Origin of the sequence: Leucothrix pacifica (genome assembly GCF_003172875.1) — a bacterium.
Classification (GTDB): domain Bacteria; phylum Pseudomonadota; class Gammaproteobacteria; order Thiotrichales; family Thiotrichaceae; genus Leucothrix; species Leucothrix pacifica.
In genome coordinates, this window is the sequence record NZ_QGKM01000010.1 from 1 (window position 1) to 57,671 (window position 57,671).

Annotated in this window: 52 protein-coding genes, 1 tRNA gene and 1 rRNA gene (1 of these 54 running past the window's edge); 23 read left to right on the forward strand and 31 right to left on the reverse strand. The window is 46.1% G+C overall.

Annotation, left to right across the window (positions count from 1 at the left end; translation table 11 throughout):
- A 16S ribosomal RNA gene (locus DKW60_RS05340) occupies nucleotides 1-217 on the reverse strand; the annotation flags it as partial.
- Between the two features lie 510 nt (nucleotides 218-727).
- Nucleotides 728-1,219: a ComEA family DNA-binding protein gene (locus DKW60_RS24465; RefSeq protein WP_281271818.1), complete on the reverse strand. Its 492-nt coding sequence runs from the start codon at nucleotides 1,217-1,219 to the stop codon at nucleotides 728-730.
- Between the two features lie 396 nt (nucleotides 1,220-1,615).
- On the opposite strand from DKW60_RS24465, the gene DKW60_RS05350 reads away from it, so the two are divergent.
- Both DKW60_RS05350 and DKW60_RS05355 read left to right on the forward strand, forming a co-directional pair.
- Nucleotides 1,616-2,089 (forward strand): peroxiredoxin, encoded by a 474-nt coding sequence (locus DKW60_RS05350; protein ID WP_109836640.1) that lies wholly within the window; start codon nucleotides 1,616-1,618, stop codon nucleotides 2,087-2,089.
- A gap of 242 nt (nucleotides 2,090-2,331) precedes the next feature.
- On the forward strand, nucleotides 2,332-3,777 hold the full coding sequence (locus tag DKW60_RS05355) for a glyceraldehyde-3-phosphate dehydrogenase (RefSeq protein WP_109836641.1): 1,446 nt from the start codon (nucleotides 2,332-2,334) through the stop codon (nucleotides 3,775-3,777).
- A gap of 92 nt (nucleotides 3,778-3,869) precedes the next feature.
- On the opposite strand, the gene DKW60_RS05360 is transcribed toward DKW60_RS05355, so the two are convergent.
- From DKW60_RS05360 to udk, 4 genes are all read right to left on the reverse strand, one after another.
- Entirely contained in the window at nucleotides 3,870-5,978 is a 2,109-nt protein-coding gene (locus DKW60_RS05360) for an AAA family ATPase (RefSeq protein ID WP_109836642.1), read from the reverse strand.
- Nucleotides 5,979-6,042: 64 nt separating this feature from the next.
- Nucleotides 6,043-6,735 carry a VC0807 family protein gene (locus DKW60_RS05365; protein ID WP_109836643.1) on the reverse strand — a complete coding sequence of 231 codons (693 nt, stop codon included), beginning with the start codon at nucleotides 6,733-6,735 and terminating at the stop codon, nucleotides 6,043-6,045.
- Nucleotides 6,736-6,937: 202 nt separating this feature from the next.
- A complete protein-coding gene (gap, locus tag DKW60_RS05370; protein WP_109836644.1) occupies nucleotides 6,938-7,933 on the reverse strand; it encodes a type I glyceraldehyde-3-phosphate dehydrogenase in 996 nt (331 codons plus the stop codon).
- 191 nt (nucleotides 7,934-8,124) lie between these two features.
- Nucleotides 8,125-8,766 (reverse strand): uridine kinase, encoded by a 642-nt coding sequence (gene udk, locus DKW60_RS05375; RefSeq protein ID WP_109836719.1) that lies wholly within the window; start codon nucleotides 8,764-8,766, stop codon nucleotides 8,125-8,127.
- A gap of 168 nt (nucleotides 8,767-8,934) precedes the next feature.
- On the opposite strand from udk, the gene hspQ reads away from it, so the two are divergent.
- Nucleotides 8,935-9,252, forward strand: coding sequence for a heat shock protein HspQ (gene hspQ, locus DKW60_RS05380; protein ID WP_109836645.1), 318 nt, complete (start codon nucleotides 8,935-8,937; stop codon nucleotides 9,250-9,252).
- Between the two features lie 25 nt (nucleotides 9,253-9,277).
- Here the strand turns inward: hspQ and rsmD are convergent, their stop codons facing one another.
- The 3 genes from rsmD to DKW60_RS05395 are packed head-to-tail and all read right to left on the reverse strand — an operon-like array spanning nucleotide 9,278 to nucleotide 12,667.
- Nucleotides 9,278-9,862, reverse strand: a complete 585-nt coding sequence (gene rsmD, locus DKW60_RS05385; protein WP_245929596.1) for a 16S rRNA (guanine(966)-N(2))-methyltransferase RsmD — start codon at nucleotides 9,860-9,862, stop codon at nucleotides 9,278-9,280.
- Complete coding sequence (locus DKW60_RS05390) at nucleotides 9,855-11,246, reverse strand: M16 family metallopeptidase (RefSeq protein ID WP_109836647.1); 1,392 nt, start codon at nucleotides 11,244-11,246, stop codon at nucleotides 9,855-9,857. The genes rsmD and DKW60_RS05390 overlap by 8 nt, the downstream gene beginning before the upstream one ends.
- Nucleotides 11,246-12,667, reverse strand: a complete 1,422-nt coding sequence (locus tag DKW60_RS05395) for a M16 family metallopeptidase (protein ID WP_245929597.1) — start codon at nucleotides 12,665-12,667, stop codon at nucleotides 11,246-11,248. The genes DKW60_RS05390 and DKW60_RS05395 overlap by 1 nt, the downstream gene beginning before the upstream one ends.
- A gap of 41 nt (nucleotides 12,668-12,708) precedes the next feature.
- Here DKW60_RS05395 and ftsY point away from each other — a divergent pair, with 41 nt between their 5' ends.
- Nucleotides 12,709-13,914, forward strand: coding sequence for a signal recognition particle-docking protein FtsY (gene ftsY / locus DKW60_RS05400; protein ID WP_109836648.1), 1,206 nt, complete (start codon nucleotides 12,709-12,711; stop codon nucleotides 13,912-13,914).
- A 63-nt stretch (nucleotides 13,915-13,977) separates the two neighbouring features.
- Here the strand turns inward: ftsY and DKW60_RS05405 are convergent, their stop codons facing one another.
- Complete coding sequence (locus DKW60_RS05405; RefSeq protein WP_219988646.1) at nucleotides 13,978-14,898, reverse strand: fructosamine kinase family protein; 921 nt, start codon at nucleotides 14,896-14,898, stop codon at nucleotides 13,978-13,980.
- A 96-nt stretch (nucleotides 14,899-14,994) separates the two neighbouring features.
- Between DKW60_RS05405 and DKW60_RS05410 the strand changes: the two genes are divergently transcribed.
- Nucleotides 14,995-16,305 (forward strand): DASH family cryptochrome, encoded by a 1,311-nt coding sequence (locus DKW60_RS05410; protein ID WP_109836649.1) that lies wholly within the window; start codon nucleotides 14,995-14,997, stop codon nucleotides 16,303-16,305.
- Complete coding sequence (locus DKW60_RS05415; RefSeq protein ID WP_109836650.1) at nucleotides 16,298-17,764, forward strand: cryptochrome/deoxyribodipyrimidine photo-lyase family protein; 1,467 nt, start codon at nucleotides 16,298-16,300, stop codon at nucleotides 17,762-17,764. The genes DKW60_RS05410 and DKW60_RS05415 overlap by 8 nt, the downstream gene beginning before the upstream one ends.
- A gap of 82 nt (nucleotides 17,765-17,846) precedes the next feature.
- Here DKW60_RS05415 and DKW60_RS05420 read toward each other — a convergent pair whose 3' ends face one another.
- From DKW60_RS05420 to purE, 4 genes are all read right to left on the reverse strand, one after another.
- Nucleotides 17,847-18,359, reverse strand: a complete 513-nt coding sequence (locus DKW60_RS05420) for a cache domain-containing protein (RefSeq protein WP_109836651.1) — start codon at nucleotides 18,357-18,359, stop codon at nucleotides 17,847-17,849.
- Between the two features lie 126 nt (nucleotides 18,360-18,485).
- Nucleotides 18,486-19,079, reverse strand: a complete 594-nt coding sequence (locus DKW60_RS05425; protein WP_109836652.1) for a class I SAM-dependent methyltransferase — start codon at nucleotides 19,077-19,079, stop codon at nucleotides 18,486-18,488.
- Nucleotides 19,076-20,218 (reverse strand): 5-(carboxyamino)imidazole ribonucleotide synthase, encoded by a 1,143-nt coding sequence (locus DKW60_RS05430; RefSeq protein WP_245929598.1) that lies wholly within the window; start codon nucleotides 20,216-20,218, stop codon nucleotides 19,076-19,078. Before DKW60_RS05430 ends, DKW60_RS05425 begins: the two co-directional genes overlap by 4 nt.
- On the reverse strand, nucleotides 20,215-20,709 hold the full coding sequence (gene purE / locus DKW60_RS05435; RefSeq protein WP_109836653.1) for a 5-(carboxyamino)imidazole ribonucleotide mutase: 495 nt from the start codon (nucleotides 20,707-20,709) through the stop codon (nucleotides 20,215-20,217). Before purE ends, DKW60_RS05430 begins: the two co-directional genes overlap by 4 nt.
- Nucleotides 20,710-20,784: 75 nt before the next feature.
- Here purE and DKW60_RS05440 point away from each other — a divergent pair, with 75 nt between their 5' ends.
- The 6 genes from DKW60_RS05440 (at nucleotide 20,785) to lepB (ending at nucleotide 28,263) form a co-directional block, all read left to right on the forward strand.
- A complete protein-coding gene (locus tag DKW60_RS05440; protein ID WP_109836654.1) occupies nucleotides 20,785-21,675 on the forward strand; it encodes a phosphoribosylaminoimidazolesuccinocarboxamide synthase in 891 nt (296 codons plus the stop codon).
- Nucleotides 21,668-22,645, forward strand: coding sequence for a type II secretion system protein GspC (gene gspC / locus DKW60_RS05445; RefSeq protein ID WP_109836655.1), 978 nt, complete (start codon nucleotides 21,668-21,670; stop codon nucleotides 22,643-22,645). Before DKW60_RS05440 ends, gspC begins: the two co-directional genes overlap by 8 nt.
- Before the next feature lie 13 nt (nucleotides 22,646-22,658).
- Nucleotides 22,659-23,660, forward strand: a complete 1,002-nt coding sequence (locus tag DKW60_RS05450; protein WP_181389591.1) for an FAD:protein FMN transferase — start codon at nucleotides 22,659-22,661, stop codon at nucleotides 23,658-23,660.
- Nucleotides 23,661-24,026: 366 nt separating this feature from the next.
- The gene (ilvD, locus tag DKW60_RS05455; protein ID WP_109836657.1) at nucleotides 24,027-25,874 is read left to right on the forward strand and encodes a dihydroxy-acid dehydratase; all 1,848 of its coding nucleotides are present in this window, start codon (nucleotides 24,027-24,029) and stop codon (nucleotides 25,872-25,874) included.
- Between the two features lie 81 nt (nucleotides 25,875-25,955).
- Nucleotides 25,956-27,539, forward strand: a complete 1,584-nt coding sequence (gene gshA / locus DKW60_RS05460; RefSeq protein WP_109836658.1) for a glutamate--cysteine ligase — start codon at nucleotides 25,956-25,958, stop codon at nucleotides 27,537-27,539.
- A 34-nt stretch (nucleotides 27,540-27,573) separates the two neighbouring features.
- Nucleotides 27,574-28,263 (forward strand): signal peptidase I, encoded by a 690-nt coding sequence (lepB, locus tag DKW60_RS05465; RefSeq protein ID WP_109836659.1) that lies wholly within the window; start codon nucleotides 27,574-27,576, stop codon nucleotides 28,261-28,263.
- 72 nt (nucleotides 28,264-28,335) lie between these two features.
- Here the strand turns inward: lepB and queA are convergent, their stop codons facing one another.
- Nucleotides 28,336-29,370 carry a tRNA preQ1(34) S-adenosylmethionine ribosyltransferase-isomerase QueA gene (gene queA, locus DKW60_RS05470; protein WP_109836723.1) on the reverse strand — a complete coding sequence of 345 codons (1,035 nt, stop codon included), beginning with the start codon at nucleotides 29,368-29,370 and terminating at the stop codon, nucleotides 28,336-28,338.
- Between the two features lie 37 nt (nucleotides 29,371-29,407).
- Nucleotides 29,408-29,848 (reverse strand): acyl-CoA thioesterase, encoded by a 441-nt coding sequence (locus DKW60_RS05475; RefSeq protein ID WP_109836660.1) that lies wholly within the window; start codon nucleotides 29,846-29,848, stop codon nucleotides 29,408-29,410.
- 119 nt (nucleotides 29,849-29,967) lie between these two features.
- On the opposite strand from DKW60_RS05475, the gene bioA reads away from it, so the two are divergent.
- The 7 genes from bioA to DKW60_RS05510 all read left to right on the forward strand — a co-directional run bounded on the left by bioA (nucleotide 29,968) and on the right by DKW60_RS05510 (nucleotide 35,739).
- Nucleotides 29,968-31,260 (forward strand): adenosylmethionine--8-amino-7-oxononanoate transaminase, encoded by a 1,293-nt coding sequence (gene bioA / locus DKW60_RS05480; protein WP_109836661.1) that lies wholly within the window; start codon nucleotides 29,968-29,970, stop codon nucleotides 31,258-31,260.
- Between the two features lie 106 nt (nucleotides 31,261-31,366).
- Nucleotides 31,367-31,453 (forward strand) — tRNA-Leu (locus tag DKW60_RS05485).
- Between the two features lie 327 nt (nucleotides 31,454-31,780).
- Nucleotides 31,781-33,169, forward strand: coding sequence for a MotA/TolQ/ExbB proton channel family protein (locus DKW60_RS05490; RefSeq protein ID WP_109836662.1), 1,389 nt, complete (start codon nucleotides 31,781-31,783; stop codon nucleotides 33,167-33,169).
- A gap of 3 nt (nucleotides 33,170-33,172) precedes the next feature.
- Nucleotides 33,173-33,922 (forward strand): OmpA family protein, encoded by a 750-nt coding sequence (locus DKW60_RS05495; RefSeq protein ID WP_109836663.1) that lies wholly within the window; start codon nucleotides 33,173-33,175, stop codon nucleotides 33,920-33,922.
- 4 nt (nucleotides 33,923-33,926) lie between these two features.
- Complete coding sequence (locus DKW60_RS05500) at nucleotides 33,927-34,778, forward strand: HNH endonuclease signature motif containing protein (protein WP_109836664.1); 852 nt, start codon at nucleotides 33,927-33,929, stop codon at nucleotides 34,776-34,778.
- Nucleotides 34,779-34,927: 149 nt separating this feature from the next.
- A complete protein-coding gene (locus DKW60_RS05505; RefSeq protein ID WP_109836665.1) occupies nucleotides 34,928-35,260 on the forward strand; it encodes a UPF0175 family protein in 333 nt (110 codons plus the stop codon).
- Nucleotides 35,260-35,739: a PIN domain-containing protein gene (locus DKW60_RS05510; RefSeq protein WP_109836666.1), complete on the forward strand. Its 480-nt coding sequence runs from the start codon at nucleotides 35,260-35,262 to the stop codon at nucleotides 35,737-35,739. The genes DKW60_RS05505 and DKW60_RS05510 overlap by 1 nt, the downstream gene beginning before the upstream one ends.
- Before the next feature lie 97 nt (nucleotides 35,740-35,836).
- Here DKW60_RS05510 and DKW60_RS05515 read toward each other — a convergent pair whose 3' ends face one another.
- The 5 genes from DKW60_RS05515 to DKW60_RS05535 form a co-directional block, all read right to left on the reverse strand.
- Entirely contained in the window at nucleotides 35,837-36,718 is an 882-nt protein-coding gene (locus DKW60_RS05515; RefSeq protein ID WP_109836667.1) for an ATP-binding protein, read from the reverse strand.
- A 36-nt stretch (nucleotides 36,719-36,754) separates the two neighbouring features.
- A complete protein-coding gene (locus DKW60_RS05520) occupies nucleotides 36,755-37,480 on the reverse strand; it encodes a hypothetical protein (protein ID WP_109836668.1) in 726 nt (241 codons plus the stop codon).
- Nucleotides 37,481-37,740: 260 nt separating this feature from the next.
- Complete coding sequence (locus tag DKW60_RS05525) at nucleotides 37,741-38,637, reverse strand: DapH/DapD/GlmU-related protein (protein WP_109836669.1); 897 nt, start codon at nucleotides 38,635-38,637, stop codon at nucleotides 37,741-37,743.
- A 189-nt stretch (nucleotides 38,638-38,826) separates the two neighbouring features.
- Nucleotides 38,827-39,036 carry a hypothetical protein gene (locus DKW60_RS05530; RefSeq protein WP_109836670.1) on the reverse strand — a complete coding sequence of 70 codons (210 nt, stop codon included), beginning with the start codon at nucleotides 39,034-39,036 and terminating at the stop codon, nucleotides 38,827-38,829.
- A 204-nt stretch (nucleotides 39,037-39,240) separates the two neighbouring features.
- Nucleotides 39,241-40,470 (reverse strand): RtcB family protein, encoded by a 1,230-nt coding sequence (locus DKW60_RS05535; protein WP_109836724.1) that lies wholly within the window; start codon nucleotides 40,468-40,470, stop codon nucleotides 39,241-39,243.
- A gap of 330 nt (nucleotides 40,471-40,800) precedes the next feature.
- On the opposite strand from DKW60_RS05535, the gene DKW60_RS05540 reads away from it, so the two are divergent.
- The gene (locus DKW60_RS05540; protein WP_109836671.1) at nucleotides 40,801-41,382 is read left to right on the forward strand and encodes a gamma-glutamylcyclotransferase; all 582 of its coding nucleotides are present in this window, start codon (nucleotides 40,801-40,803) and stop codon (nucleotides 41,380-41,382) included.
- A 328-nt stretch (nucleotides 41,383-41,710) separates the two neighbouring features.
- Here the strand turns inward: DKW60_RS05540 and DKW60_RS05550 are convergent, their stop codons facing one another.
- The 10 genes from DKW60_RS05550 to glgC all read right to left on the reverse strand — a co-directional run bounded on the left by DKW60_RS05550 (nucleotide 41,711) and on the right by glgC (nucleotide 53,562).
- The gene (locus DKW60_RS05550) at nucleotides 41,711-42,946 is read right to left on the reverse strand and encodes a phenylacetate--CoA ligase family protein (protein ID WP_109836673.1); all 1,236 of its coding nucleotides are present in this window, start codon (nucleotides 42,944-42,946) and stop codon (nucleotides 41,711-41,713) included.
- A 14-nt stretch (nucleotides 42,947-42,960) separates the two neighbouring features.
- Complete coding sequence (locus DKW60_RS05555) at nucleotides 42,961-43,773, reverse strand: ABC transporter ATP-binding protein (RefSeq protein ID WP_109836674.1); 813 nt, start codon at nucleotides 43,771-43,773, stop codon at nucleotides 42,961-42,963.
- A gap of 228 nt (nucleotides 43,774-44,001) precedes the next feature.
- Nucleotides 44,002-45,306, reverse strand: coding sequence for an ABC transporter substrate-binding protein (locus tag DKW60_RS05560; RefSeq protein ID WP_109836675.1), 1,305 nt, complete (start codon nucleotides 45,304-45,306; stop codon nucleotides 44,002-44,004).
- 176 nt (nucleotides 45,307-45,482) lie between these two features.
- Nucleotides 45,483-46,475 (reverse strand): branched-chain amino acid ABC transporter permease, encoded by a 993-nt coding sequence (locus DKW60_RS05565; RefSeq protein ID WP_425451298.1) that lies wholly within the window; start codon nucleotides 46,473-46,475, stop codon nucleotides 45,483-45,485.
- Between the two features lie 87 nt (nucleotides 46,476-46,562).
- Nucleotides 46,563-47,564, reverse strand: coding sequence for a branched-chain amino acid ABC transporter permease (locus tag DKW60_RS05570; RefSeq protein ID WP_109836677.1), 1,002 nt, complete (start codon nucleotides 47,562-47,564; stop codon nucleotides 46,563-46,565).
- A gap of 90 nt (nucleotides 47,565-47,654) precedes the next feature.
- A complete protein-coding gene (locus tag DKW60_RS05575; RefSeq protein ID WP_109836678.1) occupies nucleotides 47,655-48,446 on the reverse strand; it encodes an ABC transporter ATP-binding protein in 792 nt (263 codons plus the stop codon).
- Nucleotides 48,446-50,392, reverse strand: a complete 1,947-nt coding sequence (locus DKW60_RS05580) for an AMP-binding protein (RefSeq protein ID WP_109836679.1) — start codon at nucleotides 50,390-50,392, stop codon at nucleotides 48,446-48,448. Before DKW60_RS05580 ends, DKW60_RS05575 begins: the two co-directional genes overlap by 1 nt.
- A gap of 210 nt (nucleotides 50,393-50,602) precedes the next feature.
- Nucleotides 50,603-51,868 carry a DEAD/DEAH box helicase gene (locus tag DKW60_RS05585; RefSeq protein WP_109836680.1) on the reverse strand — a complete coding sequence of 422 codons (1,266 nt, stop codon included), beginning with the start codon at nucleotides 51,866-51,868 and terminating at the stop codon, nucleotides 50,603-50,605.
- A gap of 11 nt (nucleotides 51,869-51,879) precedes the next feature.
- Nucleotides 51,880-52,128 (reverse strand): DUF3297 family protein, encoded by a 249-nt coding sequence (locus DKW60_RS05590; protein WP_109836681.1) that lies wholly within the window; start codon nucleotides 52,126-52,128, stop codon nucleotides 51,880-51,882.
- 156 nt (nucleotides 52,129-52,284) lie between these two features.
- On the reverse strand, nucleotides 52,285-53,562 hold the full coding sequence (gene glgC, locus DKW60_RS05595) for a glucose-1-phosphate adenylyltransferase (protein ID WP_109836682.1): 1,278 nt from the start codon (nucleotides 53,560-53,562) through the stop codon (nucleotides 52,285-52,287).
- Nucleotides 53,563-53,814: 252 nt separating this feature from the next.
- Between glgC and DKW60_RS05600 the strand changes: the two genes are divergently transcribed.
- The 3 genes in view from DKW60_RS05600 to DKW60_RS05610 are tightly spaced (at most 9 nt apart) and all read left to right on the forward strand, a layout consistent with a single transcriptional unit that may run on beyond the window.
- A complete protein-coding gene (locus DKW60_RS05600) occupies nucleotides 53,815-55,797 on the forward strand; it encodes a PAS-domain containing protein (protein ID WP_181389592.1) in 1,983 nt (660 codons plus the stop codon).
- Entirely contained in the window at nucleotides 55,781-56,521 is a 741-nt protein-coding gene (locus tag DKW60_RS05605) for a response regulator transcription factor (RefSeq protein ID WP_109836684.1), read from the forward strand. The genes DKW60_RS05600 and DKW60_RS05605 overlap by 17 nt, the downstream gene beginning before the upstream one ends.
- A 9-nt stretch (nucleotides 56,522-56,530) precedes the next feature.
- Nucleotides 56,531-57,671: the 5' portion of an isovaleryl-CoA dehydrogenase gene (locus DKW60_RS05610; RefSeq protein WP_109836685.1), read on the forward strand. Its footprint extends 23 nt past the window's final position; 1,141 of the gene's 1,164 nt are visible here — the first part of the coding sequence; its start codon is at nucleotides 56,531-56,533; the stop codon falls past the right edge of the window.

A 57,671-nucleotide genomic window follows, 5' to 3' on the forward strand; every position in this document is an offset into this window, starting at 1 on the left:
ACAAGGTCCGAAGATCCCCTGCTTTCCCCCGTAGGGCGTATGCGGTATTAATCCGGATTTCTCCGGGCTATCCCCCACAACTGGGTAGATTCCTACGCGTTACTCACCCGTCCGCCACTCGACGCCTGGTAGCAAGCTACCATCGTTTCCGTTCGACTTGCATGTGTTAAGCATGCCGCCAGCGTTCAATCTGAGCCAGGATCAAACTCTTCAGTTAAATAGTGTCACGACATAAATGCCGTTAAATCTTTTAAGCTGAAGCTCTAAATCCTAACTTAATACGTATAATCAAAAATTAACGTTCGTTAGGTTCATTGCTTCTTGCAGTCTATTGCAAGCTACAAATCCCCACACAAGTTATTTGGTCTAGTTTGTTAATTAGCTGCCAAGATCTCTATCTCAGCGAGGAGGCGTATTCTATACAACCCTCAAATTCTGTCAATCATTTTTTGTGATTTATTTTCGAAGCAAACACTTTAAAAACAACTCACTCAAACAATCCTAAATTAACGAATAAAGCCTGTTAATTCAAATACTTAACAACTGCAGAGCAACATGCTTTGCGTCGTAAGGAGCGGCGCATTATAGACAGATTCCGGAGGCTGTCAACGACTGTTTCGAATTAATTTGAAATTAGTTTGAAATGATTTCCAAACTACACGGAAAAACCCGATAGCGATACTACCGGGCTACTTAACTAAATCGAAGTTGAACCCTTTAAAGCCAGTTACTTTTCAGACTTATCTGTAACTTTAGATACCTCCTTCTTCTTCGTCATTGAGATAAGCTTTTTGTCATCAGCTTTAGCAACAACCTTCTTTTCTGATGACTTAATCGTTTTGGCTTCCTTTGAGGGCTTAGTGTCACTGATCATGACTGCCTTCTTTGCTTTCGCAGGCATCTTCTCTAATTTCTCTGGTAGTTCTGCATTTTTAGCCAGCGCGACAGCACCACTTGTCAGTGATATATCTTTAATATTCTTGTTTAAGATACCTTCACCGATGCCTTTAACATTCACCAAATCTTCTGCATCGGTGAAAGCTCCATGCTCACTTCGATACTTGACGATAGCTTCAGCCTTCTTTTGTCCCACACCCGTCAGATGATGTGCCAGAGCCTCGCTATTGGCCTTATTAATATTTACTAATCCGGCGAATACTGAACTACTGACACCCAAGCTGATTGCCAGTACGACCATTTTCAATTTAAACGCTTTCAATGGATTTCTCCTTTATTATTGTTTTATTAGTAAATGACCCGAAAACACTGCTGAGTTAGCAGCCTTGCCTTCAAATCAGGCAGAAAATTAGCATCCATTCAAACGAAATCTAACCATTTTAAGACCATTGGTTAAGCCAAATATCCGACAACAATGATCAACAAACTCTAAGTAATTGAAATATTAGTGCAAAATAATAACTTGCCATTTGTCGTATCTCACTTATCACCATGTACCGATGCCAGCAGAGTTATCAGTATCACTAAGCCTCCCTCGACCTGCTCAAAATCACCTAACATCCGAATGCAAACCGTAAATCTGCAACAACCTGTTTGCTGCCACAATGTCACTATGGCAGTATCGACATTCATTAAATTCACCCATTAGGACCCGAGAATGATTAGCGTAGGAAATACGATACCAGCAACTCCCATTGTAGCTATTAATAAAAATGGCGAAGACAACACAACGACAACAGAGTTATTCGCAGGTAAGAAGGTTGTTCTTTTTGCATTGCCAGGCGCATTCACCCCTACTTGCTCAAAATCACACCTACCCGGCTATGTCACTCTAAACGATGAATTTATGGAAAAAGGCGCTGATATGGTTGCTTGCCTATCGGTGAACGACTCCTTTGTGATGTCAGCTTGGGCAAAAGACCAAAATGCTGAAAACATCACGATGCTTGCTGATGGCGGTGCTGCTTTTACAAAAGCATTAGGATTGGATATGGATACCGGTGATTTTGGTGGGGTTCGCTCAAAGCGATATGCCATGATTATTGAAGACAACAATGTTAAGCACTTAAACGTTGAGGCACCTAAAGAATTTGAAGTAAGTAAAGCCGAAACAATGCTCGCGATTCTATAATCCGCTGGCAAAAAGATACGTCGGAAAAATACTTCCCTCGTATCTTTTTCTTACCGAGAATTATTTTTTAGAGTAAAAATTACTCATCTACCCACTATAAAAAGTAAATCTTAGTATCCAAATAAGTCAAAACACCCCTTTCTAAGGGTCTGCTCGTCCTCTTTGTACTTCCCTCAGTATTAATTCTTCCAGTAAGATAATTTGTAGTTATCTGTGTATTCAATATTACTGAGGAGTAAATTGTGAATAATCCAACTAGCGATGCATATCTGGCAACGTACCTGAATGAGCAAACATTAGCCGAAAAAATGATTCCTGAAGTCGGTCTGATGTACCGCGAAATGGGCGTCATCCTAACCGTCTTTGGACGCAAACTGATGAACTCATCCACGATTGATATCATCAAGGCGCACCGTCTTGGTAAACACATGGTTGGAGAACACATCAAGCTGGAAGCAACCAGCAAAGTTCTGGAAGTTCTGAAGACAATGAACTTAGGGGTTTCTCGTGTTGATATCGGCAAACTAGCGTACAACTACTCCAAGCTGGATGACGGTCAATCGCTGGAAGACTACCTAAATGGCGCAGTAGATGCTGCAAACCACGGAAACATCAGCATCCTGGACAAACCACAAGATGTTGTACTGTATGGATTTGGACGAATCGGCCGTATTCTGGCTCGCTTACTGATCGAGAGAACCACTGCCGGTAACAAACTTCGCCTGCGTGCAATTGTTGTACGCAGCAAAGGTGATGGTGATTTAGAAAAACGCGCTAGTTTACTTCGCCGCGACTCAATTCACGGACCATTTAATGGTTCAATTACGGTTGATCACGAAAACAGTGCCATTATTGCTAACGGTAATTACATCAAAGTGATTTACGCGGGCAAGCCTGAAGAAATTGATTACACTGAACATGGCATTGAGAATGCATTGATCGTTGACAACACAGGCGTCTTTAAAGATGAAGCTGCTTTGGGTCGCCACTTAGTGCCTAACGGTGCATCAAAAGTATTACTAACGGCACCGGCAAAAGGTGAGATCAAAAATATCGTTTATGGTGTAAACCACAATGATGTAGAGCTTAGTGACACTATTGTGTGCGCAGCATCTTGTACTACTAATGCTATTACACCTGTGCTTAAAGCGATGAATGATAAGTACGGTATCGTGAATGGTCACGTGGAAACTGTTCACTCCTACACGAATGACCAAAATCTGATCGATAACTATCACAGTGCTGAGCGTCGCGGACGAAGTGCGCCGCTTAATATGGTACTGACATCAACTGGTGCCGCTAAAGCGGTTGCCAAAGCATTGCCGGAGTTATCCGGTAAATTAACGGGTAACGCAATACGAGTCCCTACCCCCAACGTGTCAATGGCAGTCATTAAGTTGAATCTTGAAAAGGCACCAACAAGTGAAGAGATTAATGATTATATCCGCGACATTTCATTAAACTCTGACCTAAATGAGCAAATCGCATACTCATCATCGACCGAGGTTGTCTCGACTGATTTCGTTGGTACACCAGAGCCAGGGATTTTTGATTCGGTAGCTACCATCGCTCAGGATAATAGCTGCGTATTGTACGTTTGGTATGACAATGAATTTGGATACAGCACACAGGTGCTGCGCGTAATGCGCCAAATGGTAGGCATGCACATTCCTTACGTGCCTGCATAACCCATACTTGATTCAGTTGTTTACTGACGTCTAATACGAAACTGGCGGACCAGATAGTCCGCCAGTTTTGTTTTTACTTCTTACTATGCGCATCAATTATTATTGATAAAGCCCATATTCTTGTAAGCACCATAAGCTTTAAACTTCAGCTCACGCTTCAAGCCTTCAAGCAGACTATCAGCATCGAGTGGCTTACCAGAAAAACGACTTTGTCGTGCGACCGTGGCAAAGTCACCCGGTGTTAAATTTTCAAGCGACATGACTTGCTTCATCCATGTCTTCTCATCCGGTGCGTCGGCCTTGTAGTCTTCCAGCACCTGGCGGAATAGCCCCCACAACTGATCAGGTTTGATAAAGTCGAACTTAATCTTCAGATCAAAACGCCTCAATGACGCTTGATCCAGCTGTTCCATCAGATTGGTTGAGCAGAAAAACAACCCATCGAACTGCTCCATCTGAGTTAGCAGTTCATTGACCTGTGTCACCTGCCAGCTTTCTCTTGCTCTCGTTCGATCCTGCAAAAAACTATCCGCTTCATCCAGCAGCAAAATGGACTCTTCCTCATTTGCCTGCTCGAACATTTCACGTAAATGACGCTCAGTCATACCGACATAAGGATCCAACAAGTCAGATGCCCGCTTGATGATCAAGGGAACATCCAGCGTCTCTGCAATATGACGCGCAAATTCACTTTTACCTGTGCCCGGCTGACCATACAGACAGATGCGTCCTTTAGGGTGTTGTTTTAATGCTTCCTGAAGCGTCACTAAATCGTAATCAGGATTCAATGCATCCAGACGATAGGTAATCGGAGACTGAACACCCTTGGTAAGATCTTTGTCGTACCCCATTGCGCCCAGTGTATTACTGATAACCTGCTCAAGGTTTGACTCAACGTCTGACTGTGTCTTGAGATTTAACTCTGACACCACTTTTACCGCACGCGAGATCAGACCCGGCGCAAGGTATTCATTCGTCGCAATCTTCTGTAACCACTTTTCACTCACATCCATGCTTTTGGCATATTCGCGGAAAATTTTGATACGCGTCTGACGTGGCGGTGTTTTCAGCTCCATCACATAATCAAAACGACGGATAATCGCCTCATCAATATGATAGATGACATTGGACACCCAAATTGCCGGTAGCGTATTCTCTTCCAATAGCTGATTAAACCAACCTTTCTTAGTATCAGAGCTGGTACGAATACCAAAACGCTCCATACTTCCGTCGCGCAAGAATACATCTTCAATCTCATCGAAAAGAATCAAGGTATCCGGAGTACGCTTAAGCACTTGCTGGCATAACTGATAAGAATCCACACGCGCCTTATCATATTCGTCAACCACACCTTCCCCGGTATTGTTAACTTCATATAATGGGCAACCCAGATCCTTCGCCAAGGTACGCACCATCTCCGTTTTACCGGTACCCGGTGGCCCGTAGATGAGAATATTCACACCCTTTAGGCGCTTATCACTCGCTGCTTTCAGATAGTCATGCACCAAACCATAGTCTTTTTGCACATGTGAAAAGTCATCAGGTGCCAGCGATGCATTACGGGCTACTTTAAAGAAACGACGAAGCGACTGCATGATATCCAGCTCTTCATCATCCAGCAGCACATCCGTAATCTCATCCAGCAACTCTAGCTGATCATCCAGCTCATCAGGATAATTACAATCCAGACGCATCAGGCCTGTGCGATTAAGCAAACCCTCTTTTGAAAGTGCCTGACGAATACTGGCCGGATCAATATCAAGAATGATGCTTAAGCTATTCACAACTCCGCGCGCAGTGAGGTCTCCCAGTACACCACAGACTTCCGTTAAATCCTTAATTGCATGAATCAGTGTTCCAAACGCTAATAGTTTTTTTTCTGTCTCACTTAACTCAACCAGTTTTCCCAATTCAGTCAGGTTACGAAAGAGCATGCCCTCGTAGGCGATCGTCTTTTTCTCGTACAGATCACTTTGTGCTTTCAGGATCTTCCGAAACTTCTTTTTCGAAATCGGGTTCTCGTCATCATGCTTATCGATCAGATGCTCAAGTCCAACCACGCTCAAGGCACGGTCATGTCCATACAATCCGTACTCAGTATCCATGCGCATATAACCTTTGAGGTTGTACAAAACACGCAAGGACCAGAGGATGACAATATCTTCATATTGTTCAAGTAATTCAGGTAGTTTTTTGTTCATTTTTTGAGTATAGCAAAGATCTGAAACCACACTCGGTTTCAGAGAATTATTCGGTCCTGTAAATTTATTCTTTTACGGCAAACACTTCTTCCAGCTCTAAACCGGAAAGACGGTTAATGGTTCGCCACAGGTAATAAAACACCCCTAGCATCATTAACATTGAGGGAATGGCTATCACGGGATAACTCATTAATGTCATCTGACCCAGCTCTTCATTAAACGCTTCGGTTCCAGATGGACTAACGACAATCCACTTCGCCAATATGTAATTCATGACCGCTGAGAAAAAGAATGTACCTGCGAGTAAATAATTCGCATTCATCAGCTGCTTATCAAACTGTGCCTTGTTGTTTTTCTCTTCCAGTTTTTCGTTGATTTTATCTACGTGTAGCACCGTTGGGTTGAACAGTAATGTTTTTACCAAAGGATATTTTGTGAATGTAGAGATCAACACACCTATACCGATCAAGGAAGGAATCGCCGCTTCTTTTACTGCCAACCATTGGTTATCAAGCTTAAACAGACCAATCCCTCCTGTTAGCAGCACACTGATAATCCCCAGCAAGGCAACAAAGTTACGCTTCTTGTTGACGATGAGTTCGTATAAACCCCAACCAAGCGGAAATGCCAGCGCGACGATTAATCCACCAACGGGCCCAAGGTGATCAGCACCACTAAATTTCATCAGGATCACTGAAGGAATGACGATGCTTACAATCAAGTCTGTAAATGGATTTTGTTTTTTCTGAGTAGTCATTGGCTATCTTTACTTCACTTTATTCAACTTACTGGCGCTTCGTATACTGCAGCGCGACGTTGCAGTCTAAACGCTCAACTAGCGAGATTCTATTAATTTATTTTAATTTCATCACGATGGACAATTCGCAGGCAAAAAAATGCCGGCAACCCTATGCGGTATGCCGGCTAAGAAATGCTGGTAGCCAATAGTGCGGGGTGTATTACGACACCACGCGTACCATATCCAGCATCTTATTCGAGTAGCCCCACTCATTGTCATACCATGAGATCAGCTTAACGAAATTGTCATCCAATGCGATACCGGCGCTCGCATCGAAGTTAGAGGTGCATGACTCACCGACGAAGTCAGTTGAAACAACAGCCTGATCCGTGTAACCCATCACGCCTTTGAGTTCGCCTTCTGACGCTTCTTTCATTGCGATACAAATATCTTTGTAAGCAACGTCTTTATCTAGCTCAACCGTCAAATCAACCACTGACACGTTAGACGTTGGTACGCGGAAAGCCATACCTGTTAGCAAACCGTCCAACTCAGGAATTACTTTGCCAACTGCCTTAGCAGCACCTGTTGTCGATGGAATGATGTTCTCAAGAATACCGCGACCTGCGCGCCAGTCTTTGCGAGATGGACCATCAACCGGGTTCTGACTTGCCGTCGCAGCGTGAACCGTAGTCATCAAACCACGCTTGATGCCGAAGTTGTCATGAACAACTTTAGCCATCGGTGCCAGACAGTTAGTGGTACAAGACGCATTAGAAACGATTGCCTGACCAGCGTAAGTTTCGTGGTTAACACCATAAACGAACATTGGCGTACTGTCTTTTGAAGGAGCAGACAGCACAACACGCTTAGCACCTGCTTTCAGGTGAGCGCTTGCTGTTTCTTCAGTCAGGAAGATACCCGTAGACTCAACAACAACATCAACACCTGCCTCATCCCATTTCAAATCTTCAGGGTTGCGCTCTGCGGTCAGACGCACGTGACGTCCGTTTACGACAAGGTGTCCGTTCTCTACAGCAACTTCACCTTTGAAAAGACGATGTACTGAGTCATGACGTAGCAAGTAAGCCAGATAGTCAGGCTCTAGTAAGTCGTTGATTGCAACTACTTCAATATCGTCGAAGTTCTGAATTGCTGCACGGAAAACCATCCGGCCGATACGACCAAATCCATTTATTCCGACCTTGATTGTCATGATGTCACCTTGCTCTATATTCTATAAGGAATAGATGTAGTTTAACTTCATGAACATCGCACTTCAAGATAAAAAGAACACTCAACCCATAATTTTGTACCTAAACTACAAGTATATTAGATAATAATTTGATATGTTAGATTATAAAAGAAAATTGAGCAAAGAGATTTAAGCCGTTATAGATCAGCTAGTTAACTATCAATTAACTGAGTAATTTTACTATCCAGAACACCTAGCGCCACTTCATTGTAACCACCCATGGGCACAATTAAATCAGCGTAATATTTCGATGGCTCAATAAATTCACGATACATAGGGCGTACTGTTTTATGGTACTGAGACAGTACAGAGTCAACAGTTCTACCCCTTTCGATCACATCACGCTCCACCCGACGCGCCAGACAAATATCCAGGGGAGTATCCACAAACAGCTTCAGCGCAAACAGGTCACGAAGTGCCTGCTCGTGGTAGAGCAATATCCCTTCGATAATAATGACTGGCGTCGCTGACACCGGTATGGTTGCATCTGCCCGGTTATGTGTAACGTAGTCATAAGTAGGACTGGCAATTGACTGACCAGTGCGTAGCTGGTGGATGTGTTGACTTAACAGATCATGATCAAATGCATTCGGATGGTCATAGTTGATGTTGACGCGCTCTTCCGGTGTCAGGTGATCTTGGCGCTTATAATAAGCGTCTTCAGCTATCACACTAACCTGATGGTCGCTGAACCGTTTAGCTATATTATTTGCCAATGCGGTTTTACCGGAGCAAGATGCTCCAACAATAGAAATGAATACGGGCCGTTGCGAAAAGCTGTCTGTGTTTATCATGGTGATGGTTCGTGAATTTAAGTGACATAAGTCTATCAGTTTTATTTCAACACACTCCAGCGTAAGCATGGCGATTATGCGTTAGAATGACTTTATAAAAGACACTTCTTGAAATTAAGTGATCTTTCCCCATCATGTAGTTAATTAAGACCAACTTTCAGGTGAACAATGGATATTCGTCGAGCTGAATACAATATTGGACAAGTGATCTACCACAAGCACTATAACTTTAGAGGCGTGATTGTTGACGTCGATGCAGAGTTTGAAGGTGATGACGAGTGGTATGATGAGCACGCCAAGAACAATCCACCTAAAGATGCGCCGTGGTATCACGTGCTGGTGGATGAAGATACTGTAATGGCTTATGTTTCAGAGCAAAACATTTGCTCGGATGTGTCTGATCTTGAGGTGGACAATCCAATGTTGCTGAACATGTTGGCAGCGGATGACAAGGGGCAATACCACACCCTCAGAACGCTAAACTAATTTTAAAAGATCCGGGAATGTACTGTCAGGTCGTTCCCGGTTCCAATAAAAACCCTGACACCTGTCCTGCTTTACTCTGCTTTTTAATCTCCAGATTCCAATCCAGCCAGTCAAACGACTCCTCGGATTCATGCTCAAGATAAATTAACCCGCGATCAGTCAGTAAGCCTTGATCAGTGATTTGATCCAGCACTAACGGTAAAAACCCTTTACGGTATGGCGGATCAAGAAAGATTAAATCAAACGGTTCTGGCGATTGTTGCAGGTACTTCATGGCATCCAAATTGACGACTTTTGCTCTGGACTCACCCTGCCCCTCAAGCAACTGTAAATTATCACGTAACTGCTGAGCCGCTCTGGCATGCTTTTCAACGAGCACCACCTCAGCAGCACGACGCGACAATGCCTCAAAGGCAATTGCGCCACTACCGGCAAATAAATCCAAACAGCGTGCATTGACAATATCGCCCTGCAACCAGTTGAATAACGTTTCCCGCACACGATCTGGCGTCGGTCTTAATCCCGGCACCTCAACGAAGGGGAGCTGACGACTACGCCACTCCCCTCCGATGATTCTCAGGCGACTACCGCCCTTTCTTCCTTTAGCCACTGACAGCTTCCGTCTTTTTAGAGCCCGCAGCGGTCTCATCCTTTGACGCTTCAGCACTATCATCTGTTTTGGCTTCACCACCAACCACCACAGTCAGCATCGCATCAGGCTTAATACGGCGTTGCATCGCCTCTTTCGCCTCATCAAGGGTCACTGCATTGATTCGATCAGTAAAGGTATCCAGATAATTCAATGGCATACCATAAAAACCAATCATTTCAGCATAGTTACCAATATTACTGTTACCCGCAACACCCATCGGGAACCCTCCGGTGATATTGAGTTTTGATTCTTCAATCTCAGCTTCAGTCGCACCATCTTTCAGATAAGTATTCAACAATTCCGCCAGAGCTTCTTTACCTTCATCAATCTGATCCAGTTTAGTCTGCATGCCCATTACAAATGGGCCTAGCTCACGTGATGGCGAGAAATAACTGTAAACGCTGTAACTCAGACCGCGCTTCACACGAATCTCCTTCATAAGGCGAGAAGTAAAACCGCTGCCACCAAACGGGTGGTTCGCCAAATACAATTTGAAGTAATCTTTATCGCCACGCTTGTAACCAGGTTGCCCCATTAGTATGTGGGCCTGACTCGATGGAAACGGGATATGAATCGTCTTAGCCTCCGTTAATGGCTTTACCTCAGGAATTGGCTCTGGCTTTTTACCCGCAGGTAAAACCTCCGCAATACGCTTGGCCAGCAGCTCAGCCTCCTCACGATTCACATTACCGGTGATGGTCAGCATGGCATTCTCTTCTACGATATAACGCTCATAAAATGCTTTCAGGTCTGCCGTGGTCATCGCAGCAATACTGTCTTCATAACCACCCACAGGGTTTGCATAGGGATGGTCACCATACAAATGTTTGTAAAACTCTCTCCCTGCGATGCTGCCCGGATTTTGTTTCTGCGCTTCAAAACCCACTTTCTTCTGCTTTTGCATACGCTCAAAGTCTGCCTGTGGGAACTCAGGCGACTCGATCACCGCTAGCCAATTGTCTACTGCAGATTTAAATGGCTTTTCTAGTGTGATAGTACGCAGCCCAATATTAGCCATATCGCGTGATGCATTGGTGTAGAAATTCGCACCAACATTCTCAAACACCTCTGCCAGTTTATTAGCATCCATGCCTGCCGCGCCTTTGTCCATCATCGCCATAGTCATGCTGGCAACACCGTATTGCTCGCCGTCACGTGCACTACCAGCATCAAAACTCAGGCTCAAATCCAACATCGGCAAATCATCAATCCCGACATAAAAAACGCGCAAACCAGTATCGGTTGTCCAGTTTTCTATTTTTGGTCCCGCTAAAGCATTCGTACTCAATAAAGCGATGGTCGCTACTAAACAGCTCGCAGCTAACTTTTGAAATACTCGCATTATTTGTTACCTCCGGCTTCTAATGACTGCGGATCTAATCGCGCAAACGTCATCTGATCTTCATTGAGGTATTTTTTCGCCACTTGCTGTACCTGCTCTGCGGTAACCGCCAAAATATTCTTCTCGTATTCATCCATAAGTTGCCAACCTAAGCCCGTTGACTCCAAGGCGCCAATAGTGGTAGCCATGTGCTCTACGGAATCACGCTGGTAAATTTCTGACGCCAGCACTTGTGCCTTCACACGATCCAACTCTTCCTGTGTGACTAAGCTGGTTTTCATCGTTTCGATTTCAGCCATTAGCGCTTTACGTAAATCTTCAATTTTCACGCCTGTAGCCGGTACACCGCTAATCATGAATAGCTGAGGCATGCGCCCATAACCCATATAACCGGCACTGGCACCAGCTGCGATCTCCTGACCTCGTACCAGGTTCTTTGAGAATCGCGCACTGCTGCCACCATCTAAAATACTGGCCAACATATCTAATGCATAAGGCTCCCATTTCTCAACTTTGCCTTGTTTCGCGCTGATCATACCCGGCGTTTTGAAGCCCATCATCAAACGCTCAACCTTTGCAGGCGCTTTAATAACAATCTCACGAGGGCCAATCTGAGGAATCTCAGTACGAGGCTTAACTTCCGGTAGTTTCATCGATTCGTGATGGCCAAAATACTTCTCCGCCAAAGCAAAAATCTTCTCCGGCTCCACATCACCCGCAACCACCAAAGTCGCATTGTTCGGTGCATACCATTTAGCGTACCAGTCTTTCAGATCATCCAGATTCATATTATCCAGATCTTCCATCCAGCCGATGACAGGTGCACGGTATGGATTATTCAGATAAGCCACCGCGTTGAACTGCTCACGCATCACAGAATTCGGATTGTCATCGGTGCGCATGCGGCGCTCTTCTTTGACGACTTCGATTTCTTTTTCGAATTCAGCCTTATCCAGAACCAAACCACGCATGCGGTCGCCTTCCAGTTCTAACGCCGTTTCGACATGCTCAGCGGCCAGCACTTCGTAATACGCGGTGTAATCTTGAGAAGTAAATGCGTTATTCTCAGCACCGATTCGCGACAAGATAACTTCGAACTCACCAGACTTACGGCTCTCCGTACCCTTAAACATCATGTGTTCAAGTGCATGGGAAAGCCCGGTAATGCCTTCGTGCTCGTAGCTAGTACCAATGCGATACCACACTTGCACAACGGCAATCGGGGCACGATGATCTTCTTTGACCAGCACTTTGAGGCCGTTTTTCAGGACTTTTTCTGAGACGCTAGGCGCTTTTTTAGTGACTACATCTGTGTTCATTGATGTGCTATCAGCTTGCGCACTGGCACAACTGAACACAATCGCCGCAAACCACAAACGATAGTTACGCATTGGCGTCCCAAGTGATAAGATTCTCTGCATTACAGGATTCACATTTATTAACCAAAATTGAAGTATAAACGATGTTCAAATTTTTCAAGAAGAAAAAACAGCCTGAACAAGTGAATGATGTCCCGGCAACTGATGCCACGGACAATCAACAAAACATAACACAGCAGGATGCAGCGGAGACTATTTCCGACACTCCGGCAGTGGTTGAGCGCACAGGTGATACGCCTGCACCCTCTGCTTTGGATGACGCTAAAAGCGCCAATCCTTCTGATATTGCCACAAATTCTCCAGAAACAAGTCAAGATGAACCAACTGTAATTGAGGCGTCTCAACCTGAGCCACAGGCAAAGCCGGGCTTATTCTCACGACTCAAAAGCGGTTTATCAAAAACAGGCTCATCACTCACCGAAGGCCTTGGGAATTTATTCTTAGGCGCCAAGCAGATCGATGACGAGGTTTTAGAAGACCTAGAAACTCGTTTGCTAATGGCCGACGTTGGTATTGAAGCCACTACTGAAATCATCGATCAACTCACCGCGAAAGTTGACCGCAATGAACTGGCAGATAGTGAAGCGCTGATGCAAGCATTGTATGGCAGCATGAGTGAGGTACTTAAACCTGTTGCAAAGCCATTGGTCATAGACTCGACCAAAAAGCCAACTGTGATTCTTATGGTCGGAATCAATGGTGCAGGTAAAACGACAACGATTGGTAAGCTGGCGAAGAAATTCCAGAACGATGGTAAAAAAGTCATGCTAGCAGCGGGCGACACCTTCCGGGCAGCAGCAGTTGAACAGCTGCAAACCTGGGGACAACGTAATGATGTTCCGGTGATTGCACAGGGGCAAGGCTCAGACAGTGCCTCTGTAATATATGATGGCATGGAAGCGGCTAAAGCTAGAGGCATCGATATTTTACTGGCTGATACAGCGGGACGTTTGCATACCCAGACCAACCTGATGGAAGAGCTGAAAAAAGTGAAGCGGGTAATGCAGAAGATTGACCCTGATGCACCGCATGAAGTGATGTTGGTGGTGGATGCTAGTATTGGGCAAAACGCATTGGCACAGGCTAAGGAATTTAATGAAGCGCTAGGGCTGACGGGTATTACTGTGACTAAGCTGGATGGTACGGCTAAGGGCGGTATTTTGTTTGCGATTGCTAAGCAGACGGGTATTCCGGTGCGCTTTGTTGGCGTTGGTGAAAGTATTGATGATTTGCAGGTGTTTGATGCAGAGCAGTTTACTGGCGCGTTGTTGGGTGGGGATAAAGCCTAACTCACAAACATAGTCATACACCATTTATTGCTGGCGCTGAAACGACTGTTTAGTGCCAGCAGGTTATCTGCAATGACGTAACAACTCCCGAATCACCTCGCCCGCCTGCTGCCCATAACCCCCACCAAACAAATGATAGTGATTCAAAATATGATAAAGCTGATATAGTTTTTTACGTTGCCGATAGCCTTGATCAATCGAAAAAGCCGCTTCATAAGCCTTGTAGAAATCCTCCCCAAAACCTCCAAACAATTCAGTCAATGCCAAATCGCTTTCCCTGTCACCATAATAACAGGCGGGATCAAAAATAACCGGAGTACCCTCGGTATCATAGGCAATATTCCCACCCCATATGTCACCGTGCAGCAATGATGGCTGCGGCTCATAACCATCAAAAAGCTCTGGTAATTGATCGCATAAGTGCAAGCCAGCTTTGTAGTCTCGATCACTAAAGCCTTTGCATCTCGCCAATTCAAGTTGAGGCCGTAATCGTTCCTCTCGCCAAAAACTAATCCAGTCATAATGATAAGCATTCGATTGCGGCGTTGTACCAATAGTGTTGTCACGATGCCAACCAAATCGACCTGCTTTTTCAACCGTTCGATGCATCGCTGCCAACTGCAGTCCGGCCTGACGTTGTGAGTCAGACTTCGGTTGAGTAAAAGCGATGTACTCCATCAACAAAAAACTACTTCCTGCAAACTGACCATAGCTATGAGACCCAGGACAACGAATACACTGACTCCCCTGAATCTCTTTCAGACCATCATATTCAGCGGCAAACATTTCTAGTTTACTGTGGTCATTTAGCTTGATAAACCACTCCAATGACAAATCACGTGGTGCTGAATCTAACGGCTTAATCGTCAGCTTATAAGCATCGTTAATATCTCCACCATGCACAGCGCGAATCTCTTGGAGTTGAATATCCTGAGCCAGCTGCTCACTCAATAACGCCTCGAATTGTTGTGTTTGCATCATCATAACGTCATTGCCTTAACCCTATCGCGACTGCCCTATATTGAAATGCAGTCCCTGCTCATGCAAATTATCACAAATCCCTAAAATGCCGGAGTTCTGATGGCTCAAAAAGTTGGTTTGTATTGTTTTACCACGGATTTGCGCTTGCACGATCAGCCAGCACTCGCCAAAGCGGTTGGTGAAGTGGATGAACTGATTTGTCTATATTGCCGACCACACGCCTGGGATCAGCACAGCAGCAAGATGACTGCACCACTTTCTACACCAAGACAAACCTTCCTCAACCAATCCATCGCCGAATTAGATCAGCAACTCGCACAGCTCAATCAATGTTTATGGATCGCTGACAATGATCAAGCAACTCTACAATCGTTGATCACTACCTCTGGCGTTACTGATGTGTACATCAGCCAGCAATTCGGTTGGTTTGAGCGGCAGGTATGGCAAACGTTGCGACAAGATATGCCACAGCTTCATATCCATGAAATAGGCACTCATACCTTATTTGACCAAAGCAATTTGCCGTTTGAGATTGAAGCGATGCCACGAGGCTTCAGCGGTGTGCGAGGTAAGCTGGAAAAGGCAACTCATAACGCTCCAATAGTAAAAATCACCACACTCCCTCCTCCACCAAAGCAGCAGTCGATACAACCCGGCTTATCTGCGGTTGATAAATCGATTGGCTCTACAGCAAACCACACTAGTCCGGAACATCAATTTGTAGGTGGAGAGCTTTCAGGCTTAAAGCACCTCGCAGATTACTTAGCGTCAGGCGCTGCCTCGACTTACAAACAAACCCGCAACGCACTTCATGGCACACATTACTCCAGCAAATTCTCCCCTTGGCTTGCTAATGGCAACCTCTCGGTCCGACAAGTTGTTGCCGATCTCAAACAATACGAAGCGAGTCATGGTGCCAATGAATCGACCTACTGGATTTATGTGGAATTATTATGGCGTGAGTATTTCCAATGGTATGCCATGCGTCACGGCGAGAAGTTGTATCAATTCGCAGGCGCTCAGAATAAATCACTGGACTACCAGAACCGCTCTGATCTTATCGACAGTTGGATACAGGGACAAACAGATCACCCACTAGTGAATGCCTGCATGACAGAGTTGCGTTTAACCGGTTTCTTATCTAATCGCGGTCGTCAGATTGTCGCGAGCTGTCTGGTCAATGAGTTGGAGCAGGATTGGCGATATGGTGCGGCTTATTTAGAACAAGCCTTGATTGATTATGACGTCGCGACCAACTGGGGAAATTGGCAATATATCGCAGGCGCAGGTCCGACTACTGTCAACAAACGTCATTTCAATCTGGATAAGCAAGTCGCGCAGTTTGACCCGCAGCAACAGTATACTAACTACTGGCTGGAACACAACGTGATGCCTCCCAATAATGACTAGCAGCTCATCTCAAACAGAGCGACTGCGCATTAATGTCGTTTGGTTTAAACGTGACCTCAGACTCAGTGATCACGAGCCTTTAAAGCGTGCCGAAAGCTCTCCCTATCCCACGCTATTACTCTATATATTTGAGCCCATGGTCATCGCTGACCCTCACTATTCCGAGCGACACTGGCGCTTTGTGACTGAGTCACTTTTACAGATAAATCGGCAATTAAATGGCCGCGTGGTGGTAGCGCATGATTCAGCAGAAACCGTGTTTGAAAGTCTGGCCAGTCAATTTGAAATCGAACAGGTATTGTCCCATCAGGAAATCGGACTTGCTAACACTTTCCAGAGAGATTTAGCCCTCAAGCATTGGTTTGAGGAACATCACATTCCGTGGCATGAAACGCCGCTGGGTGCAGTAATGCGTGGCGCGACTAACCGTCAAGTCTGGGATAAAAACTGGAAAGTACAGATGCGCGCGCCATTGGTAGAAAACAATCCCGAGCAACTGCAACTTGTGCACACCCGCTTTGATACCTCACAGCTACCTGAGACATGGAAACAACCCGACCCAATGATGCAAAGCGGTGGAGAACTCACTGCAAAAACTGTGCTGGATGAGTTTTTTGATGGACGTGGTCAACGCTATCACCTGCTGATATCAAAGCCTGCACTGAGTCGTGAGAGTTGTTCGCGATTGTCACCCTACTTGGCGTGGGGAAACATCAGTCTGCGGCAGGCTTATCAAGAAGTATTAAGTCACTGGCAGCGAAAAGGCTGGCGACGTGCGCTTATTGGACTGTCATCACGTTTACATTGGCACTGTCACTTCATGCAAAAGTTTGAAAGTGAATCACGCATGGAGTTTGAACACCTCAACCGAGGCTATGACTCGCTGCCATATCGCCCTAAACATCAGTCAGAGGAATTACTTAACGTATGGGAAACCGGCAATACCGGCTACCCCATCATTGATGCAAGTATGCGATGCCTTATTAAAACGGGCTATATGAATTTCAGAATGCGCGCGATGTTGGTCAGTTTTCTATGCCATCACTTGCAGATCGACTGGCGAAGGGGTGTTCAGCACTTGGCACGCTTATTTCTGGACTTCGAACCGGGCATTCACTATCCGCAATTTCAAATGCAGGCGAGTGTCACCGGCATCAACACCATCCGTATTTATAATCCGATTAAGCAAGCGGAAGAACATGATCCCGAAGGGGTCTTTATACGCCAATGGTGTCCAGAGCTTAGTGATCTGCCCAATGAACTGATCACCAAACCACATGAAATGACAGAATTGGAACAGGTAATGTATGGCATCACGCTCGGTAGGGACTACCCAAAACCCATCGTAGATGTCACGCTAACTTACAAACAAGCCAGTGACTTGTTGTGGTCTTGGCGAAAGCGCCCGCAGGTTAAGCAGGAAGCCTCGCGCATTCTGAATCGTCATGTCAGGTTGTAACCGATCTAAGTATCACTCACGCTAAGGAATTACTCATTATACTCCAACGTTCTGCCATACCGCGAATCAGGACCTCCACACATCACTTAAAGGCCGCTACTCCGCAAAAGAAACCTTCCTTGTTTCGCACGACATAACTCACCTTCTGTCGCAGCTCGTTGGTGCCGGGATAAGGCCATTTGTATTCCACCCATCCCTCACCAAGCGATAATGCTACCTGAATCATTTCTTGGAAAAACGTCTCACCGTAACGGTCGTAAGCTGACAGATTCTGTCCGATTAACTGTGGTCTTACGGGGTGAGAGATCATGATACCGTCCAGTGTCATGCAAAAAACGAAACCGTCTTTAATCAGGAATCCGCCGTCTAAACGGGAAAACTCAGCGACAGCAACTCGACCTTTGCGGTTAATCAGGTCTGCCGCCCTCAGGCTAATGGATTTTGCACCGTGTGGAGTTAAAGTATCCGCAAAGCTAACACGGAAGGCGTTTACGGGTGGTGACTCGTGATGACCTTCACTGGCAAATATTGAGGCAGACAGAATGGCTCCGACACAGAGACTTACTATTTTGTTTGTTGTAGTGATGATAGGCATTATTATTATTTCCTCAGTCCGTTGATAGAAATTTCACCTTTTTACATACTATAGCGTGTAATTCCTCAACTGAGCCAATGCCTATTTTTTATGCTTAACATAGCCTGAATGGATTAATCCATCAGATTATTGCTTCACCGCCCACTGAACGGTATACGCAGCGCCTTGTTTCTCTTTTTTATAATTACCAAACACTTCCTGTAGGTTACGCTTCATATACTGGCGTAAACCATTCACTGTCACTAAATAGATTTTAGCGCCCGGATTCATATGTCGATACGCATCGTGCAACATCAATGTCATCATCTCGTTACCCACTTTTGCGGGTACATTTGACACGACTAAATCGAAACGACGATCACTATCCACGTGCTGAAAACCATTACTGAGAATCGCTTCAGCATTTTTTATACCATTCAAAATAGCATTGCGATTGGCGTATTCAACGGCCATGAAGTCCTTGTCCGCCATTAGCACTTCACCTTTTGGTGCGAGCTTTGCCAATGTCAGACCTATTGGGCCATAACCACAACCCAGATCAAAAATACTGGCATCTTCAGCAGGCTTTAAATATCGCAGTAATAAATCAGTACCGGCATCGATCTCACGTGGTGAGAAGATTCCCCACGTTGAACGAAATACCATTTTTTTATCGCAAAGTGTTGCTGTGAACTCAATATCTTTGCGTAGCGAGTTTAGATAGTCTTCAGTCGGTTTCATGATTCACTCAATTGCTCAAAGATCTTAGTGGCTTCTGTAATCGCATCATCGACATTATCAGCTAAGGTGCAGAAATGACCCATCTTACGTCCGTCACGTGCTTCTGCTTTACCGTATAAATGTAACTTGCTGGCTGCACTGTTGAATACCTTGCTCCAGTCAGGTTGCGTATCGCCCCAGATATCACCCAGCAGATTCGTCATAACCACAGGCGTGAGTAAGCGAGTATCGCCAAATGGCAAGTTACACACAGTTCTGACTTGCTGTTCGAATTGTGACGTAACGCAAGCATCAATAGTGAAGTGACCACTGTTATGGGTACGCGGCGCAATCTCATTGACCAGCAATTCTGCCTTCTTCGTCACAAAGAACTCAACGGCCAATACACCCACATAATCCAGCTTGGTAGCGATTCGCTTAGCTGCAACTTGAGCCGCTCTGGCAATGTCAGGATCGACACGCGCCGGCACGATGCTTTGAAACAGTATGCCATCGACATGCACGTTCTCAGAGACCGGAAAACACTGTGTATCGCCGTTTTCATTGCGCGATAACACCACGGAAATCTCACAGTCCAGATCGACGCGCTGCTCTAATACACAATCTACGGAGCGATGTGATTCATACGCCTCAACCACTTCGTCCGGTGTATTCACCGTAATCTGACCTTTGCCATCGTAGCCAAAACGTGCGGTCTTAAGAATCGCAGGAAACTTAATCGCATCGATTGCAAGTGCTACTTCGGAGCGGGTACGAATAGCGCCATAAGGCACTGGCAACAATCCGCAGGAACGGATGAAGTCTTTCTCAACAATGCGATCCTGTGTTTTTGACAGAGCAGCCGCAGAAGGTCGTACTGGTGTGGACTCGCTGAGTGTTTCCAATACCGAGGCAGGAATATTTTCAAATTCGGTGGTGATTACATCACAACGCTGAGCGAAAGTAGCCAAAGCTTCCGGGGCGTCATATGCCGCGACAATTTGCTCATCAGCAACCTGCCCTGCCGGACTATTCTCTCCCGGCTCAAGCACCAGCACGTTGTAGCCCAGATACTTGGCGGCAATCACAAACATGCGGCCTAACTGACCACCGCCAATCATTCCGATGGTTGCACCGGGTAAAATCATTTCAGTATTCATGCTTCAGGAGGGAGTTTCATATTGAGCGCAGCCTGGCGCTGAGTTTCACGGAAGTCTTGCAGCTTCTTTGCAAGTGCAGGGTCATTGTTAGCCAACATCGCAATGGCAAACAAAGCAGCGTTAGCCGCACCGGCTTCACCAATTGCAAAGGTAGCAACTGGTATACCCTTTGGCATCTGCACGATGGAGTGAAGCGAGTCGACACCTTTGAGATATTTCGAGACGGCAGGCACGCCTAGTACCGGTACGATTGTCTTCGCGGCCAGCATTCCCGGCAGATGAGCGGCACCACCGGCTCCGGCAATAATCGTTTTTAAGCCACGATCTTGTGCCGTCTCTGCATATTCAAATAATAAGTCTGGTGTGCGATGTGCTGACACGACCTGATATTCATGAGGAATATCAAAGGCCTCAAGCATTTCAACTGCTTTGCACATAACGGGCCAATCACTATTACTGCCCATCACCACGCCAACCACAGGTTGTGACATAATATTCACTCCTATTTCCTGCAAAAAACCTGATATTATAGCATCGTTTTCTATTATCTCTATGTAAACGATTTTATGAGTCAGCCAAATCAACAATTAAAAAACTACGACCTCATTGCTCAGGGCAAAGTGCGTGATATTTACGCTATTGACGAGCAGCACATGTTGATCGTAACGACTGACCGCCTGTCAGCCTTTGATGTCGTGTTACCACAGCCTATTCCGGACAAAGGAAAAGTGCTATTGCAGGTGTCAAACTTTTGGTTTGAAAAGCTATCTCATGTCATCCAAAACCATCTGACCGACATTGACCTTGATGAGTTATCGATTACCGATGAAGAAGCTGAGTACTTAGAAGGCCGTGCCATTGTAGTTCGTCGTTTGCGCCCTCTGCCAATTGAGGCGATTGTACGTGGTTATATTATCGGCTCAGGCTGGAAGGATTATCAGAAAACAGGAAAGGTTTGCGGCATTACATTGCCAGAAAATCTCAAGCAGGCCAGCAAATTACCTGAAGCCGTCTTCACGCCATCCAGTAAAGCGGAAGTAGGCGATCATGATGAAAACATTAGCTTCGAGACTATGGAGCAACGCATTGGGCCTGAGCTGGCTGCGCAAATACGGGATACTAGCTTGCAGTTGTATACCGAAGCGGCTGAGTATGCGTTGGAACGCGGCATCATCATTGCTGACACCAAGTTTGAATTTGGTTTAGACGAAAATGACCAGCTTGTACTGATCGATGAAATACTCACGCCTGACTCATCACGTTTCTGGCCAGCGGATGAATATCAGGAAGGCACCAGCCCTCCGTCATTCGACAAGCAATTTGTTCGTGACTACCTTGAGACTTTGGACTGGGATAAAACCCCTCCTGGCCCGACATTACCCACCGAGATTCTTGAGCGTACTGCAGCTAAGTATCAGGAAGTGGCGCGACGTTTGACGGAGTCTGACAATGGCTGATATTCAAAAATGGTTTATGAAGGTTCCGGGCATTCTGACATTCCTGATGGTCGTTGCACTCGGGGCTACCTTAGCCAATTTACTTTGGATGGTGCTAACACCTCCACCGGCAGTGGCTCAGGCAGCTAACTTAACGCAGATCGATGCAAACAAAGCCAGAGTTCAAACTGCAAACTACGGCAAACTGATTGCTGATCAGCATATCTTCGGAGCAATCCCCAAAGCTGCGCCCAAGAAAGTAGCTCCACCTCCACCAAAACCCGTCGCAGTGAAGCCTGTTGTGACGAATCTAAACTTAAAGCTGCATGGCATTATCGCCTCTAAGAACGCTAAAGGTGGATTTGCCATGATCTCTTACAACGGCAAGATCCAAGAAGTTTATAGCCAAGGCGATGCGATTCCTAAAGTACAGGAAGGTGACGAGCGTACGCTTGAAGGTGTGACGGTTAAGTCTATCGGCGACAAAATTGTGGTGATTGATAATAATGGTACGGAACAGACCATTGAACTCCCTGAACTCTCAGATAAATCATCAGGATCGTCCACAGCCAGCCGAGGCAGTTCACGCACTTCAAATACACGTCTGAGACCACGAACGGCAGCGACACGCAGTACAACTAATAATGATGGCATGCCAAACCCTGTTGATAATAATGGTCAGGCAACGAGCTTAGCTGAGTTGCGCGAGCAGGCATTAGAAGATCCAAGTGTGCTGATGTCAGTGATTACGCCGTCTATTGTGCGTAAAGACGGTGCGGTAACCGGCATTCGGGTCTACCCAAGCCGTAACCGGAAAATGTTTCGTGCACTGGGTTTAAGAAATGGCGACATCATCACTCAGGTGAATGACATCATTATTGATGACCCAAATAAAGGTATGGAGGTTTTCCAACAAATCTCTGACTCCCCTACTTTGACAATTACTATCACCCGCGGCGGCAATGAACAAATCCTCACTCCTGAATTTTAAATCTGTCCTAGCTATGACAGCTGTCGCGCTTCTGGCGCTGCAGCTATCAGCCTGTAGCAAACCTGTCGAAGCCGTTAAAATCAGCGGCCCAACCATGGGAACCAGTTACAACATCACACTCTTCCCCGCTAAAGGTGTTGAGCTAGATTCACAGAGCATGCAAAAATCGATCGATGAGTCACTTAAGGCTATCAATCAGCAAATGTCTACGTGGATAAAAGACTCTGAAATCAGCCTGTTCAACCAAAGCCAAAGCACAGACTGGTATCCGGTCTCGGCAGAATTTGCCGAAGTAACCGCAGCAGCGCAGGAAATCAGCAAGAAAAGTGGTGGTGCATTCGATGTCACCGTCGGTCCACTGATTAGAATGTGGGGCTTCGGAAAGGACTTCACGAATAACAATCCCGATCAAGCAAGCATTGATGAAGCCAAACAAAATATTGGCTATCAGAAGCTAGACGTTCGGTTATCACCGCCTGCACTGCGCAAGCAAATTCCACAACTGCAAATCAATCTCTCTGCCATTGCTAAAGGTTACGCAGTGGATGCTATCGCTGAGCTGGTAGCAGGTATGAATGTCAGTAGTTATCTGGTAGAGATTGGCGGTGAAATTCGCGCAAACGGGGTTAAAGTTAACGGTGACCTTTGGCGAATCGCTATTGAAAAGCCAAGCACCAAGGAACGCTCCATTCAGCAGGGCATCTTGCTAAAAGACACGGGCGTCGCAACGTCGGGCGATTATCGCAATTATGTTGAACGCGATGGCAAGCGTTACTCACATACCATTGACCCTTCAACGGGAAAGCCGATCACCCATCAACTTGCGTCCATTACAATAATGAATGACAGCGCTATGATAGCTGATGGTTTTGCTACCGCGATCATGGTTCTGGGTGAAGATAAAGGCAAAGCTTTTATTGCTGAGAACCAATTGAAAGCCTACATGATTACACGTGATAAAGATGGCTTTTCTACGTGGAATAACTTCCCTGATGAGACTTTTATAAAGCCTTGATTAGAGGGGACATTTAAAGCAATTAGCGCTAAAAGCTAGGTATACTTCCTAAGAAATGCTATGTTGAAATCAGAATAAGTCAAACAACAAGGATGACCTGATATGAACTCAAAAATAATAAGTTACCTGGCTGTGTTGCTCATCATACCGCTCGCAAGTGGTTGCGTTCGTGTACCTCCGAAACAGAAGAAACCGGAAATCAAGAAGGTTATTTTGGTTGATCACGCCATCGAATCACCAATAAGACACTTCATCAGCTAAGCATACCGCAACAAAACAACAACAGATTCCGGTAACGTTGTTCAAAAGTGATCTCCAGAGGGGTAGAATGCCCGATACACAAATATAGATCCGGAGATTTTCCTCATGCCTGAATATCGTTCACGCACAACCACCCACGGCCGTAACATGGCAGGCGCCAGAGCACTATGGCGCGCCACAGGCATGAAAGATGGTGACTTTGATAAACCCATTATCGCCATTTCTAATTCTTTCACACAGTTCGTACCGGGCCACGTTCACCTAAAAGATCTCGGTCAGTTAGTCGCGCGTGAAGTTGAAAAAGCAGGTGGTGTCGCTAAAGAATTCAATACGATTGCGGTTGATGACGGTATTGCCATGGGTCATGACGGTATGTTGTACAGCCTGCCCTCTCGTGAAGTAATCTCCGATGCAGTGGAATACATGGTCAATGCTCACTGTGCCGATGCACTGGTGTGTATTTCAAACTGCGACAAAATCACACCGGGAATGCTTAACGCGGCTTTACGCTTAAACATTCCGGTAATCTTCGTATCCGGCGGCCCAATGGAATCAGGTAAGAGCGTGATTCAGGGTAAAGTAGTCAAACTGGACTTAGTTGACGCGATGGTATCCGCTGCTGACAGCAACCAATCTGATGAAGACGTCATGACCATGGAGCGCTCAGCGTGTCCAACCTGCGGTTCATGCTCTGGTATGTTTACGGCTAACTCTATGAACTGCCTGACTGAAGCACTAGGCTTGTCACTGCCTGGTAATGGTTCTTTGTTAGCAACTCATGCAGACCGTGAAGAGCTATTTAAGCGCGCTGGCCGTGAAATCGTGAGTCTGGCACGTCGCTACTATGAGCAGGATGACGAAACAGCCCTGCCACGTAATATCGCTAACTTCAAAGCCTTTGAAAATGCGATGAGTCTCGACATCACCATGGGTGGCTCGACCAATACCATTCTTCACCTGCTAGCAGCAGCACACGAAGCAAAAGTTGATTTCACCATGGATGATATCGACCGTTTATCTCGCAAAGTGCCTAACCTGAGTAAAGTTGCTCCGGCGACTCAATTATTCCATATGGAAGACGTGCATCGTGCCGGTGGCGTAATGCGTATTCTGGGTGAATTGGAGCGAGGCGGCCTGCTACATACCGATGTACCAACCGTTCACAGCCCAACCATGGGTGAGGCGTTAGAAACCTGGGATATCGCGCGTTCAGACGATGAAGCGGTCCGTACATTCTACAGTGCGGCGCCGGGTAATGTTCCGACACAACAAGCCTTCAGCCAAAACAAACGTTGGGAGCTGGACTTAGATCCGGTTAACGGCTGTATCCATGATATTGAACATGCCTACTCAAAAGACGGTGGTCTGGCAGTGCTTTACGGAAACATCGCGCTAGATGGCTGTGTGGTAAAAACCGCTGGCGTTGATGAGCACATCCTAAAATTCACCGGCCGTGCGCGCATTTTTGAATCTCAGGATGCCGCTGTGGCTGCAATTTTAGCGGACGAAATCGTTGAGGGCGATGTTGTGTTGATTCGCTACGAAGGTCCACGTGGTGGCCCGGGCATGCAGGAAATGCTCTACCCAACCAGTTACCTGAAATCTAAAGGTCTGGGTAAAGCCTGTGCGTTAATCACTGACGGTCGTTTCTCCGGTGGTACATCGGGTCTATCCATTGGTCATGCTTCACCAGAGGCTGCTGAAGGTGGTGCGATTGGTTTGGTAGAGGAAAGTGATACTATTGAAATCGATATCCCGAACCGCAAGATTAACGTCATGATCAGTGATGATGAATTAGCTGCACGTCGTGTTGAAATGGAAGGACGTGGTGCTAAAGCATGGAAACCAGTGAGCCGTGACCGTCAAGTCAGCGTTGCTTTGCGTGCTTATGCTGCGATGGCAACATCTGCATCTCGTGGCGCAGTTCGCGACGTATCACAGATAGAAAAGTAATCGACAATACTCGTCAAGAATCAACACCCCGGCCTCATCGCCGGGGTGTTTTTTATGAAACAAACCGTTTAGGGGCCAGCTTTGTATAACTTACTGAATCAGCGAATCCGGTGGATTGAAGACAATAATGCACAGCGCCTGCTGAAAGGCTCGATGACAGGTTTGGAAAAAGAGAGCCTGCGAGTTGACGATAATGGCTACATCTCTCAAAAGCCACACCCTAAACAACTCGGTTCTGCCCTCAAAAACGACTGGATTACCACGGACTATTCTGAGTCTTTAATGGAGTTAATTACTCCACCGTGTGATTACGCCTATAAATCCTTAGACTTCCTGCAAGACATAGAAACCTTTGTCTATCAGGAGCTTGAAGATGAACTACTCTGGACCTCCAGCATGCCGTGTATCATCAACGGCGAGAAAGACATCATCATAGCCGACTACGGCACCTCAAACGGTGGGCGTATGAAGCGCGTTTATCGTCAAGGACTGGCGTGGCGTTATGGTAAAATGATGCAAGTAATCGCCGGGATTCATTTCAATCACTCCATCGCAGAAGACTTCTGGCCAGTATTTCAGGAGATGGATAAAGACAGCGGCGAGCGTATCGAGTTTTCCAACGACCGCTACATGGGCATGACCCGCAATATCCAGCGCTATGGCTGGATTATTCCTTATTTATTTGGCTGTTCACCAGCCATTTGTAAATCGTTTCTGGGTAGCAATCCGCCATCTGAAACTATGCAGACATTCAATGACAATACCTTTTATGAGCCTTGGGGTACGTCACTGCGCATGGGCGATATTGGTTATACCAACCGTAAATCCAACAAAGTCGGTGTTAAGGCAGACTACAGCTCGGTAAAAAGCTACACCGATAGCTTACGGGCAGCCATTACCACCCCATATGAAGGTTACGAAGAAATCGGCGTTGAAGTGGATGGTCATTATCGTCAGCTCAATGCCAATATCCTGCAAATCGAAAATGAGTACTACAGTACGGTTCGCCCAAAGCAAATATTGCGTGGTTTTGAAAAACCGATCGACTCACTGTTACACCGCGGCATTCGCTATGTCGAACTACGCTCAGTCGATATCAATGCCTTCCACCCTGCCGGCATTACCCACATGCAGCTATACTACCTTGAGGTATTTATGCTGTTTTGCATGCTGCAGGAGAGTCCGCTCATTACTGAGGATGAAAGCCGCGAGATCGACCGAAACCAAAGTACCGTTGCCCACCGTGGTCGCAAACCCGGTCTGGAACTCACTCGTCACGGTGAAGCTGTTGGTCTTCAACACTGGGGACTTGAGCTGATGGATGCGATGCTACCGGTCGCCAAACTGCTTGACCAAACGCATAGCAACACCTGTTATCAAAAAGCACTAAAGCAACAGCGCGAACTCTTCGAAGACTCATCGCTGACACCATCGGCTAATGTGCTGGACAAAATGATGACAGAGCATAGCAGTTATTACGATTTCGCACGTCACCAGTCCCAGCAACATCGTGATTATTTTATGGAGCGCGGACTAACTAAAGCGAAATGGGAAAGCTTCACGGCAAAGGCTGCGGAATCACTCGCTGCACAAGAGGCTCTGGAAGCAGAACCACAAATTGATTTTGGAAAATTTTTGCAACAATACTTCGAAGGAAGCCTCTAAGGTGTTACGACACCGGATGGAAACCCACTAAATAATGACTAAACTCATAACAATACTAAAAAATAATCGCGGCTTTCTGTTATTTCTACTACTGTTATTCGTAGTTCGAGGCAGCGTGATTGATTGGCATCCTGTGCCTACCGGCTCAATGAAACCGACAATTCTGGAAGGGGATGTCATCGTCGAAAATAAAATGGCCTATGACTTACAAGTGCCATTCACCGACATCTCCCTGATGCAGCTAGGGCAGCCAGAACGTGGTGATATCATTGTGTTTAGCTCTGAAAAATCAGGTAAACGCCTAATCAAGCGCCTGGTTGGTCTACCCGGTGACACCATCGAAATTGTTAACAATCAACTGATTATAAACGGCACATTCGCCAACTATGAAACACTGCCTGAAAAGGATGAACGAATCCCCAAGATGGCACCAGACCGTGCGCCCGGTACTTATATAATGGAATCCAGCGATGACATGGACCCACATATCATGTTGATCGACCAGTCAAAATATAACGCCTACCGTAATATGCCACCCCTCACAGTACCTGAGCAGACGTATTTCTTTATGGGTGATAATCGTGATAATAGTTCGGACTCCCGTGTTTACGGGGTTGCACCGCGTTCCGAACTACGTGGACGTGCTTTTGTGATCTTGCTGTCAGCGCGCCATCTGGAAGACTGGAGTCCACGCTGGGAGCGCTTTTGGAAAAGTCTTTACTGAGGTCTCACATCACTCCGATTACTCAGGCACCAAACCTGTATAAACTGAGCAATCGCGATCATTCAGCCAACCTTATTCCTCCAGTCGCGACAAATACATCGCATCCCCATAACTAAAGAAACGATACCTCTGCTCAACCGCATGCTTATACGCCTGCATCATCGTTTCATAGCCTGAGAAAGCCGACACCAACATCAGCAATGTCGATTTCGGCAAATGAAAATTAGTAATCAAACGATCAATTACCTGAAACTCATAACCCGGCGTGATAAAGATATCCGTATCGCCCTGAAACGGCTTCAACTCACCCGTCATAGCTGCTGACTCCAAGCTACGCACTGTGGTTGTTCCAACCGCAACTACCTTACCACCACGCGCCCGGCACGCAGCGACCGCATCACACACTGACTGTGGCACATCAATCCACTCAGAATGCATCACATGCTCTGATAAATCCTCGACCCGCACCGGCTGAAACGTCCCCGCGCCAACATGCAATGTCACCTCGGCCGTGGCCACACCCTTAGCCTTGAGCGCATTCAATAATTCTTCATTAAAATGCAAACCAGCGGTCGGCGCAGCAACGGCTCCCGGACGCTCAGCAAAGACCGTCTGATAACGCTCACGGTCATCTTCGGTGTCGCTACGCTCAATGTACGGCGGTAGCGGCATGTGTCCGTGTGCTTCCAATAATTCGATAGCGGTCTTGTGATCGTCAGACTCAAAACGCAGCTCAAACAACGCGCCCTGACGCCCCATGACTTCCGCCTCAAATCCACCCTCCAACGTCAATCGCGCACCAGCTTTGGGTGATTTGCTGGAGCGAACATGAGCGAGCAAAGAGTGCTCGTCCAGCAAGCGCTCAACCAATACTTCGATCTGTCCACCGGTTGATTTTTGCCCGAACAAACGCGCCGGCAACACCTTGGTATTGTTAAACACCAACAAGTCTTCCGGCTGGATCAAATCCACAATATCGCGGAATGTCTTGTCTTCGCAGACACCTTCAGACTTAACCACCAGCAAACGGCTGGCGGCACGATCACTCAATGCCTGCTGAGCAATCAACTCATTCGGCAGCTCATAATCAAAATCACTCAGTTTCATGGTTGGAGTCACTGACATCTATCCCTAGTCTTTACGATTAATCTTCAGCTTCGTCGTTAGCTGTCTTTTTAATACGGGGCGCGTATTCAGGTAAATCCTCAACAGCAGGCACCGGTGTCGGCTTACCATCATCATCCACCGAGACAAATTTAAACGTCGCCTCAGTCACCTTCTCGCGCAAACCGATACGACCACGGCGAACCCAAGCTTCGATATGTACATCAATCGACGTGCGCCCTACCCGATCAACTTCGGTGTAAATCCCTAAAATATCGCCCACTTTAACCGGCTGGATAAAACTCATGCCATCTACAGCGACCGTCACCACGCGACTCTGCGCACGCTGTCCTGCACAAATACCCGCCGCGATATCCATTTGCGACAACACCCATCCCCCAAAAATATCCCCGGAAGGGTTAGTATCCCCCGGCATGGCCATGGTACGTGTCGTGATCCGGCCTCTAGTTTCTTGCGACATTATTACGTCCTTATCTTCTGATTTTTATAGCGCTGAAGTGTGACGGCATTATCCAGACCCACTGCTTTGGTCTACAATAGCGCGCAATTGTAAACCAGAAAGCACCATTCAGGAACGCCATGACCCCAGAACAACTGATTGCGTATGATAAAGCCCACATCTGGCACCCCTACACCAGCATGCAACACCCCACACCTGCCTTCCCTGTTGCTTCCGCCAGTGGCGTCGAACTAACACTGGAAACCGGCGAAGTATTGGTCGATGGCATGTCATCCTGGTGGACCGCGCTACACGGTTATAACCACCCCGTACTCAACCAAGCAGCCACTGAACAGCTAGGGAAAATGTCGCACGTCATGTTTGGCGGTCTCACTCATGCCCCTGCGGTCAATCTGGCAAAACAACTGATTGATATGACGGCAGACAATTTACAGCATGTGTTTTTTGCAGACTCCGGCTCAGTGGGCGTCGAAGTCTCCATCAAAATGGCCCTGCAATACTGGATTGCTCAGGACAAAGGGGAGAAAAATAAACTCCTCACCGTACGCAGCGGCTACCACGGCGACACCTTTGCCGCCATGTCAGTGTGTGATCCAGTCAACGGCATGCACGATATGTTCACCGGCATACTGGTACAGCACCTGTTTGCCGATGCGCCTCCACAAAGTCGCAGCGCTGACGATTGGCACGACAGCCATATTGACTCCTTCAAACACATGATCGAACAACACCACCATGAAACGGCTGCCGTGATTCTGGAACCCATGGTACAAAATGCCGGTGGCATTCGTTTTTATCACCCGAATTACCTCAAACAACTACGTGCGCTGTGCGACCACTATGATGTACTGCTAATCCTCGACGAAATCGCCACCGGCTTTGGTCGCAGCGGCACGCTATTCGCCTACGAACAAGCTGATGTTGAACCGGACATTCTGGTGCTCGGCAAAGCCCTTACAGGGGGTTATATGACCATGGCCGCTGTGCTCACCAGTGCCAAAGTCGCCATGGGTATCGGCAGTGACGGACAAGGCGTGTTAATGCACGGGCCAACCTTTATGGCGAATCCGCTGGCGTGTAGCGTAGCTTTGGCGAGTACCAAGCTATTACTGGAATCTGACTGGCAAACGCGCGTTAAACAAATCGAGAAACAAATGCTGGAGGAACTATCCACCTGTTGTGAGTTGGATATCGTCGCTGATGTACGGGCAAAAGGTGCGATTGGTGTGGTGCAACTGAATGAAGCCGTGAATATGCACTGGATACAGCCGCGCTTTGTTGAACTAGGCGTGTGGATTCGTCCATTTGGTAAGCTGGTTTATATCATGCCGCCGTTTATTATCGAGCCGGAACAGCTGAAAAAGCTGACTTCTGCTATCTGTACGGTGGTTTCTGAGATGAATCAGCAGTAAAAGACCGCTGGCAACACAGAAAATTGATATATCGGGCAAAAAAGTTCATGACAATTGATGGGAATAAGGTAGAATACGCGCTCACTTCGGGCATCACTGCCCATTTGCCGGGATGGCGGAACTGGTAGACGCGCCGGATTCAAAATCCGGTTCTCGAAAGAGAGTGGGGGTTCGATTCCCCCTCCCGGCACCATATTTAAATCTAAGAAAACTCTTCTTAGTACGAAAGCCCTTGTTGCTAATAGCATCAAGGGCTTTTTTATTCTCTTCATACCCGTATCAACAACAAGCCTTAAAATCTATTTTCCCCTCGCCACCCATGGGAAACCGACCCCATTAAACATTAAAAAAAAGAAAAATCGATCACTAAGTATTCTTTAAAGTACTATAAATACGTCAATAAAGAAACTAATTAATCACACCAGAACATTTCAAACTAAAAATAATATATAAAACAAGCCATAGAAAACTGTTAATCTCTTCAGCATACTGTAGGTAAATTAACTCCAAAGGCATTCAAATGTTTGACTGGGCAACATTATTCGAAGACATCCTGAGTACAACAGAAGCTCACACAATAACCAATTTTGCGCTGTATGTAATAGCTGGTCAGTTTCTCTTCTCTTTATTGTTCCTCCTCATAGGTAAGTGGAGAAACCTTACTACCAGCACGCCTGCTTTACTAACATCAATTGGGATACTTGGAACTTTTATTGGAGTTGTTATCGGTCTCTTAGACTTCAACCCTAAAGACATAGATGCAAGCATTGAAACGCTTCTCGATGGCTTAAAAACAGCTTTCATTACTAGTCTTGTTGGAATGGCAGCTGCAATAGTTTTTAGACTAATAGCAATTTTTAGAACGCTTTTTACAAAAAAAGCCGACAACCAAGAAAGTATCGATGTTGAACCAAAGGATATTTTAAATGCTCTTTCCGAACAAAACTCCCACCTTAAGGAATTAAAACTAGCGATTTCCGGAGGTGAAGACTCAAGCCTAGCTAGCCAGCTCAAACTACTTCGTACAGACTCAAACGATAACCATAGAAATCAAATGAAAGCTTTTGACCAGTTCTCTGATGAGCTCTGGATAAACCTCAACAAGGTTTCTGAGATGTTGTCAAAATCTGCTACAGAGCAAATTATTGAGGCACTAAGAAATGTCATTAAAGACTTTAATGAGAAAATCACTGAACAATTTGGAGACAACTTTAAAGCCTTAGACTCCTCTGTAACTAAGCTAGTTGGTTGGCAGGATCAGTACAGTCAGCAACTCAATGAAATGATAAAGCAATATGCTCAAGGTGTGCTCGCAATCACTGCAATCGAAACATCTGTAACCACCATAAGCAACGAATCAAAAACAATTCCTGACTCAATGGCTCAACTCAAACCCGTACTAGAAACTAATCAGCACCAAATTGATGAATTATCAAGACACCTTGAAGCTTTTAAAGAAGTAAAAGAGCAAGCGGTTAGCGCATTTCCCGAAATTCAAAAACACGTCGAAAAAACTATTCAGGAGATAGCAAAATCATCGGATATAGCCAGTGAAGGATACCAACTGCTATCCGAGAAAACAGCAGATGTTCAACGATCCTTCGAAGAGCAGATTGAAACTATACAGGATCAACTCAAGAAAACAGTTACCGAGCTTGTAGAGAAACAAACATCTGAAATGCAAAAACACTTTCTCAAAATTGAGGAGTCGGTTGAAAAAACTGCTGAAAAATCAGAGAAGGCGATTGACAGCAAAGTGGATAGGATTGACGAAGCATTATCTAAGGAAATCAGCAGCGCGATGTCAGAATTGGGAGGAAACCTCGCATCCATAACGGGTAAGTTTGTGGAGGACTACACCGAGCTTGTAAATGCTATGCAGAAAGTCACTCAAATGGCGGGAAGGTAAAAAATGCTTGATTCAATTATTGGCAAAACCTCAATAAATGAACAGGAAGATGACAACCAATGGTTATCAGTTTCGGATCTTATGGCTGGTTTAATGATGGTATTCCTGTTCATCTCCATCGTACTAATGAGAAATGCTTTAATTGAGCGCGATAATGTCAAGGAACTAGCAGAAACTTACCAAGTAGAACGAGACAAAGTCAAAGAAATTGCTGCTGCGTACCAAGACAATAAGGTGAGGATCTATGATGCACTGATGTCTGAGTTTCGATCAGATCTTGTGTTATGGGATGCTGCTATCAGCAAGAAAGACCTTTCCTTCAACTTCCAATCCCCAGAAGTCCTCTTCGATATAGGAGAAATCTCTGTTAAACCGACATTCCAGAGGATATTAGATGACTTTTTCCCAAGGTATCTGAGTGTTATCAACAAATTTAAGGGATCTATTGAAGAGGTAAGAATTGAGGGGCATACAAGTTCACGCTGGGGAAGTGGTGCTAGCATAGATGATGCATACTTCAAAAATATGGATCTATCCCAGGGGCGGACTCGGTCAGTTTTATCCTATGTGTATAACATTGAATCAGTACGAAACCAACGGCAATGGATTAAAGAAAATATAGCTGCTGTCGGCTACTCCTCATCAAAAAGAATAATTATCAATGGTTCTGAGGATGTAAAGCGCTCAAGACGTGTTACTTTCCGGCTAATCACAAACTCCGAAACACAGATCCTCAAAATTATTGAAGGGTAATACTATGAAGATCAAGGTGGACTTTAGCGCACTCAATCAAGCTGTCAAAAAAATGGGGGCAGTACAGGTAAATTTCAGTCCACCATCCGACACTCCCTCTTTCGGGTCGACTGCAGCTCGGCTAAAAAAAGGTATAAGAGTCCCTTTATCAGTAGTCATACCATCTACGGCAGGGCCTCTTGAATATGATGGAGAGCAGGTTTTACTCTATATTCAAGACCATGGGGGAAAAGTTGAAAATACCCTTCAAAATGGTAAGAACGGCAACAAATATCATGTCTCATTTTGTACTGCCTTGGAGCGTATGAAAACAGTTGGGCGCTTTGAAAGATACGTGATCACCAACAATACAAGTGGTGTTTTTCATATCAGCGGTTTTAAATATCCAAGCAAAGAGCCTTTAGAAGGTAGTGCTAACTTAAACGTCTGCAAATATTGCCTCAGTAAATTGAACTATAATAATTACAATTCAAATAAAGGAGCAGTTTTCAAGGCTTTCTCTTTGGAGGAGTTCTTTGAGTGCTATAAGCCACATTTTAAAAAGAAACCTAGCCGTAAAGCGGGAAAAGGAAGTACTGATGGGTACCCTGAAGACTGGGCTGAAATATCAAGCCGATTCAGAGAGTCTCGTAATTGGCAATGTGAAAACTGTAAAGTTAACCTAGAGTCACATAAAAGCCTTCTCCATACGCATCACAAAAGTGGTGTCAAAAGTGACAATACGCTAAGTAATCTCGAAGCTTTGTGTATACTTTGTCATGCTGAACAACCACACCATCAACAAATGAAAAAAGGTATCAAAGCAGAGGATAGGAAGAAAGTATTAGACCTCCGGTTTACTCAGAAACGCACATAATCTCACATGGCTTTATGCCATTGTACACTGTCCAACTCGGGGGCAAGCCCCCGAGATTTTCGCTTTGCGGTTAAAATTCTGTTTGTGATCTTTTTCAGCCGTGTTAGATTGACTACATACTCCTTTAACGTAGTACTTGAGAATTTCCCATGAATACTATTGGCATAAAAGAACTACAAACCAACCCAGCAAAACTCAGCAAAACACTCTTAGCTGATGAATACATGCTAATCACACGACGCGGTGAACCCTTAGGCGTCGCATTACCATTCGACAACAACTTAATGGAGAATGGTCTTAAGCGCTGGATGTCACTAAAAGCATTTAAGAATGGTGATATCAGTCTTGGGCAACTGGCTAAGACGCTAGACATGAATAAGCATGAAGCACTAGAGTTACTTGGTGAGCTTAATATACCTTTCGCTGATTACGACCTAGCTGAGGACTTAGAAACACTAGACGAACTTTTCCCTGTTTCTTGATGATTATTGCAAGCGACACAACAAGCCTAATCGTGTTAGAGAAGTTAGAATCACTGTACATATTATGTGAGCTATTCGACAAAGTACTTATTCCGAGCATCGTACTGGATGAAATGAAAGTTGGGTCGCCAAGCATTCATCACAAGCTTCAGGAATTTAACTGCCTCCAAATCACTCAAGTTGAGACGTCTAAACGATTAAACTCACTATTATCAGTGCTTGATGCAGGTGAGGCTAATGCTATTGAGTTAGCAATAGCCCTTGAACTCCCACTGATTATAGATGAGCGTAAAGGTCGACAGGTTGCCAAGCAACTCGGTGTCAAAGTTACAGGCTTTGCTGGGCTACTAATCCAAGCAAAACGTAAGGGAATCTTATCTGCCACGGATGCTATTGCACTACTTGATAAAGCGGTCGAAAATGGTTTGCGTCTGTCTCAGATGTTGCAAGTTCAAGTGCGAACGACGCTGCTAGTTTAACACTCCTTTAGTTTACTTTCTGGGCAATCAGCCGTTTCATGACTCTCATGCTAAACTAAATCAAACGATTCGGATGGTGTACGGAGAGCTAATAAACCTAAACAACTAATTTTTTACTCACAGCCCCAACAATATCACCCAGCCTTTCCACCAAATACAACGGCAATGAATACAGCGGGTAACTAACCTCTTTGGACTGATTACCATATGTAATTTGTGCCTCGACAGTAGTAACCGAAGGCAACGACGCATCAAAACGCACCGCCATCCGCGACTGCTTCTCTCCCATAAACTGATGCAATGACCTCATACTTCCGCTGGCTCCCGACTTGATTTCAATCGGTACGATCTCACCAGATAAGGCAACCACATAGTCCACCTCAGCATTGGAGGAACGCCCTTCCCGTAACCAATAAGTGAGTTCACGATTAGGACTTTCAGATAGTAAGCCTTGCAAGTGTTGACCAATAAACTGTTCCGCAATCGCGCCTTCATTGATCAGTTTGCGATCATCCATTTGCGATATGGCCTGAGCGTTGAGTCCGCTGATCGCATTCATCAATCCAACATCCAAAAACAGTAGTTTGTAAGATTTCTCATTCAGGCTCGCCTGCAATGGTAGTCCTGAGCAATGACTATGCACGACCTTGCTGACTACTCGTGCCATACAAAGCAGTTCCAAGTCTTTTTTCAGTGTAGCGCTTTGTTCTTCCCGAGAGATATTGCTGTATTTAACCTTTACTCCTGCATTGCGTGCGGCAAAGTTGAACACCTTTAACATACGATTGAGGTCACGCCGGTTTCCGTACTTGGGAAAGTCTTCACGGTAGGTGTCAATAATCGAGTTATGCACTTCACTCACTGCCTGAAAGCTTCGGCTCTCCGCATAAGCCGCCACCGCTTCCGGCATGCCACCCACAAAATAATACTGTCGTAACGGCCACCTTGTCAGATTATTATTTTTGGGGTGTATTTTCATAACTTGATTATGATTTTAGGGGTGTAATTTCGTAATCTAATCCTCATCACTATCCCACCTAGAATACTTAGCAATATATCCGACACTAACAAACATTAATACAAATGGCGCTTTTAGCATCGCCCAATCAAAAGGATCTGGGATAAAAACAGTGAAAATCAACATGACTACACCTCCCCAGAAAGCAATAAGGCTCAGTCGGTACAGCACCTTACCCCAAGCGCTAGTGTAAAAATCTGCATACTTAATCGTCTTACCTAAGCCATCAGGATTCAAGGTTTGCACATGCTGCTTAAAATCCTTCAGCAATCGGTCATAATCATTGTCTTTCTTCTGCCAGCCACTTGGATTTAAGGAAAAAGTCTCTCCGTTAGTAAGCTTCAGTCGAAAGGTACCGCCACTCAAATGGACATCTTTAAAGCTAGCTATGTCGTCCAACCGACACGTCTCGGCTTTCTTCACACGCTTTAAATTACGAGCGAAGTATTCAACAGTAATCTGTTGCTCATCGAAACTTACTCTCACTGGGAGGCAGGTTAGCCGGGAAGTAATGTAACTAACAAAAAAATACGGAATAATCACCAGCGACAACACAAAATAAGCAGTAAAATCTACTCCAACTACCGCTTCAATATCTTCGTTATAAATCAAGGAAAGAATGATCGGAGTGATATAAAACAATAGGAATAAGGGGTAGTACCAATAACTAAAGACAAAAATTTCATACTTAGGTGCTACATTCCTTGGGGTTTCTTGAGACATGGTCTTCCTTTTCCATATAACCAATCAGTGACTATTTTATGTTTTCAAAAGACTCATAATGGCACAATTTTACGTTAAAAAATCTTAATATATACTTAAAACTGAAATGCAATATTTGACGCATACACTAGCTCGTTTGATACATGCGTATCGTCAAAATACCAAACATCTTCAAGATGAATGCTCGGAACGAAAAAAGGCCGATGATTTCTCACCGGCCTCTTCAATCTTTAGCACGTCAACTAAGACTTAATTAAACATCAGTCATTACTATGCAAACTTTCATTCAAGCCGCCCCACAAACCGGAGTCAGTAGCAACCGCTTCAACCGCACCGGACACACTATTACGGCGATACAGCAAACCAGATTTACCTGCTAATTCACGCGCAGCAACCACTTCACCTTCAGGCGTTTTAACCTTAGTACCCGCAGTGAGGTATAAACCAGACTCAATGATGCACTCATCGCCCAGCGGAATACCCAAACCAGAATTAGCACCTAACAGGCACTTCTCACCAACTGAAATAATAGTCTTACCACCACCAGACAGCGTACCCATAGTAGACGCACCACCACCGATATCAGAGTTTTTACCAACAATCACACCTGCGCTAATGCGGCCTTCAACCATTGAATCACCCAGTGTACCTGCATTGAAGTTAACAAAACCTTCGTGCATCACTGTTGTACCTGATGCCAGATGCGCACCTAAACGAACACGATCCGCATCACCGATACGCACACCTTCTGGCATGACGTAATCCGTCATACGTGGGAATTTGTCCACTGAAGTAATGGTGATGTGCTGATCTTCAGCAGCAATCAAACCACGCAACTCTTCGACAGTCGCTGGTAACACTGGTCCTGCTGAAGTCCATGCAACATTCGGCAACATACCGAACATGCCATCCAGATTGATTTCATGTGGCTTGAAGGCACACTCAGACAACAAATGAAGCCTTAGATAAACGTCTTCCGTAGATGCTGGCGCTTCTGTCACATCGATTTCAATCTCAACAAAATCGCTTTTGATTACACCCACTTTCTGCGCTAAACAGCTTCTGGCGATCTCTTTGTTAGCACGCGGAAACCACGTATCAATTGTTTTTCCACTAGCAACGTCAATATATCGATGACCAACACGCTTGATTGTCATTTGTCTTCCTTACAGTCAATGGGGTAAAAATTTGAGCTTGCGCCCAAGGTAATGGCCCGCAGTTTAAAGCCTACCCTGCAACAGATCAATATTACCCTTTAAACCACTTCAGACCTTTAGCGATAGCCAGGACAATTAGCCATATCAATATGACTGTCGTTAACAAACCAAAGATATCCACTGAGATATTCATTTATCTTTCCATTGAGTCTTACGATGTGACTTCCAGCTACGTGATCTTTCACGCATCAGATCGAAGTCATTATTATAAAGATCAGGCAATACCTTAGCCTGACGTTTACTGCGAACATTCATCTCAAAGAACTCACAATATTCCAATACTACATAATACTGTGTTGCTTCATTCTTAGTTTTTGGGAAACGGTAATATCTACCCATCTCTGATCTCCTAAACGATTAATCGTCAAGTGAAACCAAAGCCCCTCATCTGTAATAACTTTCGATAATTCATATCACCATTTCTCTCAGCTCACCAAAGTAGCAGCTCACTGTGCTATTAAATAAGCGCCTTCCGAGTCGTTTAATGAGCTTGTCCATTAAACAGGGAGGCGAAGTGTTTTCATAGCACAGTGCGCTGCGACATCACCCCTTTACACACACAACTTGTTTCAAAGTATGCACAATTTCAACCAGATCCTGCTGCGCAGCCATCACAGCCTCAATCGGCTTATAAGAAGCCGGTGTTTCATCCAACACACCGGCGTCTTTACGGCACTCAACACCCTCAATAGCCGCTAAATGCTCATCCATTGATACACGACGTTTTGCCTCAGTTCGTGACATCACACGTCCTGCACCGTGACTACAGCTGCAGAAACTTTCAGCATTACCCAGACCACGCACAATGAATGACTTCGCACCCATGCTTCCGGGGATAATCCCCATTTCACCGGCTTGCGCACTCACTGCACCTTTACGCGTTACCCAGACATCTTTATCAAAATGCTGTTCGCGGCTAATGTAATTATGGTGGCAATTCACCGCTTCAGTGCGTGCTTCAAATGGCTCATCAATGTTATTACGCAACACTTCAAGCGTACGCGCCATCATCACCTCACGATTCACCCGCGCATAATCCTGCGCCCATGACACCGCACTAATATACTCACCGAAGTGCTTACTCCCTTCCGGAATATAAGCCAGTTCCTTGTCCGGCAGATTAATAAACCAACGCTCCATATCTTTCTTGGCTTGGTTTATAAAATGCATACCGATACGGTTTCCAACACCACGCGATCCGCTATGTAACATCACCCACACCGCGTCGTTTTCATCCAAACAAAGCTCGACGAAGTGGTTTCCGCTTCCCAGCGTACCGAGCTGATTCACGTTATTTCCGTTTTTCAAAAACGCATGCTTGTCTTGTAGCGCTGAAAATCCGTCTTTCAGTGATAACCAAGCCTGCATGACATCATCAGGGATATCTCCCCAGTTTCCGGTGTCTCGGCTTTTACCTTTTGCCATGAATCCGTGCGGTACATTCGCCTCGATACCGGAACGAATCGCAGCGAGTGAATCCGGTAATTGATCGGCACGCAAGCTGGTTTTCACCGCCATCATTCCACACCCTAAATCCACACCTACCGCCGCAGGAATCACCGCACCAATCGTTGGAATCACACTACCAATAGTGGCACCACGCCCCAAATGCACATCTGGCATCGCGGCGACCCATTTGTGTATAAATGGCATGGTCGACATATTGCGAAGCTGTTGACGTGAGTTATCGTCAAACTGTACACCGCGTGTCCATGACTTTACGGGTACATTTTGAGTCTGGCTGTCGTACATCACTTCGTATGGAGTGTTCATATCAATATCCTTGCTTTTCATTATTTTCAGATATTACATTGCAGCTGCTATGCCAACTTTTATCAAAATCCCATATCATACTGATATTTATATATTTATCTGAAAACCAATAATTGCAGCACTACGTCTAATATTAATTTTTAAATATTTTTAAGGGTATTTTATATCCAAATAGATAACCCAAGAGACTCTATACTGTTTGCAACGCCCAATCCCCTCTCCAACCCTCAAAGCATCTTCTACTCCAATCAATTGCTGCGGCCTATTGCCAAATTACACACAACATCTCATCATTGAGTGCTAACCATTACCCACTTAATAAGGAAAACCATGGCGTGCTTTTTTGGATTCGGCTCACTCGTTAATACCGCAACACATCGCTACCAACCGGTGACTGCGGCCAAGGTTGATGGCTGGCGGCGTATTTGGGTGAATAATAAGTGCTATGAGCATGCGTTTTTAAGTGTCGAGCCGGATGAGTCTTCAGCAATCCAGGGCTTAATGGCGCAAGTGCCGGAAGATGATTGGCAGGAATTGGACACCCGCGAAGTGGGCTATTTAAGGCGTGTACTAACACCTCAGGAATGGATGACACAAGCACACTGCTCAGATGCTCCAGCTGCCTTGATCACAAGCGCGCCAACCAACGATACACAGATGTACGTTTTGCAGAACGGAGAATATGCTCAAGCAGCAAAGCCAATCCTATGGTCTTATCTGGAAACAGTCTTGTTTGGCTACTATCAGTGGTTTGGACCTGAGGGCGTGGACAACTTCATTCAGAGCACGGGCGCATGGACGTCGGTATTGGATGACAGATCACAGCCTATATACCCTCGTTATGTTCCGGCGGAAGGTGACGCAGCTGAAATAATCGCCCATAAAATAAGCAATCTTAGCCAGACCGTCTGACAGATGGATAATCAACACACTTAAAACTGTGGCATGATTACACTAAATAATAAGGATTGCCCCCCTCTATAAAAGCAATCAATAAACAGAGTGTAAAATAATGAATATAAATAAAATTCAGGCCAACCCTGACTGTAGTATCCTGCGTAATTATCAAGCTTTGTGTCGAGAAAGTGCTAAGAGCAATGATCAGAGTCCAACACAGCCGATTAAGATCAAAATTTTAGAAAGACTCCTTAAAAATCACCAGTGTGGGCATCCTGAGCACCACACTGCTGAAGACTGCATGAAGGATATTAGTTAATAAGTGCCGCCCATGATGATGGGCTCAGTCGTACTGCCGCTGATCAGAAATCACTAAGCCGTCATTGGCCAGACTATCAGGGCTGACAAGCTCAACCGCACCACGGATTTTACAAAGCTCACGAATACTGGCAGAAACTGACTGACGAAGATCATCTGAACCATCTGCCACTTCACAATGTAACGTCATCTGATCACTCTCATCAATCCACTCAATCACCAGTCGCGCTTTCTGAATTTCAGGATGGCGCTTCACTACCTGATCAACTTGTTCAGGGTGAATAAACATACCACGCACTTTAGCCGTTTGATCAGCGCGCCCCATCCAGCCTTTAATACGGCGGTTCGTACGGCCGCAAGGACTCTCTCCTTCCATAATCGCCGAAAGGTCGCCGGTAGCGAACCGGATCAATGGGTAATCCGGATTGAACGTTGTAATAACCACCTCACCCACTTCGCCGTCAGCCACCGGATCTCCGGTACCGGGTCGGACAATTTCAAGATGCACGCCCTCGTCCAGAATCAAACCTGAGTCCGCTGTTGATTCATAGGCAATCATGCCCAAATCCGCTGTGGCGTAGCACTGCGACGCCTGAATACCACGCTCCAAAAAGAATGCACGCGTAGACGGTGGAAATGCTTCACCCGATACCATGGCTTTCTTGATGCTACTGACATCCACACCCAACTCATCCGCTTTTTCTAAAATAATCCGCAGGAATGATGGTGTACCAATGTACGCAGTCGGCTTCAAATCATGAATGGTATGCACTTGTAACTCTGTCTGCCCGACCCCCGCCGGAATCACAGCACAGCCCAATGCATGACAACCACTATCCGCCATCGCACCCGCTGGTGTCAGGTGATAGGAAAAACAGTTATGCACCAAGTCTTCTTTACGAAAACCCGCTGCATACAAACCTCGAGCAAATCGCCAATAGTCTGCACTTAAGGTTTGTGGCTCATAAATCGGGCCAGGCGATGAGAAGATGTACTTCAACTGACCTTGACCATAGGCAGTCAAACCACCGAAGGGTCGCATCGCTGCCTGTCGTGAAATCAGTTCAGATTTGCGTGTCACAGGGTATGCGCTTAATTGTTCAGTGTTATTAAACCCGGACACATCAAAGTCTGCCAAGCTCTCTGCGTAGGCCGGTGCATTGGCTTTAGCATGGACTAGTTGGGCTTTAAGGCTGGCCAGAATCGCCGCATCACGTTCTTCACTCGTACGCTTTTCCAGCGCATCATAAAATTCAGACATAAAGTTCTGTTTCCTTAAGCCAACCAACGTTTACGACGACGATAATGCTTCACATCACGGAAGCTTTTCTTATCTCCACCACTCAATCCCAAATAAAACTCTTTTACATCCTCGTTATCAGCCAGAGAAGCAGCTTCTCCATCCATCACCACCCGGCCATTTTCTAAAATGTAGCCGTAGGTTGCATAACGTAATGCCACCGAGGCGTTTTGCTCAGCCAGTAAAAACGTCACCCCCTCTTTCTCATTCAGGGCTTTAACGATTTCAAAAATTTCTTCAACCAACTGCGGTGCCAAACCCATTGATGGCTCATCCAGCAAAATTAGTTTTGGTCTGGCCATGAGCGCACGTCCCACTGCCACCATCTGCTGCTCACCACCAGAGGTATAACCCGCCTGACTCTTGCGACGCTCCCGTAATCGTGGGAAGTAGTTGTAGACCTTTTCTAAGTCATCAGCGATGGCTTTGCGGCCGTCTTTTCGTGTGTAGGCACCGGTCAGTAGATTCTCCTCTACCGTCAAATGCTCAAAGCAATGCCGACCCTCCATGACCTGCACCACACCACGCTTAACCAGTTCAGTCGGTGACAAGTTTTCAATACGCTCACCTTCAAAGCTGATAGAGCCTTTGGTGACATCACCACGCTCCGTCTTCAAAATATTGGAGATAGACTTAATAGTCGTTGTCTTGCCTGCTCCATTTGCACCGAGCAAGGCCACTATTCCGCCTTTGGGGACATCCAGCGACACCCCTTTAAGCACCAGAATCACGTGATCGTAGATCACCTCAATATTCTTGATGCTGAGAATCGTATTATCAGTAGACATAATATTCCGTTGTTGTTGTTCGGTTGGCCCGCTGCTACATCCAGAAGCAGCTAAATTTCAACTTCGTCCTATAGTTCTGATGCTCGAGTCGCATGCGATATCGCTAAAACACCACCAAAACCCATAGCCATGAGAGGTAGTAGAGAGAGAGCGGGATTTGCGAAAAAAATGTTCCCATCGAAGATGGCATTTTTGTAGCAAATACCGCACTCTCTACGGCCCACTAAATCAAGACTTACACTCACGCTCAGTGAGTTTGTTCTCTTTGGCATATGCCGCAGAATCCTCTGCAATCAGTGGATCGATAATGTCGCGGTCAGATGCAACGAAGTCTGTAATCAGGCTCCATGTTTTGGTTTTTGCATCCCACTGCTGGATTGCTGCCAAACCTGGTCCACCGTGGTTCTCACACGTCACGTTGATTTCAGGCGCAAAGCCTTTCAGCCCTAACGCTTCCATACGCGCATTATCAACTTTGAGTGACTCCATACCGTCACGCATTTGGCCACTAGTGATTTCTTTAGTATTGAACATCTTTTGAGCATTAGCTGCTGCTTCCGCTGCCAGAACCGCTGCATACATACCGCGGTTGTACAATGCGGTTCCGATATTGCTGCCATCTCCCGCTGCTTTACCGGTATCTGCTACGTACTTTTTGATGTCATCAAAGATTGGATAGTCAGTCCCCACACCATGGAAGGTCACCGCCTTATAACCATTGGCCTTATCACCTGAAGGCAATACATCGTTCTCAGAACCTGACCACCAAATACCGATAAACTTATCCATTGGGAAACGGATGTTTCCGGCTTCTTTGATCGCCACCTGATTCATGACTCCCCAACCGTACATAAGCACGTAATCAGGACGCTCACGACGGATCTGCAACCACTGTGATTTCTGCTCCTGACCAGGGTGATCGACAGGCAATAAGGTCAGCTTAAACCCATCTCTTTTAGCCAGCTCTTCAAGGGTACGAATCGGCTCTTTACCATAGGCAGAGTTGTGATAAACCAAGGCAATGTTCTTACCTTTGAGATCGCCTTTTTCCATATCTGACACGTGCTTCATAATGACAGACGCAGCATCCCAGTAGGTACCAGGGTAGTTAAAGACGTGACTAAACACCTTACCGTTAGCGGCTGAAGTACGTCCGTAACCCATAGTGTGCATTGGGATATCATCAGCCGTTACTTTAGGAATCAGCTGATAAGTAATACCGGTTGAAAGCGGCTGGTATACCAAAGCGCCCTGGCCTTTAGTCGACTCGTAGCACTCAACACCTTTCTGTGTGTTGTACGCGGTCTCACACTCCGGCGTGACTGCTTTGACACCACCGATACCGCCATCACGCTCATTAAGCAATGTGAAGTAGTCAGCATAGCCATCGGCGAACTCAGTTCCATTCGGGCCATAAGGGCCGGTACGATAGCTCAACATTGGGAATGTCAGGTCTGCCATCGCTGGCACAGCTGTCGCCATGATCGTTGCAGCAACCACTGCTGCACTGATTGATTTCAATTTAACTTTCATTTGTACTTCCTCCAAATAAAACATTTACGCCAATAATCCGACGTTATTTCTAATGCAGCGGGTAATCATTTAGCAGAATAAGCGCCTTCCGACTCGTTTAATGATTCACCATTAAACACAGGCGGCGAAGCGTCTATGCTAAATGATTGCCTGCGACACAAATACACCTGACCGGGTTAATGCGGGAATGGCCAGAGACGTAACTTTTCCTTAGTCATGCGCCACAGCTGAGCAAGCCCGTGTGGCTCTACAATTAAGAAGAACATAATCAACGCACCAATAAACAGAAGTTCAAGGTGTGCCGCCAAGTCAGCAGGCCAACCGAAGCCACCCACCATGATGTTCTTCATTAATACTGGTACTAACACTAAGAATGCCGCACCTAAAAAGCTGCCTAAGATACTGCCGAGTCCACCGACAATTACCATAAACAACACTAAGAAAGACTTATCGATACCAAACGCTTCGGTTGGCTCAGCTGAGCCTAAGTAAACACCAAAAAGCATGGCACCAGACATACCGATATAGAAGGAGCTGACAGCAAATGCAGACAACTTCGCTTGAAGTGGCGGTACACCAATAATTTCTGCAGCGATATCCATATCACGTATCGCCATCCACGAGCGACCAATACGGCCTCGCGTCAGGTTGCGCGCGATAAAAGCAAAAATAGTTACCAAGGTCAGGCAGAATAAATAAGTTGCCCAAGGTGGTGCTGATGCGCCAGTGATGGGTACACCAAACATCAGTCGTTCAGGCGAAGTGATCATTCCTGACGCTGAGTTGTTGTAGAACCATGGAATCTTATTAAACATCCAAACCAGAAAGAACTGAGCGGCCAGTGTTGCCACTGCTAAATAGAATCCCTTGATTCGTAAACTGGGCAAACCAAAAGCGATCCCTACTACCGCCGTAATCAGGCCTGCCAGTATTACAATAATGAATATATTTAGTCCCGGAAAGGCCACCATCAGCTTGTAACAAGCGTAAGCACCCACTGCCATGAAACCGCCCGTTCCGAGGCTTACCTGACCACAATAACCGGTCAGTATATTTAAGCCTAACGCTGCCATTGACCAAACCAGAAACGGTAGTAACACCGACTTTTCCCAGTAGTCATTGATAAAGAACGGTACCACTAAGAATGCAATCGCCAATACACCCCACACCCAATAGCGGTCTAGTTTGATTGGGAAAGACTGCTGATCCTTTGCGTAAGAGGTTTTAAAATCACCTGCTTCTCTATAAAACATCTGTTAAACCCTCTCGATTATCTTTTCGCCAAACAAACCCTGAGGCCGGAACATCAGGAAGGCCAACGCCAACACATAAGCAAACCAGTTTTCAGTCGCGCCACCAATCATCGAACCGATGGAGTATTCAAATAACTTCTCACCAACACCGATAATCAAGCCGCCGATAATCGCGCCGGGAATCGAGGTAAATCCACCCAAAATCAATACCGGTAATGCTTTCAGTGCGATCAATGATAAGGAGAACTGAACCCCTGATTTTGATCCCCACATAATACCGGCAACCAGTGCCACAAAGCCTGCCAGCGACCACACGATAATCCAGATACTGCGCAGTGAGATACCGACAGTTAATGCTGCCTGATGATCATCCGCTACCGCACGCAGTGCGCGGCCAGTCTTGGTGTATTGTGAAAACAAGGTCAGCGCGATAACCAATAAAATGGCAATACCTGCTGCCCACACATCCAACACATCAATGTACATGCCGTAGTATTCGGTGCCTTCTGCTGCCCAACCTCGGGTGAAGTCTTCTAGCCAGAAGGACCCGCCTGAAGGTAAACCAACATCCATGGTTTTAATATCTGCTCCCCACATCAGGTCTCCAAACCCTTCCATGAAGTAGGCTAAACCAATCGTGGTCATAAACAGAATAATCGGTGCTTGGTTGACCATGTGTTTGAGAACAATTTTCTCCAGCAGCCAAGCGAATAAAATCATCACCAGCATCGTCAAAATAATGGCGAGGAAGGTATTCATCCCATCCCCCCAGTGATGCAATTTTGTGCCGAAAATGGCATTAATCAGGTGTGCAAAAGGAATTTGACCGGTTTGAAATCCAACCAATGTCAGTGCGGCAAACAGTGCCATGACACCCTGTGCGTAGTTAAAAATACCGGAAGCTTTATAAATCAGTACAAAACCGAGCGCGACCAGGGCATACATCACCCCCGCCATCAGGCCATTTAAGATGACCTCCAGCGCATTGAGAATTACCGGACTCATTGCTGACCTCCCTGACTGAAGTGTGGATTATTAATCATGGCATCACTAAGGAAGCGACCCGCCATTCGCGTGAAACAGTTATTACGCATCTTAGTCATGACTCACTCCCAAATAAGCATCGATTACCGCTTGGTCATTGCGCACAATATCGGGCGTACCATCCGCAAGCTTGCAACCGTAGTCCAGCACAACGACCCTGTCTGACAAATCCATTACCACACCGATATCATGCTCAATCAGTGTGATAGTAGTTCCGAACTCATCATTCACATCCAGAATAAAGCGGCTCATGTCCTCCTTTTCTTCCATGTTCATCCCTGCCATCGGCTCATCCAGCAGCAGCAGTTTTGCTTCAGCGGCCAGTGCCCGACCCAGCTCCACACGCTTTTGCATACCATATGGCAAGCGACCAACGGGTGTTTTGCGGATCGCCTGAATACCCAGGAAGTCGATAATGTGCTCAACACGCTCACGGTGTTCGATTTCTTCACGCTCTGCCGGCCCTTTCCAAATCGCCTGCCAAAACATATTAGTCTTCATTTGTGTGATGCGGCCTGTCATTAGGTTGTCGAGTGTCGACATTCCCTTAAACAGTGCAATGTTCTGGAAGGTTCGGGCGACACCCTGACGTGCTACCTGATACGGTTTTAACGCTCCACGCTTTTCCCCACGGAACCACACCTCACCTTCCTGGGGATGATAAAAGCCACTGATCACATTCAACATGGAGCTTTTACCCGCACCGTTCGGGCCGATAATGGCTCTGACCTCACCTTCCTTAATATCAAAACTAATATCAGTTAGCGCTTTAACACCACCAAATGACAGTGAAATGTTTTTAACTTCCAGTAAAGTATCGCCAATTCTGCTTGCTTCACTCATCAGCTGGCCTCCTTTACATTCGGCTCAAAGGTTTTTGCATCACTAATTTTGAGTGTCGCTTCGATGGAGCCTTTACGACCGTCTTCAAAGGCCACTTCGGTATTGATGTAACAATCCTTGGCACCGTTATACAACGCATCAATCAAGACTTCGTACTTCTCATTCACAATCCGGCGACGAACCTTACCGGTACGGGTCAATTCGCCATCATCCGGGTCGAGTTCTTTATGCAGAATCAAGAAGCGATGTATTTGTGATTTAGACATCAGGCTGTCAGTCGATAAGTCTTTATTCACCTCATCAATACTCTCCAGCATCATCTGGTAAACATGTTCATTCCCCGCTAATTCCTGATAACTGGCATATGGCACATTATTGCGCTCCGCCCAATTACCGACGGCTTCAAGGTCAATATTAATGAATGCAGTGCAGTAGTCTTTACCGTCGCCCAGCGCCACCACCTCTTTAATGTGTGGGAAGAACTTCAGTTTGTTCTCAATGTACTTCGGTGCAAACATACTGCCATCACTGAACTTACCAACGTCCTTCGCTCGATCAATGATTTTCAGGTGACCGTTATCAGCGAAATAACCCGCATCACCGGTATACACAAAACCTTCTTCATCTTTCGTTTCGTTGGTGGATGCTTCATTTTTATAATAGCTGTGGAAAACGCCGGGGCTGCGGTACATCACCTCACCGTTATCATTTACCTTAACCTCAACGCCCGGTGCCGGAATACCCACGGTATCCGCGTAGATTTCACCGTCTGGTTGCATGGTGATAAACACAGCCGCTTCGGTTTGGCCGTAGAGTTGTTTGATATTGATACCCAGTGAACGGAAGAAGTCGAAAATCTCCGGGCCAATTGCCTCTCCCGCGGTATAAGCCAGTCGAATCCGGCTAAAGCCCATTGTATTTTTGAGTGGCGCATAGACCAGAATATTTCCCAGCCAGTACAAGAAGCGCTCTTTGCCGGAGACCTCTTTGCCATCCAACATGGCCACACCAGTCTTTTTTGCGACTTTCATAAAGTAGTTAAACATCTTCTGCTTAAGCTTTCCGGCATCCAACATCCGGATAGTCACTGTGGTTAAGATGCCTTCAAACACACGCGGTGGTGCAAAATAATAAGTCGGACCGATTTCCCGCAAATCGGTCGCGACGGTTGCCTCGCTTTCCGGACAGTTCACACAGAACCCAGTCACATAAGCTTGGGCATAGGAGAAAATATGATCACCAACCCAAGCCATCGGAAGATAAGAAACGATTTCTTCATCCTTGCTTAGATTGTCGAATTTAACACTGTTTTGAGCCGTAATAATGATATTATCGTTGGTCATCACCACGCCTTTCGGCTTGCCGGTGGTGCCAGAGGTGTAGAGGAAGATACCGATATCTTCGCCCTTACCCTTGTTGATTTCCTGCATCAGATAGTCAGGATTTTCTTTCGCGAATTCACGACCCAGTTGTTGGAGCTTTTCAAAATCGTGGAGATGTCCTTCTTCGTAGTCACGCATGCCGCGGGGGTCGTCGTAAATGACGTGTTGCATGGCTGGACAGGATTCGTGGATCTCTAACATCTTATCCACTTGTTCCTGATCTTCCGCTAGCACAAAGCTAACTTCAGAATGCTCAAGCACGTATTGCATTTCGTCTGCGACAGAGTCTTGATAGACCGGAACAGGTATGCCACCTAAACATTGTGCTGCACACATTCCCCAGTATAAACGGGGACGGTTACGGCCAACGATGGCCATTTTATCACCACGCTTGAAACCTAATGCGGCCATGCCATTGGCAAGGGTGAAAATTTCATCTCGCATCTGTGACCAGGTCCAGGATTGCCAGATGCCAAAGTCCTTCTCTCGAATAGCGGCTTTGTGCTTGAAGCGCTCCGCATTCTTAATCAGTAACTTAGGGAACGTATCGGTTTGGTTTGCCACTAAACTCCGCCTCTAAGATTAATTTCCTCTGAACGCTATCTTAAACGTAACGGCGCCTGGCTGTCCAAGAAGTATGGCAGTTTATTTGTAAAGGCTCGGTAAAAGTTATGATATCTATCTGATTAATAGCCTTTCCAAGCCGATGGAAAGCAGTTTAAGCAACTGAAAATATTAGTGATAGTGATCATTAGACTGATCTGAAGTGTTTGACTAACGGTTACGTTTGGCCGCCTTCCCCCGACGTCGTCCACGCTTTTTAGAGCGAGGCCGCTTAGTTGACTTAGAATCATCAGGTTCAAAATTGCCGTACTCTTCATCGGGCGATGGATAAATCAATGCCTGCACACTCGGCTCAAATCCCGGAATCACTTCGCGCTCAAACTTATGATCAATAAGGCGCTCAATGGCTTGCAACTGCTTATATTCATCCTCACTAAACAGCGACACTGCTAAGCCCGACATCCCCGCCCTACCCGTGCGCCCAATACGATGAACATAGTCCTCAGGCACAAATGGCAAATCAAAATTAACCACGTAAGGCAATTCATTCACATCAATACCTCGCGACGCAATATCGGTCGCGACCAAGGCTACAATGTTACCCGCCTTGAAGTCTGCCAGAGCGTGTGTACGGGCATGTTGAGTGCGGTTAGCATGAATTGATTCCGCAGCAATGCCGGCATTTTTTAACTCAAGCACCAAGCTATCTGCACCGCGTTTAGTTCGGCTAAACACCAACACCTGATGCCAGTTATGTTGCTGAATCAGATGAATCAGTGCTTCAGACTTACGCGCTTTATCCAGTGGGTGTATTTTCTGCTCGATCTGATCTACCGTGCTATTAGCTGTTGTCACTTCGATATATTGCGGGTCATTCAACATGCCATCGACCAGTGACTTAATCCCTTTTGACAGGGTTGCAGAGAACATCAGTGTCTGACGCTTCAGTGGCAATAAGCTTTGGATATGACGAATATCATCGATGAAGCCCAGCTCCAACATGCGATCAGCTTCATCCAGTACCAAAATCTCGAGATGATCAAAATTAACCGCCTGCTGACGATAAAGATCCAGCAAACGACCGGGAGTTGCCACCAGCACATCAACACCTTGCTGTAGCTCAGTGACTTGTGACTCGATTCTGACACCACCGTAGACCGCTGAACAGCGAAGCGGGAGATGAGCACTGTAGTTAACCACGCTTTGCGCTACTTGAGCGGCTAACTCACGAGTTGGTATTAGGATTAAGGCACGAAGTTGATGAGCCTTCGCGTCAGCCTCAACCGACAAGCGCTGCAGGACAGGCAGCGTAAAACCTGCCGTCTTACCAGTCCCGGTTTGCGCTACAGCCATCAAATCACGTTGATTCAGAACTGCCGGAATGGCCTGCAACTGTATTTCCGATGGCTCGGTATATCCCTGTTCAGTAATGGCTTTTTGCAGCCCGTCACACAGGCCTAAAGCATCAAATGACATCGCCCAGGCTCTTATTTGTAATACGCTTCAACCGTACCTTTCATTGTCATTAATAGCGGCTGACCTCTTCGGTCTAGCGCGGTTAGTGAGGCAACTTTGACCCAGCCTTCACTAATGCAGTACTCCTCAACATCCGTACGTTCCTTACCATTGAGTCTGATACCAATTTCATGCTCAAAAATAGCCTTATCATGATGAGGACTACGTGGATTACCCGATAGACGATCCGGCAAGGCTGGTTGAGATTTTGCATCACTCATGGATGGATACCTTCATTTTATAAATAATCCGGCTATTGTAGAGGATTAAATCTCGTTACGCATTCATGAGAACGATTTCTTATGGGCATAAAAAACGGAGCGGTTGATCACACGCTCCGTTGTTTTTATCAGCAATATGCCCTACCAATCCATCCATCAGGCATTGGCAGCTGTCTCATCATTAAGTGCATCAATCATTGCTTCAGTAATCAGACAAATACCGCCCTCAGTGCGTCTGAATCGCTTCGCATCGAGCTCTGGATCTTCACCAACCACCAAGCCATCAGGAATGACGACATCACGATCGATAACCACATTGGTCAAACGAGCGTGACGACCGATGACAACATAAGGCATGGCCACGACACCTTTAAGCGTTGAATAAGAATGCGCTCTGACACCGGTAAACAATAAACAACGCTCCAACTGTGCACCAGAAATGATACAGCCACCCGATACCATCGAAGAAACCGCATTACCACGGCGCCCTTCTTCATTATGGATAAATTTGGCGGGAGGCGTTAACTCTGAATACGTCCAGATCGGCCACTCATTATCATAAATATCCAACTCCGGAACGAAGTCTGTTAGGTCGATATTCGCCTGCCAGAAAGCATCCACCGTTCCCACATCACGCCAGTATGGTTTTGGTTCTGAAGAACTGCGTACACATGAGCGACTGAAGGGATGAGCCACTACTTTACCGTTTGCAACCAGTTCAGGAATCAAATCATGACCAAAATCATTGGTAGAATCTGGATTTGCATTATCTTTTCTCAATAAATCGTATAAGAAGTTTGCTTCAAATACGTAGATACCCATGCTTGCTAATGCAAGATCAGGATGTCCCGGCATTGCAGGAGGATCAGCCGGCTTTTCGATGAACTCTAAAACATTATCATCGTCATCCACATGCATAACACCAAAGCCACTGGCCTCAGCACGCGGCACTTCGATACAACCGACCGTCACATCCGCACCGCTTTGAACATGTTGTTGGATCATTAAAGAGTAATCCTGCTTATAGATATGGTCACCTGCCAGAATCAACACGTACTTCACATTATACGCTTCGATAATGTCGATATTTTGCGTCACTGCATCGGCAGTCCCCTTATACCAATTGGTATCACCCATGCGTTGTGAGGCGGGCAATATATCAAGCGATTCATTACGCTCCGCACGGAAGAAGCTCCAACCACGTTGTAAGTGGCGAATCAAACTATGCGCTTTATATTGCGTGGCAACACCAATGCGTTTGATGCCTGAGTTCACCGAATTAGATAATGCGAAATCGATGATTCGAGTTTTACCACCGAAATATACAGCTGGTTTTACCCGTTTTTCTGTCAGCTCTTGAAGCCTACTTCCTCGTCCACCGGCTAAAACAAAAGCCATGGTTTGCTGTGCCAGTCTTTGAGACTCATTGCTCATAATCCCTCTCCTCTGCTAGACCTACAAGATAGAATGAAAGTGATTGCATGTTGTGGGGGGAAATCAAATCACTTTCAGACTCAGTATACCCCGCTTTAGTGCTGATAGGTAAACTATACAAACCTCATAGTTGTACTTAATTTCAGGCTGAAAGCCTTCTCCATGGTTATTAGTGAGCACTGCACCATTCAATTTTGTAAACCATCAGTAAAAAACTACAAATACCCCATTAAAACAGCGATACTCAGAATCATGAACAAGACAAGCACGCTCGAACAGCGCAGTGCCTGGACTCTCGATGCCCTTGATTATCTGGATCAGGGAATCTCAGTATTTGATCAGGATTTACGACTGATCGCCTGCAACAAACGCATGACTGAACTACTCGAAATTCCGGAGGAGCTGGCACTCATCAATCAACACATCAGTGAATTCTTTCGCTTCAATGCCCTGCGCGGGGAATATGGTGAGGGAGATATTGATGAGTTGGTTACTGAGCGTGTGAAACTGGCTGAAAGCTTTGAGCCGCATGTATTTGATCGCATTCGTCCGGATGGCACCATCATTGAAGTGCGTGGCAACCCCATGGAACATAACGGTGGATTTGTAACCACTTACACCGATGTCACCGAAGTTCGCCAATCTGAAGCGCGTCTTGAAAAACGTGTTATTAAACGAACAGAAGCATACCGCCGTGAGAGCGAAGCGCATCGCGAAACGGCAGAAGCTTTGCACAAAAGTGAGTCATGGATTCGTCAGATTGCCGATGCAGTCCCGGCACTCATTGCTTATGTCGACAAAGATAACTGCTATCAGTTTATCAACAATATGCATCAGGAATGGTTCGGACTAGACCGCGAACAATTAATTGGTTGCTCTATTTTCAGCCTGGTTGAGGATCGTAATAAGGAACAGTTTGAGAAAGATATTGCTTCTGTTGCATCGGGCAAAGAAGTCTCCAGTGAGTATATGATTCGCCGTAAAGGCCGTAAGCCCCTGGATGTATCGATCACTTTCATTCCCCACTTTGACAGCGATGAAAAAGTCTTGGGTTACTTCTTCTTAGGGCAAGACCTATCGGAGTATAAACAAACTGAGCGGGAGTTAATTGAGTCCCAAAAAATGCAGGCACTGGGCCGCTTAACCGGTGGTATTGCCCACGACTTTAATAATCTACTGACGATTATCCTTGGCAACTTAAACTTCATTGAAGATGACACCATCGACAACGAGGAAATGCGCGAGGTCATCCATGCCTGCCAACAAGCGGCTAAACGTGGGGGTGAGCTGATTCAGAGGCTACTCACTTTCTCACGCCGTCAGGCACTCAAGCCAGAGTCAACTGATATCAATGCACTCGTTGAGGACTTCAGTATTTTATTACAGCGTACGCTGGGCGAGACTGTACAAGTACAACGACGCCTTGGATTGGGTTTAGCACAAACACTCGTTGATAAAAACCAACTTGAAACCTGCTTACTTAACCTGACTCTGAATGCCAGGGACGCGATGCCAAAAGGCGGTAAACTGACCATTCGCACACAAACTTACAAGAAGCCTCAGCATCACGATACTTTTACCGACCTCCCCGCTGGCGATTACATCATGCTCAGCGTGCGGGACGAAGGCGATGGTATGTCAGCAGAAACCATTAGCCGTGCCTTTGAGCCGTTTTACACCACCAAGCCTTCTGGTGTGGGAACCGGACTTGGTTTAAGTATGGTCTATGGTTTTGTTAAACAATCCGGTGGTGGCATCGACATCAAGTCAAAAATGGGTGAAGGCACAACGATTCGCATCATCTTCCCCATCGACAAACAATCCGCTGTTAACGCAGAAGAGCAGCTACCTAAATTATCCGATGAGCAACAGAATGCACGCATTCTTCTGGTTGAGGATGATGAAGGGGTACGTCAGTTTGTTCACCGTACTCTAAATAAGATGGGTTATACCGTCGATATTGCTGAGAATGGTGACTTTGCACTGGATCAACTCTCACAAAACCCGGAATATGATCTGGTACTCACAGACATCGTTATGCCAGGCTCCGTGAGTGGCCTGGACCTGTATGACATGGTTCCACAGGATTATCCAAAGACCAAAGTACTGTGCATGACAGGTTACAGCGAGCAGTTGGAATCCTCATTAAATGAAGACCACTTGCTGCGTAAACCGTTTCAGCGCGCATCACTTGCAGACAAATTACAGAGTTTATTGAATGACCATCATGCCTGACACACTCAATCACATCTTAATCGTGGATGATGAGCTGGCTATCCAATCGCTTATCAAACGCTACTTCCAAAAGCACGGCGCCATTGTGCACTGCGCTGGCTCGGGTGACGAAATGAATGAAGTACTCAAGCTTCAATCTGTGGATTTGGTCATTCTCGATGTTAATTTACCGGGCAAAGACGGCTTTACATTGCTGGATGAAATCAAACGGGATCATGACTCCGGCGTGATTATGCTGACTTCACAAAATGAGTTAAACGACAGGCTAACCGGGCTTAATGGTGGTGCTGATGATTTCGTTCCTAAGCCATTTGAAATGAGCGAATTACTGGCTCGCTCAAATGCAGTGTTACGCCGTCTGGGGCGTCTTAAACAGGCTCCGAAGCCTGATACCTGCAGTTACCATTTCTCCGGCTATCAACTGGATAGCAAAGTACGTGAGTTACTCAATGAGAATGGTGAGAAAATTGAAATATCACCGGCTGAAATGGACCTGCTGATCATCTTTGTTAAACACCCGCAAACCGTGCTAAGTCGTGATTATTTGCTACAACAAACCCGAGGCCGTGATGCCGGTCCTTTCGACCGAACCATTGATGTCCGGGTTGGCCAATTACGCAAGAAAATACTGACACCGCCTGATCAGGAACCACTTTTTAAAACCATTCGTGGGGGTGGCTATATGCTGACCCACACGGTTAACCGCATTCCGTGTAATACGTAGAGAGATTTTATGATTGCCTACCCTACCCTAAATTTTGACCTCGGCGAAACCGCTGATATGTTGCGTGACGCAGTCTACCAGTTTTCGAATGAACACATCGCGCCACGAGCTGCAGAGATTGACGCCACCAATGAATTCCCTAATGAGCTTTGGCCAAAGTTCGGTGAAATGGGACTGCTCGGGATTACCGTACCGGAAGAATATGGTGGTGCCGACATGGGCTACCTCGCGCACATGGTGGCGATGGAAGAAATCAGCCGGGCCTCTGCCTCAGTAGGCTTGAGTTATGGCGCACACTCCAATCTGTGCGTGAATCAAATCAACCGTAACGGGACTGAAGCCCAGAAGCAACAGTATTTACCCAAGCTGATTAGCGGTGAGTTTATTGGCGCGCTGGCCATGTCTGAGCCGAATGCCGGTTCTGATGTTGTCAGTATGCAAATGAAGGCTGAGAAAAAAGGCGATCGCTACATCTTAAATGGTACCAAAATGTGGATCACCAACGGGCCGGATGCTGATCTGATTGTGGTGTATGCCAAGACTGAACCAGACGCAGGCCCCAAGGGTATTACTGCCTTTTTGGTTGGGCGGGAGTTTGGATTCAGAACGGCGCAGAAGCTGGATAAATTAGGCATGCGCGGCTCCAACACTGGCGAACTGGTATTTGAGAATGTGGAAGTACCGGAAGAGAATATCCTTGGTGAGTTAAACAAAGGCGTCAACGTTCTAATGAGTGGACTGGACTACGAACGCGCGGTTCTATCCGCTGGCCCTACCGGCATTATGCAGGCCTGTATGGACGTGGTTGTGCCTTATATTCATGATCGTAAACAATTTGGTCGTGCCATCGGTGAATTTGAGCTTATGCAAGGAAAAATGGCGGATATGTACACCACCATGAACGCGACCAAAGCCTATGTGTATGCCGTGGGTAAAGCCTGCGATCGTGGTGAAACCTCTCGTAAGGATGCTGCCGGTGCGATTCTGTATGCGGCTGAAAAAGCTACCTGGATGACACTGGAAGCCATACAAACACTGGGCGGCAATGGTTACACCAATGAATATCCCACCGGACGCTTATTGCGGGATGCCAAGCTCTATGAAATTGGTGCGGGAACCTCTGAGATTCGCCGTATGTTAATTGGCCGCG

Coding starts and splice junctions, on each gene's coding strand:
- DKW60_RS05350 (WP_109836640.1), top strand. CDS start 1,616: ATGATTAGCGTAGGAAATACGATACCAGCAACTCCCATTGTAGCTATT.
- DKW60_RS05360 (WP_109836642.1), bottom strand. CDS start 5,978: ATGAACAAAAAACTACCTGAATTACTTGAACAATATGAAGATATTGTC.
- DKW60_RS05365 (WP_109836643.1), bottom strand. CDS start 6,735: ATGACTACTCAGAAAAAACAAAATCCATTTACAGACTTGATTGTAAGC.
- gap (WP_109836644.1), bottom strand. CDS start 7,933: ATGACAATCAAGGTCGGAATAAATGGATTTGGTCGTATCGGCCGGATG.
- udk (WP_109836719.1), bottom strand. CDS start 8,766: ATGATAAACACAGACAGCTTTTCGCAACGGCCCGTATTCATTTCTATT.
- hspQ (WP_109836645.1), top strand. CDS start 8,935: ATGGATATTCGTCGAGCTGAATACAATATTGGACAAGTGATCTACCAC.
- DKW60_RS05390 (WP_109836647.1), bottom strand. CDS start 11,246: ATGCGAGTATTTCAAAAGTTAGCTGCGAGCTGTTTAGTAGCGACCATC.
- DKW60_RS05395 (WP_245929597.1), bottom strand. CDS start 12,667: ATGCAGAGAATCTTATCACTTGGGACGCCAATGCGTAACTATCGTTTG.
- ftsY (WP_109836648.1), top strand. CDS start 12,709: ATGTTCAAATTTTTCAAGAAGAAAAAACAGCCTGAACAAGTGAATGAT.
- DKW60_RS05405 (WP_219988646.1), bottom strand. CDS start 14,898: ATGATGATGCAAACACAACAATTCGAGGCGTTATTGAGTGAGCAGCTG.
- DKW60_RS05410 (WP_109836649.1), top strand. CDS start 14,995: ATGGCTCAAAAAGTTGGTTTGTATTGTTTTACCACGGATTTGCGCTTG.
- DKW60_RS05415 (WP_109836650.1), top strand. CDS start 16,298: ATGACTAGCAGCTCATCTCAAACAGAGCGACTGCGCATTAATGTCGTT.
- DKW60_RS05420 (WP_109836651.1), bottom strand. CDS start 18,359: ATGCCTATCATCACTACAACAAACAAAATAGTAAGTCTCTGTGTCGGA.
- DKW60_RS05425 (WP_109836652.1), bottom strand. CDS start 19,079: ATGAAACCGACTGAAGACTATCTAAACTCGCTACGCAAAGATATTGAG.
- DKW60_RS05430 (WP_245929598.1), bottom strand. CDS start 20,218: ATGAATACTGAAATGATTTTACCCGGTGCAACCATCGGAATGATTGGC.
- purE (WP_109836653.1), bottom strand. CDS start 20,709: ATGTCACAACCTGTGGTTGGCGTGGTGATGGGCAGTAATAGTGATTGG.
- DKW60_RS05440 (WP_109836654.1), top strand. CDS start 20,785: ATGAGTCAGCCAAATCAACAATTAAAAAACTACGACCTCATTGCTCAG.
- gspC (WP_109836655.1), top strand. CDS start 21,668: ATGGCTGATATTCAAAAATGGTTTATGAAGGTTCCGGGCATTCTGACA.
- DKW60_RS05450 (WP_181389591.1), top strand. CDS start 22,659: ATGACAGCTGTCGCGCTTCTGGCGCTGCAGCTATCAGCCTGTAGCAAA.
- ilvD (WP_109836657.1), top strand. CDS start 24,027: ATGCCTGAATATCGTTCACGCACAACCACCCACGGCCGTAACATGGCA.
- lepB (WP_109836659.1), top strand. CDS start 27,574: ATGACTAAACTCATAACAATACTAAAAAATAATCGCGGCTTTCTGTTA.
- queA (WP_109836723.1), bottom strand. CDS start 29,370: ATGAAACTGAGTGATTTTGATTATGAGCTGCCGAATGAGTTGATTGCT.
- DKW60_RS05475 (WP_109836660.1), bottom strand. CDS start 29,848: ATGTCGCAAGAAACTAGAGGCCGGATCACGACACGTACCATGGCCATG.
- bioA (WP_109836661.1), top strand. CDS start 29,968: ATGACCCCAGAACAACTGATTGCGTATGATAAAGCCCACATCTGGCAC.
- DKW60_RS05490 (WP_109836662.1), top strand. CDS start 31,781: ATGTTTGACTGGGCAACATTATTCGAAGACATCCTGAGTACAACAGAA.
- DKW60_RS05495 (WP_109836663.1), top strand. CDS start 33,173: ATGCTTGATTCAATTATTGGCAAAACCTCAATAAATGAACAGGAAGAT.
- DKW60_RS05500 (WP_109836664.1), top strand. CDS start 33,927: ATGAAGATCAAGGTGGACTTTAGCGCACTCAATCAAGCTGTCAAAAAA.
- DKW60_RS05505 (WP_109836665.1), top strand. CDS start 34,928: ATGAATACTATTGGCATAAAAGAACTACAAACCAACCCAGCAAAACTC.
- DKW60_RS05510 (WP_109836666.1), top strand. CDS start 35,260: ATGATTATTGCAAGCGACACAACAAGCCTAATCGTGTTAGAGAAGTTA.
- DKW60_RS05515 (WP_109836667.1), bottom strand. CDS start 36,718: ATGAAAATACACCCCAAAAATAATAATCTGACAAGGTGGCCGTTACGA.
- DKW60_RS05520 (WP_109836668.1), bottom strand. CDS start 37,480: ATGTCTCAAGAAACCCCAAGGAATGTAGCACCTAAGTATGAAATTTTT.
- DKW60_RS05525 (WP_109836669.1), bottom strand. CDS start 38,637: ATGACAATCAAGCGTGTTGGTCATCGATATATTGACGTTGCTAGTGGA.
- DKW60_RS05530 (WP_109836670.1), bottom strand. CDS start 39,036: ATGGGTAGATATTACCGTTTCCCAAAAACTAAGAATGAAGCAACACAG.
- DKW60_RS05535 (WP_109836724.1), bottom strand. CDS start 40,470: ATGAACACTCCATACGAAGTGATGTACGACAGCCAGACTCAAAATGTA.
- DKW60_RS05540 (WP_109836671.1), top strand. CDS start 40,801: ATGGCGTGCTTTTTTGGATTCGGCTCACTCGTTAATACCGCAACACAT.
- DKW60_RS05550 (WP_109836673.1), bottom strand. CDS start 42,946: ATGTCTGAATTTTATGATGCGCTGGAAAAGCGTACGAGTGAAGAACGT.
- DKW60_RS05555 (WP_109836674.1), bottom strand. CDS start 43,773: ATGTCTACTGATAATACGATTCTCAGCATCAAGAATATTGAGGTGATC.
- DKW60_RS05560 (WP_109836675.1), bottom strand. CDS start 45,306: ATGAAAGTTAAATTGAAATCAATCAGTGCAGCAGTGGTTGCTGCAACG.
- DKW60_RS05570 (WP_109836677.1), bottom strand. CDS start 47,564: ATGAGTCCGGTAATTCTCAATGCGCTGGAGGTCATCTTAAATGGCCTG.
- DKW60_RS05575 (WP_109836678.1), bottom strand. CDS start 48,446: ATGAGTGAAGCAAGCAGAATTGGCGATACTTTACTGGAAGTTAAAAAC.
- DKW60_RS05585 (WP_109836680.1), bottom strand. CDS start 51,868: ATGTCATTTGATGCTTTAGGCCTGTGTGACGGGCTGCAAAAAGCCATT.
- DKW60_RS05590 (WP_109836681.1), bottom strand. CDS start 52,128: ATGAGTGATGCAAAATCTCAACCAGCCTTGCCGGATCGTCTATCGGGT.
- glgC (WP_109836682.1), bottom strand. CDS start 53,562: ATGAGCAATGAGTCTCAAAGACTGGCACAGCAAACCATGGCTTTTGTT.
- DKW60_RS05600 (WP_181389592.1), top strand. CDS start 53,815: ATGAACAAGACAAGCACGCTCGAACAGCGCAGTGCCTGGACTCTCGAT.
- DKW60_RS05605 (WP_109836684.1), top strand. CDS start 55,781: ATGACCATCATGCCTGACACACTCAATCACATCTTAATCGTGGATGAT.